General features: G+C 49.7%; 47 protein-coding genes and 1 tRNA gene. 34 read left to right on the top strand and 14 right to left on the bottom strand.

Features of this window, described 5'->3' with window-relative positions; genetic code table 11:
• Positions 1 to 150: 150 nt before the first annotated feature.
• Entirely contained in the window at positions 151 to 1,044 is an 894-nt protein-coding gene (gene sucD, locus ACSHX2_RS09570) for a succinate--CoA ligase subunit alpha (RefSeq protein WP_435692716.1), read from the bottom strand.
• Between the two features lie 33 nt (positions 1,045 to 1,077).
• Positions 1,078 to 2,262 (bottom strand): ADP-forming succinate--CoA ligase subunit beta, encoded by a 1,185-nt coding sequence (gene sucC / locus ACSHX2_RS09565; protein ID WP_435692715.1) that lies wholly within the window; start codon positions 2,260 to 2,262, stop codon positions 1,078 to 1,080.
• A 251-nt stretch (positions 2,263 to 2,513) separates the two neighbouring features.
• On the opposite strand from sucC, the gene ACSHX2_RS09560 reads away from it, so the two are divergent.
• From ACSHX2_RS09560 to lpxA (ACSHX2_RS09520), 9 genes are all read left to right on the top strand, one after another.
• Positions 2,514 to 2,792: a BrnT family toxin gene (locus ACSHX2_RS09560; protein ID WP_435692714.1), complete on the top strand. Its 279-nt coding sequence runs from the start codon at positions 2,514 to 2,516 to the stop codon at positions 2,790 to 2,792.
• 19 nt (positions 2,793 to 2,811) lie between these two features.
• Positions 2,812 to 3,102, top strand: a complete 291-nt coding sequence (locus ACSHX2_RS09555) for a CopG family antitoxin (RefSeq protein WP_435692713.1) — start codon at positions 2,812 to 2,814, stop codon at positions 3,100 to 3,102.
• Positions 3,103 to 3,108: 6 nt separating this feature from the next.
• Positions 3,109 to 3,567 (top strand): VanZ family protein, encoded by a 459-nt coding sequence (locus tag ACSHX2_RS09550; protein ID WP_435692712.1) that lies wholly within the window; start codon positions 3,109 to 3,111, stop codon positions 3,565 to 3,567.
• 99 nt (positions 3,568 to 3,666) lie between these two features.
• On the top strand, positions 3,667 to 3,915 hold the full coding sequence (gene rpsU, locus ACSHX2_RS09545) for a 30S ribosomal protein S21 (protein WP_377095434.1): 249 nt from the start codon (positions 3,667 to 3,669) through the stop codon (positions 3,913 to 3,915).
• Between the two features lie 139 nt (positions 3,916 to 4,054).
• Positions 4,055 to 4,807: an ABC transporter permease gene (locus ACSHX2_RS09540; RefSeq protein WP_435692711.1), complete on the top strand. Its 753-nt coding sequence runs from the start codon at positions 4,055 to 4,057 to the stop codon at positions 4,805 to 4,807.
• 6 nt (positions 4,808 to 4,813) lie between these two features.
• The gene (locus tag ACSHX2_RS09535; RefSeq protein ID WP_435692710.1) at positions 4,814 to 6,412 is read left to right on the top strand and encodes a DUF7088 domain-containing protein; all 1,599 of its coding nucleotides are present in this window, start codon (positions 4,814 to 4,816) and stop codon (positions 6,410 to 6,412) included.
• Positions 6,413 to 6,418: 6 nt separating this feature from the next.
• Positions 6,419 to 8,362: a DUF4340 domain-containing protein gene (locus ACSHX2_RS09530; RefSeq protein ID WP_435692709.1), complete on the top strand. Its 1,944-nt coding sequence runs from the start codon at positions 6,419 to 6,421 to the stop codon at positions 8,360 to 8,362.
• A gap of 9 nt (positions 8,363 to 8,371) precedes the next feature.
• A complete protein-coding gene (locus ACSHX2_RS09525; RefSeq protein WP_435692708.1) occupies positions 8,372 to 9,586 on the top strand; it encodes an aminotransferase class V-fold PLP-dependent enzyme in 1,215 nt (404 codons plus the stop codon).
• A gap of 42 nt (positions 9,587 to 9,628) precedes the next feature.
• Positions 9,629 to 10,402 (top strand): acyl-ACP--UDP-N-acetylglucosamine O-acyltransferase, encoded by a 774-nt coding sequence (gene lpxA, locus ACSHX2_RS09520; protein WP_435692707.1) that lies wholly within the window; start codon positions 9,629 to 9,631, stop codon positions 10,400 to 10,402.
• Between the two features lie 57 nt (positions 10,403 to 10,459).
• Here the strand turns inward: lpxA (ACSHX2_RS09520) and ACSHX2_RS09515 are convergent, their stop codons facing one another.
• On the bottom strand, positions 10,460 to 11,899 hold the full coding sequence (locus ACSHX2_RS09515) for an FAD-dependent oxidoreductase (RefSeq protein ID WP_435692706.1): 1,440 nt from the start codon (positions 11,897 to 11,899) through the stop codon (positions 10,460 to 10,462).
• A gap of 72 nt (positions 11,900 to 11,971) precedes the next feature.
• On the opposite strand from ACSHX2_RS09515, the gene ACSHX2_RS09510 reads away from it, so the two are divergent.
• The 5 genes from ACSHX2_RS09510 (at position 11,972) to ACSHX2_RS09490 (ending at position 14,712) form a co-directional block, all read left to right on the top strand.
• A complete protein-coding gene (locus ACSHX2_RS09510; protein WP_435692705.1) occupies positions 11,972 to 12,187 on the top strand; it encodes a hypothetical protein in 216 nt (71 codons plus the stop codon).
• Positions 12,187 to 12,435, top strand: coding sequence for a hypothetical protein (locus ACSHX2_RS09505; protein WP_435692704.1), 249 nt, complete (start codon positions 12,187 to 12,189; stop codon positions 12,433 to 12,435). Before ACSHX2_RS09510 ends, ACSHX2_RS09505 begins: the two co-directional genes overlap by 1 nt.
• 60 nt (positions 12,436 to 12,495) lie before the next feature.
• Entirely contained in the window at positions 12,496 to 13,005 is a 510-nt protein-coding gene (locus tag ACSHX2_RS09500; RefSeq protein ID WP_435692703.1) for a peptidylprolyl isomerase, read from the top strand.
• 73 nt (positions 13,006 to 13,078) lie between these two features.
• Positions 13,079 to 14,530 (top strand): protein adenylyltransferase SelO, encoded by a 1,452-nt coding sequence (locus ACSHX2_RS09495; protein ID WP_435692702.1) that lies wholly within the window; start codon positions 13,079 to 13,081, stop codon positions 14,528 to 14,530.
• Between the two features lie 94 nt (positions 14,531 to 14,624).
• Positions 14,625 to 14,712 (top strand) — tRNA-Leu (locus ACSHX2_RS09490).
• 184 nt (positions 14,713 to 14,896) lie between these two features.
• On the opposite strand, the gene ACSHX2_RS09485 is transcribed toward ACSHX2_RS09490, so the two are convergent.
• Together ACSHX2_RS09485 and ACSHX2_RS09480 are read right to left on the bottom strand one after the other, a co-directional pair.
• A complete protein-coding gene (locus ACSHX2_RS09485; RefSeq protein WP_435692701.1) occupies positions 14,897 to 15,976 on the bottom strand; it encodes a hypothetical protein in 1,080 nt (359 codons plus the stop codon).
• On the bottom strand, positions 15,973 to 27,450 hold the full coding sequence (locus ACSHX2_RS09480; RefSeq protein ID WP_435692700.1) for an Ig-like domain-containing protein: 11,478 nt from the start codon (positions 27,448 to 27,450) through the stop codon (positions 15,973 to 15,975). The genes ACSHX2_RS09485 and ACSHX2_RS09480 overlap by 4 nt, the downstream gene beginning before the upstream one ends.
• On the opposite strand from ACSHX2_RS09480, the gene ACSHX2_RS09475 reads away from it, so the two are divergent.
• From ACSHX2_RS09475 to lpxA (ACSHX2_RS09445), 7 genes are all read left to right on the top strand, one after another.
• The gene (locus ACSHX2_RS09475; protein ID WP_435692699.1) at positions 27,415 to 27,732 is read left to right on the top strand and encodes a hypothetical protein; all 318 of its coding nucleotides are present in this window, start codon (positions 27,415 to 27,417) and stop codon (positions 27,730 to 27,732) included. The genes ACSHX2_RS09480 and ACSHX2_RS09475 overlap by 36 nt on opposite strands.
• Before the next feature lie 1,238 nt (positions 27,733 to 28,970).
• Positions 28,971 to 30,326 (top strand): MBL fold metallo-hydrolase, encoded by a 1,356-nt coding sequence (locus ACSHX2_RS09470; protein WP_435692698.1) that lies wholly within the window; start codon positions 28,971 to 28,973, stop codon positions 30,324 to 30,326.
• A 100-nt stretch (positions 30,327 to 30,426) separates the two neighbouring features.
• A complete protein-coding gene (locus tag ACSHX2_RS09465) occupies positions 30,427 to 31,236 on the top strand; it encodes an FKBP-type peptidyl-prolyl cis-trans isomerase N-terminal domain-containing protein (protein ID WP_435692697.1) in 810 nt (269 codons plus the stop codon).
• Between the two features lie 95 nt (positions 31,237 to 31,331).
• Positions 31,332 to 32,012 carry a metal-dependent hydrolase gene (locus ACSHX2_RS09460; protein ID WP_435692696.1) on the top strand — a complete coding sequence of 227 codons (681 nt, stop codon included), beginning with the start codon at positions 31,332 to 31,334 and terminating at the stop codon, positions 32,010 to 32,012.
• A gap of 15 nt (positions 32,013 to 32,027) precedes the next feature.
• Positions 32,028 to 32,513: a 2-C-methyl-D-erythritol 2,4-cyclodiphosphate synthase gene (ispF, locus tag ACSHX2_RS09455; protein ID WP_435692695.1), complete on the top strand. Its 486-nt coding sequence runs from the start codon at positions 32,028 to 32,030 to the stop codon at positions 32,511 to 32,513.
• A 4-nt stretch (positions 32,514 to 32,517) separates the two neighbouring features.
• Positions 32,518 to 33,216, top strand: a complete 699-nt coding sequence (radC, locus tag ACSHX2_RS09450) for a RadC family protein (RefSeq protein ID WP_435692694.1) — start codon at positions 32,518 to 32,520, stop codon at positions 33,214 to 33,216.
• A 13-nt stretch (positions 33,217 to 33,229) separates the two neighbouring features.
• Complete coding sequence (lpxA, locus tag ACSHX2_RS09445; RefSeq protein ID WP_435692693.1) at positions 33,230 to 33,997, top strand: acyl-ACP--UDP-N-acetylglucosamine O-acyltransferase; 768 nt, start codon at positions 33,230 to 33,232, stop codon at positions 33,995 to 33,997.
• 121 nt (positions 33,998 to 34,118) lie between these two features.
• On the opposite strand, the gene ACSHX2_RS09440 is transcribed toward lpxA (ACSHX2_RS09445), so the two are convergent.
• Both ACSHX2_RS09440 and ACSHX2_RS09435 read right to left on the bottom strand, forming a co-directional pair.
• The gene (locus tag ACSHX2_RS09440; RefSeq protein ID WP_435692692.1) at positions 34,119 to 34,886 is read right to left on the bottom strand and encodes a hypothetical protein; all 768 of its coding nucleotides are present in this window, start codon (positions 34,884 to 34,886) and stop codon (positions 34,119 to 34,121) included.
• A 151-nt stretch (positions 34,887 to 35,037) separates the two neighbouring features.
• A complete protein-coding gene (locus ACSHX2_RS09435) occupies positions 35,038 to 36,378 on the bottom strand; it encodes an ammonium transporter (RefSeq protein WP_435692691.1) in 1,341 nt (446 codons plus the stop codon).
• Positions 36,379 to 36,494: 116 nt separating this feature from the next.
• Here ACSHX2_RS09435 and ACSHX2_RS09430 point away from each other — a divergent pair, with 116 nt between their 5' ends.
• From ACSHX2_RS09430 to ACSHX2_RS09420, 3 genes are all read left to right on the top strand, one after another.
• Positions 36,495 to 38,003: an ammonium transporter gene (locus tag ACSHX2_RS09430; protein WP_435692690.1), complete on the top strand. Its 1,509-nt coding sequence runs from the start codon at positions 36,495 to 36,497 to the stop codon at positions 38,001 to 38,003.
• A 149-nt stretch (positions 38,004 to 38,152) separates the two neighbouring features.
• On the top strand, positions 38,153 to 38,884 hold the full coding sequence (locus ACSHX2_RS09425) for a type III pantothenate kinase (RefSeq protein WP_435692689.1): 732 nt from the start codon (positions 38,153 to 38,155) through the stop codon (positions 38,882 to 38,884).
• A 15-nt stretch (positions 38,885 to 38,899) separates the two neighbouring features.
• Positions 38,900 to 39,856 (top strand): ROK family protein, encoded by a 957-nt coding sequence (locus ACSHX2_RS09420; RefSeq protein WP_435692688.1) that lies wholly within the window; start codon positions 38,900 to 38,902, stop codon positions 39,854 to 39,856.
• A 109-nt stretch (positions 39,857 to 39,965) separates the two neighbouring features.
• Here the strand turns inward: ACSHX2_RS09420 and ACSHX2_RS09415 are convergent, their stop codons facing one another.
• Positions 39,966 to 40,142: a hypothetical protein gene (locus ACSHX2_RS09415; RefSeq protein ID WP_435692687.1), complete on the bottom strand. Its 177-nt coding sequence runs from the start codon at positions 40,140 to 40,142 to the stop codon at positions 39,966 to 39,968.
• 276 nt (positions 40,143 to 40,418) lie between these two features.
• Between ACSHX2_RS09415 and ACSHX2_RS09410 the strand changes: the two genes are divergently transcribed.
• A complete protein-coding gene (locus tag ACSHX2_RS09410; protein WP_435692686.1) occupies positions 40,419 to 41,063 on the top strand; it encodes a PEP-CTERM sorting domain-containing protein in 645 nt (214 codons plus the stop codon).
• Between the two features lie 133 nt (positions 41,064 to 41,196).
• Here ACSHX2_RS09410 and ACSHX2_RS09405 read toward each other — a convergent pair whose 3' ends face one another.
• Complete coding sequence (locus tag ACSHX2_RS09405) at positions 41,197 to 42,525, bottom strand: aspartate aminotransferase family protein (protein ID WP_435692685.1); 1,329 nt, start codon at positions 42,523 to 42,525, stop codon at positions 41,197 to 41,199.
• A 125-nt stretch (positions 42,526 to 42,650) separates the two neighbouring features.
• On the opposite strand from ACSHX2_RS09405, the gene ACSHX2_RS09400 reads away from it, so the two are divergent.
• A complete protein-coding gene (locus tag ACSHX2_RS09400; protein ID WP_435692684.1) occupies positions 42,651 to 43,328 on the top strand; it encodes an HAD family hydrolase in 678 nt (225 codons plus the stop codon).
• 61 nt (positions 43,329 to 43,389) lie between these two features.
• Positions 43,390 to 44,451, top strand: coding sequence for a nitric oxide synthase oxygenase (locus ACSHX2_RS09395; protein ID WP_435692683.1), 1,062 nt, complete (start codon positions 43,390 to 43,392; stop codon positions 44,449 to 44,451).
• Positions 44,452 to 44,479: 28 nt separating this feature from the next.
• Here ACSHX2_RS09395 and ACSHX2_RS09390 read toward each other — a convergent pair whose 3' ends face one another.
• The 3 genes from ACSHX2_RS09390 to rpsN all read right to left on the bottom strand — a co-directional run bounded on the left by ACSHX2_RS09390 (position 44,480) and on the right by rpsN (position 45,524).
• Positions 44,480 to 44,635, bottom strand: a complete 156-nt coding sequence (locus tag ACSHX2_RS09390) for a PspC domain-containing protein (protein ID WP_435692804.1) — start codon at positions 44,633 to 44,635, stop codon at positions 44,480 to 44,482.
• Between the two features lie 235 nt (positions 44,636 to 44,870).
• Entirely contained in the window at positions 44,871 to 45,131 is a 261-nt protein-coding gene (locus tag ACSHX2_RS09385) for an FmdB family zinc ribbon protein (RefSeq protein WP_435692682.1), read from the bottom strand.
• A gap of 123 nt (positions 45,132 to 45,254) precedes the next feature.
• A complete protein-coding gene (rpsN, locus tag ACSHX2_RS09380) occupies positions 45,255 to 45,524 on the bottom strand; it encodes a 30S ribosomal protein S14 (protein ID WP_435692681.1) in 270 nt (89 codons plus the stop codon).
• A 152-nt stretch (positions 45,525 to 45,676) separates the two neighbouring features.
• Between rpsN and ACSHX2_RS09375 the strand changes: the two genes are divergently transcribed.
• The 6 genes from ACSHX2_RS09375 to ACSHX2_RS09350 all read left to right on the top strand — a co-directional run bounded on the left by ACSHX2_RS09375 (position 45,677) and on the right by ACSHX2_RS09350 (position 53,609).
• Positions 45,677 to 46,858 carry a redoxin family protein gene (locus ACSHX2_RS09375; protein ID WP_435692680.1) on the top strand — a complete coding sequence of 394 codons (1,182 nt, stop codon included), beginning with the start codon at positions 45,677 to 45,679 and terminating at the stop codon, positions 46,856 to 46,858.
• 23 nt (positions 46,859 to 46,881) lie between these two features.
• Positions 46,882 to 48,462, top strand: a complete 1,581-nt coding sequence (locus ACSHX2_RS09370) for a cation:proton antiporter domain-containing protein (RefSeq protein WP_435692679.1) — start codon at positions 46,882 to 46,884, stop codon at positions 48,460 to 48,462.
• Between the two features lie 144 nt (positions 48,463 to 48,606).
• Positions 48,607 to 50,661 (top strand): FAD-dependent oxidoreductase, encoded by a 2,055-nt coding sequence (locus ACSHX2_RS09365; protein ID WP_435692678.1) that lies wholly within the window; start codon positions 48,607 to 48,609, stop codon positions 50,659 to 50,661.
• Between the two features lie 98 nt (positions 50,662 to 50,759).
• Positions 50,760 to 52,394 carry a fumarate hydratase gene (locus ACSHX2_RS09360; protein WP_435692677.1) on the top strand — a complete coding sequence of 545 codons (1,635 nt, stop codon included), beginning with the start codon at positions 50,760 to 50,762 and terminating at the stop codon, positions 52,392 to 52,394.
• Between the two features lie 174 nt (positions 52,395 to 52,568).
• Positions 52,569 to 52,931 carry a hypothetical protein gene (locus tag ACSHX2_RS09355; RefSeq protein ID WP_435692676.1) on the top strand — a complete coding sequence of 121 codons (363 nt, stop codon included), beginning with the start codon at positions 52,569 to 52,571 and terminating at the stop codon, positions 52,929 to 52,931.
• 54 nt (positions 52,932 to 52,985) lie between these two features.
• Positions 52,986 to 53,609, top strand: a complete 624-nt coding sequence (locus ACSHX2_RS09350) for a LysM peptidoglycan-binding domain-containing protein (protein ID WP_435692675.1) — start codon at positions 52,986 to 52,988, stop codon at positions 53,607 to 53,609.
• Here ACSHX2_RS09350 and ACSHX2_RS09345 read toward each other — a convergent pair.
• Positions 53,533 to 54,738, bottom strand: a complete 1,206-nt coding sequence (locus tag ACSHX2_RS09345; protein WP_435692674.1) for an FAD-dependent monooxygenase — start codon at positions 54,736 to 54,738, stop codon at positions 53,533 to 53,535. The two genes, ACSHX2_RS09350 and ACSHX2_RS09345, sit on opposite strands and share 77 nt — an antisense overlap.
• 77 nt (positions 54,739 to 54,815) lie before the next feature.
• On the opposite strand from ACSHX2_RS09345, the gene ypfJ reads away from it, so the two are divergent.
• On the top strand, positions 54,816 to 55,721 hold the full coding sequence (gene ypfJ, locus ACSHX2_RS09340; RefSeq protein WP_435692673.1) for a KPN_02809 family neutral zinc metallopeptidase: 906 nt from the start codon (positions 54,816 to 54,818) through the stop codon (positions 55,719 to 55,721).
• A gap of 55 nt (positions 55,722 to 55,776) precedes the next feature.
• Here ypfJ and ACSHX2_RS09335 read toward each other — a convergent pair whose 3' ends face one another.
• Positions 55,777 to 57,486: an alanine/glycine:cation symporter family protein gene (locus tag ACSHX2_RS09335; RefSeq protein WP_435692672.1), complete on the bottom strand. Its 1,710-nt coding sequence runs from the start codon at positions 57,484 to 57,486 to the stop codon at positions 55,777 to 55,779.
• Between the last annotated feature and the right edge of the window lie 185 nt (positions 57,487 to 57,671).

Below are 57,671 nucleotides of genomic sequence, written 5' to 3'. Positions count from 1 at the left end.
TCTTAACGTGATCAAATATGCTGAGTGGTATGGCTTTTACTCCTGAAGCCACTATAGCTCAATCACTAAACAAAAAAACGCCCTCACTAATGTGAGAGCGTTTAATTAAAAAGCTTTTGTTCACCTACCAGCGAACTGGCAGTTGAATACTTACTTAAGCATGTCAACGAGCGTGCGGCCCATCTCAGAAGGAGTCTCGGAAACGGCGATGCCGCACTCAGTGAGGATTTTCTTCTTAGCTTCAGCTGTATCGTCAGCACCGCCAACGATAGCACCAGCGTGGCCCATACGGCGTCCCGGAGGCGCTGTAGCACCGGCGATGAAACCAGCGATTGGCTTGGAGCAGTTCTCCTTAGCCCAACGTGCTGCTTCAGCTTCTGCATTACCACCGATCTCACCGATCATGATGATTGCTTCAGTTTCAGGATCTTCATTGAACATCTTGAGAACGTCGAGGTGGGAAGTACCATTGATTGGGTCACCACCGATACCAACACATGTGGACTGGCCGTAACCGAGCTCAGTGAGCTGATATACTGCTTCATAGGTAAGTGTACCTGAACGGGAAACAACACCTACATTACCACGCTTGTGGATGTAACCTGGAGCGATACCGATACGGCAACCACCATGTGAATTTTCACCGCGACCTGGAGTTACTACACCTGGGCAGTTAGGACCGATAAGACGAGTCTTAGAACCAGCCATTGCTGCTTTCACGCGCATCATGTCAGCAACTGGAATACCTTCAGTGATACAGATAACGAGGTCGAGCTCTGCATCCACTGCTTCAAGGATCGCATCAGCTGCGAACGGAGGAGGCACGAAAATTGCGGAAACAGTAGCACCGGACTGCTTAGCAGCGTCAGAAACTGTGTCGTAAATTGGAGTCTTCTCACCGAAAGTCTGACCGCCTTTACCAGGAGTCACACCAGCGACGATTTGTGTGCCGTAGTCGATAGAAAGCTGTGCGTGCTTACCACCGAAGCCACCAGTGATACCCTGTACGAGCACCTTGGTGTTTTCATCTACTAAAATAGCCATTGTATTATTAAGTTAGAAATTAAGATTTAAGAATTACCCTTTGACTGCTGCAACGATCTTCTTAGCTGCGTCATTGAGGTTATCTGCAGCGATTACTGCAAGGTCAGAGTTAGCGATGAGCTCTCTACCGAGTGCTACGTTTGTTCCTTCAAGGCGAATAACGAGTGGAATCGTAAGGTCGAGCTCAGCTGCTGCTGCGAGGATACCTTCTGCAATGATGTCACACTGCATGATACCACCGAAGATGTTCACGAGAATGCCTTCAACTTTAGGGTCAGAAAGGATGATCTTGAACGCGGCAGAAACTTGCTCTTTAGTAGCCCCACCCCCTACGTCGAGGAAGTTTGCTGGATCACCACCGAAGTGCTTGATGATGTCCATTGTTGCCATTGCGAGACCTGCACCATTGACGAGACATGCGATGTTGCCGTCGAGACCGATGTAGTTGAGGTCGAACGCAGAAGCTTCCACTTCACGTGGATCTTCTTCTGTCGTGTCACGCATTGCTACGATATCAGGATGACGGTAAAGCGCATTGTCATCGAAGCCAAATTTAGCATCAAGAGCGAGCACTTCACCAGCTGGAGTTACCACGAGTGGATTGATTTCCACCATGTCGCAATCACACTCAAGGAAGAGTTTGAAAAGGTTTTTAACAAGCTTAGCAAATTGCTTGGCTTGATCACCAGAAAGCTCGAGCGCTGCAGCAAGCTTACGTACTTCGTATGCCTGGAGGCCTGCGAGTGGGTGAATGAACTGGCGAACCAATTTCTCTGGAGTCTTCTCAGCTACTTCTTCGATGTCCATGCCGCCTTCTGTAGAAGCAACGATCACTGGACGTGAAGTTTCACGGTCGAGAAGGATAGCGAGGTAGAGCTCGCGGGAGATGTCAACGCCGGTAGCGACCATCACCTTGGAAACGAGACGACCAGCTTCGCCAGTCTGGTGCGTCACCAATGTCTGACCGAGCATCTTGCTAGCAAGATCACCTGCTTCGGCTGCATCCTTAGGGAAGTGAACCCCCCCCTTAAAACCGTTTGTGAAAGTGCCCTTACCGCGTCCACCTGCGTGGACTTGCGCTTTAATGACAAGGTCGCTGCCGCCAATAGCCTTGGCTGCTGCTTCCGCTTCTTCAGCTGTGCTTGCTACAATCCCATTAGGGCTTGGCACACCGAACTTCTCGAACAGCTCTTTAGCTTGATACTCGTGAATATTCATGACTTTGAACGCCTTCATGGCGTAACGTCCGCCTTCTAGTTCTAGGACAGTGAACGGTCAAGGTGAATCAACTTGTAGATCTCGATTCCAGACACATTCCGTATAGAGCTCATCATCTTCCACATGAATTTGACTAATAGACCACTTTGACATTATTTACTTTGCCGAAGTTTTTCACATTCTAGACGAATATCGTAGCTCAATTCGATTGCCATTTCCCTCTAAATAGAGAGAGTCAGACCTACCGCATCATGGAACTCGATCTCATAGACACAAAAATCAACCTCAAAGAATTCCCTCCTCAGGAAATTGAAGAAGTTCTTGAAGACCCTTTTTCTATTAGACTCCTTCCCGATAGTGACCGGCTAGACGGCGGATCACGTTACTATATGCTCGGCCGCACAGTAGGAGACCGTCATCTCTTCCTCTCATTTTCAACCGATGGGAAAAAAGCACGCATCTTTGCCGCGCGTGAAATGTCAGAAGGAGAAGTACGCTTCTACGCCCGTAAGTTTGCCGAGTACAAATAATCTAAACAATCTAAAAGATATGCAGACGATCCAGAACTGGAAGGAGATTCCAGATTTTAACGATGAACAAGAAGAAGCGGACTTTTGGAAAACGCATGAGCTCGACGCCAAACTCATGATGGGCTCTATCCACGAGCTTGACTCTAAAGAGTCTACTACCATCACACTACGTTTCGACCCACGCATGCTTTCACGTATCAAGCGCATAGCGAGATCCCGCTACCTCAACTACCAATCAATGATGAAGCAGTGGCTTTCAGAGAGAGTTGAACAAGAGCTCAATGATTCACAACAAGATGGCGACCGCTAACCGTCTGTGACAGCGCTCAAAGGCATCATCAAAAAAACCATCCTCTTTTGCAGGCAAAGACCTATTGCATGGCTCACTGCATGGATCCTATGGTTTATTACTCTATGGTTACTCTCCTCAGGCAATCCGACTCCTAAAGATTTACCACGGATTCCCCACCTCGACAAAGTTGCACACTTTGGATTTTTCTTTGGAGGAGCGGGATTATTCTGCGCTTGGCTACGTCATAACTTCAAAAACCTCCCAGCGCTTCATTGCATCTGGCTCACCACACTCGTGGGCTCAATAGTTGGAATCCTTGATGAATACCACCAAAGCTTCACCCCCGGTCGATACGGTAATGACTTCGGGGACTGGCTCGCTGATTTCTCAGGCTCTCTTTGCGGAGCACTCGTTATGCTCCTCGTTCTAAAATTCGTCCATAAGCGACTTAAAAAAGGGGGTGAGTGTGAACCAGCTAACTAGATTTGAACATTTCTCACTCACGAGCTTGACAGATTGGCCAAAGATTCCTAGTTTCCGCGCCCGACCTGAAATTAACTAAACAAATTTTCTATATATACCATGCGTGGAGTAACAATCAACAAAGGTGAGCCAGTAGATCGTGCGCTCAAGCGCCTCAAATCCCTTCTCGACAACGAAGGCATCCTCGAAGAAATGCGCCGTCGTCGTGCATTCGAAACACCAGTACAGCGTGCACAGCGTAAAGCTCGCACAGCTTCCAAGCGTAATCGCCAGCGTTTCCGCTATACAAGCCCTACTCAGGACGCAGCTGCCGCTGCAGCTAAAGAAGCTCGCGCTACTGAAGCATAATTAACCTGATTTCAGGTCTATCCATTTCGGGCATCCTTTCACGAGGATGCCCTTTTTGCTATCTAGTAGAGTTATTTCAACTAACTTGATGCTTGGAAAGCTAAGACTTTCCCACTACCTACTCTGCCAGTCCACTATCATGCGCACCCTATACATTCTTTATAAAAAAGAGCTTAAGCACTTCCTAATGACTCCATTTGGCTGGATCGTGCTCGCCTTTATTATGCTCTTACAGGGACTCTCACTCTCTTCGGTGCTTGAGCAATATGAAAAAGCCCCCGTACAGACTAGCATGCTGCAATCTAGTCTATCCACCCCACTCTTCTGGATTTACTTCATCTTCATCTTTCCCTTGATCACGATGAAGCAGTTTGCCGAAGAAGAGCGCAGCGGAACACTCGAGAATTTAATGACAGCTCCCGTCACGACTTGGCAGGTTGTTTTCTCGAAATACCTCAGCTCCTACACCTTTTATGCAATCCTATGGATTCCAGTACTTCTGCATATTCAGCTATTCTCGTTAATCACAGGAACACCAGCTCCTGTTACTCCATCTGAAATGTACGGCTCCTTTGGCATCCTACTCCTCATTGGATCATTTTTTGTCGCCGTAGGCATACTGGCATCAGCGCTCACTTCCAGCCAGATCGTCGCGGCCATCATGACGTTTGGAGCACTCGTCTTTGTCGTATTCCTAGGCTTTGTCCCGATGATAGCTGGAGACTCCTTCCAAGGAGCTCCCATTTTCCATTATATCTCGGTGCACGAGCACCTTTCCTACTTCTCGCGAGGACTGATCGATATCCGCCCCATTGTACTCTATTCATCACTCGCGTTTTTCACACTTATTTTGACCCACCACCTCGTCGATTACCGACGTTGGAAACACTAATCACACATGGCTGAACAATCATCCACACCTGAGGAGCTTGTAGAAACTCCAAAAGTGAAAGCCAAAGCGATCAACCGCTTTGGTATCGGCACCCTTGCACTCTTTCAGCTAGCTCTCGCTTTGCTATCAGTTGTGTTACTTAATTTCCTATCTTGCACTAACCACCAGCGATTCGACCTTACTCGTTACGAGGACTTCACTCTCTCGCAAACGACTAAACAATACCTCGAAGGACCCGAAGTGAGAGTCCGCCAGACCCCTATCAAAATAGTCGCTGTCCTCTATCAGCAAAGCCCATACTACCTCCGTCTTCGGGCCCAACTAGAGAACTACCGTCGCTATTCCGACAAGGCCATTCAGCTCGAATTCATCGACCCCAAACTTGATGTCGACCGCCTCCAAGATTTCGTTAACACCTACAACCGTGAGATGAGTGACCTCTCTGAGGAAACTATCCTCATAGATGCTCGCGACTCACTCTCACAAGCTGAAATCTCTGCTGAGGAAGAACAAATCCAACTCACCAAACATATTCGCACGATTCCTGTAAAGGACCTCTTCATCGAAGAAATCGATCGCTTTAACAATACGTTCATCGCCGCCTGGAATGACGAGGCCTACATCACCTCCAACCTCGTGAGCGCGATCGAAGGCACTCCCCGCCGCTTCTACTTCATTATTGATAAAGCAAGGATCGATGAACGCAGTAACAACTCACCAGCATGGAAAACTTTCCAGAGTATGCTCCGTGCGCAAAATGTAGAGCTCCTACCTCTACAAATCTCCACCACGAATAAAATTCCTGCGGACGCAGAAGGCGTTGCCATCATTGGTCCAGCATTCGACTTTGATAAAAAGGAAATCACCACTCTCGAGGAATACTGGGATCGCCCATCAGCAGCAGTATTCGTCACACTCGACCCCGCTGCAAAACTTAAGAACTTCAAACGCTTCCTGCGAGATTACGGAATATCCCCACAGGACAACCGCATCATCAACGTGCAAAATGGTAACACGCTTACCTCAGCTCGAGCGTTTTTCGCCCAAGGCCCAATGATCAACAAAGGTCTAGCCCACCAGGCCACCCAGTTTGATGGCCCATCCTCTGGGCTCGATGTCTTAACAGAAAATGACCGTCTCACCATTCGCAACATCACACCGTTCTCCCTTATTCAGGCTTCTGACGGCTGGTGGGGTGAATCTAGGTATGATGAACTCAACCCAAGCTTTGACCCAAAAGAAGACCAAGGTGTGATTCCTAACTCACAGAACCCAACTCCCGTACACATCGCAGCTGCAGTAGTACGTGGGATCGAGAATGACGACAACACCAACCCACTCACATCACGCATGGTCGTCATAGCCAACACTGATTTCCTCCAACCCGCCAACATGCGAGAGGAACTCAACTACTTCATCAATTCTGCTATCAATTGGCTCATCGGCCGAGACGCCCTCATCGGCATTGACCCTAAGCCAGTCTACCGCAAAAAAATCACTATCGAATCGTCGCACAAATCCTTAATTGACCAGTGCATCCTCGTCTATTTACCAATCTTAAGTTTGCTCATAGCACTCATTATTTGGAATAGCCGCCGAACTTAGCTTCAAATGAAGACCTTCGTCACCATTTTTCTCGTATTGAGCACTCTCACGCTCACCACCCTCTCACTTCTCCAGTGTGGACGTATCGACTTGGCGAAAGAATTCCAGTCGCAAACCGCAATCGCACAAGGCCAGAAACTCTTCCAAACGGAGCTAACCACCACCAGTGACCTCCGACTCGAAACGGGAGGACTCCCCGAGCACCAGTTCGTCTACGATCCTGAAACAGGATTATGGAATGGCCTCACTCCTTGGCAAGATCGCGCTGACGGCCCAAAAGCTGTCGAATCAGCCATCAAGTTCGCGCTCAATGCTGAAGTCGTAAACTCTCTTACCGTTAATAAAAACGAGCTCGAGAAATATGGATTTGGTGAAGATGCTATTTCCGTTGAATGCCGCAATAGCCTTGGAGATCTCATTGCTGCATTCGAAATCGGTAAAGCCTCCGCTTGGCATAAAAAAATTGAAGGCAAGGAAGATATTTTTGTCCCGACTATCTACCTTCGCCGCACAGATGAAGGATATGATAAGCACCTCTACCTCTGCACCGATTTCACAGGAAATATCCGAAAGCTATTTAACTCCGAGCTCAAGAACTTCCGTGACCACCGCCCGTTCGCTCTCAACATTCATACCCTGCGAAAAGTTCGCCTAGTCCGCAGTAAAACTGAGATCGCACTCGAGCGTCGTCTCGCCGATACAAACTGGACAATTACCAAACCTCTTGAGCTAAAGACGGACCCAGCGGCAGTCATTTCCTATCTAGCAAATCTTTCTAAACTAGAGGCTATATCTCTCCACCCATCCGAACAGGTCGCTCTCCCAGAAACCTCAGATGACATCCTACAGATTTCTATCTCTAACTTCGACTCTGATGATGAAGTCACTTTAACTGTCTATCCCCCGGCTGAAAATGCAGGCAGCACCTACGCCACAGTCAGTAACCGTGATGTTGTCTTTGAACTCCCTCTAATAGCCACACCAAAGACTTCTAACTACATCACCCAGCTTCCGGAGTCTATCAATAGCCTACGCTCCCGCACCATGCTTGAGCTCAACGAGACCGATCGAGCTGACTTGCGAGGCATCATTGTCCGAACCCCCTCATCAGGCTCTGAACCAGTGCTCATCTCCCGCATTCCCAAAGGACGCTACGAACTTGTTAGCCACAATGGTACAAAGCAGGACATCGATGAAAGCGTACTCGCTAATTTACTCAAACAGCTCACGACTACTCCAGTTAAAGGCTTTGCCAGTGATGCTGCGGCTGACTTCTCTTCCTTTAGACTCGACCAGCCAACTATCGTCCTTGATTTCGTATTCTTCTATGGCCCTCAGATTCAGCTTCGCTTCGGTAAAGTAACCAAGGACGACGCTGACGGCACCCCAAGCGATCAATATTTCGCAAACTTACGTGGAAGCCCAATTGTATGGGAAGTCGACAGTTCACTTATTGCAGACATTCCTACTCGCTCATGGGACTGGCAACCTAAAGAAATTTGGACACTTCCAGTCATCGACATTATAGGTTTCACATCACAGACCAAAGGTCAGCCAAAGCTCACAATTGCTTATGATTACCTCGATGACGCGTTTACTGCTAGTTTCGGCGATCAAAATGTCACTGAGAGGCTCAATCCGCAACGGGCGAAATTCTTCCTCAATGAGAGTCATCAGCTCGTAGCCCAACAACGCTTGAGCCCATTTAACTCTCAAGCACAAGAGGCCCTCAAAACTCCTCTCCTGACCACTACTATCACCGTCCAAGACTATGACAACGAAGGCCTCCCAGCTGACAAAACCACCTACACTCTCAATGTCGCTCCCGCTGCTCGCACAGAAAGTAATGCATTCTTCTATGCTCAAGCAAGTAACTCACCAGGCTACTTTATTCTTAACAAGGACACAGTAGCTAAACTCGCAGCTCGAGACCTTTTCGAGGAAGACTAATTTTTTCATATGAACGCTGAAATCCGCGACCAATTTCCAATTCTCCACCAAGAGATCAATGGCAGACCTCTTGTCTACCTCGATAATGCAGCAACTGTGCAAAAGCCACAATGTGTGCTTGATGCCTCTCAGCGTTACTACTCTAGAATCAACGCCAATATCCACCGCGGTGTTCACTATCTTTCACGTAAAGCTACCGATGCCCATGAAGCGGCACGAAGCTACATCGCGAAATACCTCAATGCTCCACACGAGCACGAAATCATTTTCACTTCAGGAACCACTGATGGCATCAACCTCGTAGCCGACACCCTCGCGCTGTCAGGAAAAATCAAAGAAGGCGACCGCATCCTTATTTCAGGGCTTGAACATCATTCGAACATCGTTCCTTGGCAAATGCTCTGCGAGCGCACCGGTGCTAAACTCGATGTCATTCCTGTAACGGATTCGGGCGAATGGGATCTCAGTGACATTGATTCATTGCTCACCACTCAGACTAAACTAGTCGCAGTGAACCAAGTTTCCAATGCTCTCGGAACGATCAACCCAATACGCGAACTAATCACTAAGGCGAAAGCTCTTGGTGCCTGGACATTGATCGACGGAGCTCAATCCACTCCACACATGGCAATCGACGTCCAAGAAATCGGTTGCGACTTCTTCGTCTTTTCTGGCCATAAAACTTACGCTCCCACAGGCATCGGCATTCTCTGGGGCAAAACAGAGCTTCTCGAAATGCTGCCACCTTGGCGCGGAGGCGGTGAAATGATCAAAGAAGTTACCTTTGAGAAAACCACCTACAACGATCTCCCCTTCAAATACGAAGCCGGCACTCCGAACATCGAAGGTGGTATCGCCCTCGCTGAAGCTCTCAAATGGATGGACAATGTTGGGCTAGACACTATCGCAGCTCACGAAGACAAACTTCTCACGCTAGCTACCCAAGCCATTTCAGAAATTGACGGCATCAAGATCTACGGTACAGCCCCCCAAAAAGCCTCAGTCCTCTCGTTCGGCATCGAAGGAATCCACCACTACGACCTCGGCACACTCATGGACCAAATGGGAGTCGGCGTCCGTACAGGTCACCATTGTTGCCAGCCGCTCATGCAGCGTTTCGGCATCACCGGCACCACCCGAGCCTCTTTCGCTATCTACAACACTGAAGAAGAAATCGAACTCTTAATCCAAGCTGTAAACAAGGCAGCGATGATGCTTCGTTAGAAAAGGCTTTAACCTTCCTACTTTTTCCTTTCTCCTAAACTTATGGTTCACCCAACAGCCGTCATTTCTGAAAAGGCCTCCATCGGTAACGATGTTCTGATTGGCCCATACTGTGTCATTGGTGACAATGTCACTATTGGCGACCGCTGTGAACTCAAGTCACACGTAGTCATCGATGGCATTACCGAGATTGGCGAAGACAATGCCTTCTTTGCATTTTCCGCCATCGGCCAACAAACGCAGGATCTCAAATACAAAGGCGATCCGACGTATTTGAAAATTGGTGACCGCAATACCTTTCGCGAAAACGTCACGATTCATCGCTCCACCGTCACCGAGACTCCGACCACGATCGGCGATGACAACAATTTCCTCGCCTACTCGCACGTCGCCCACGACTGCGTTGTTGGCAACCATTGTATCTTTTCAAACAACGCCACCATTGGCGGACACGTCATTGTTGAAGACTACGTGATCATCTCCGGACTATCCGGCGTGCACCAGTTCTGCCGCCTCGGCGCACACTCACTCATTGGCGGTTGCACAAAAATCGTGCAAGACGTCGCTCCCTTCGTCATTGTCGATGGCTCACCCGCAGCAGTCCGCTCGATCAACCAAGTCGGCCTCCAGCGCCGTGGTTTCACCGATCAAGACATCGCCTACCTCCGCCGTGCCTACAAACGTCTTTTCCTTAAAAAGAACACCAATATTGCAGTCTCGCTAGCAGAACTTAAAATCGCCGATAGCGCCAATAACGAACACGTTAAGCACCTCATTGAGTTTCTCGATGCTGCAGAGCGCGGCGTGATCCGTTAGATTGGAACTCTATTATTTGGCGCCCTATCACTAGCATTCTACAGAAGAAAATAAGCCTTACTTCCCCCGACACCGACCTCTAGGCGCATTACTTTCGCGGATGGCGACTTCCGAATGCAGAAACTCCGCAGCTTCAGCGGACTCTTTCACCTTTACGGCACTGCGTTCTAGCATTTCCGCTTCAAACTCACGTAAAGCAGCCTCCACATCTGGCTCCGAAGAACCGTAGTGGTTGGTAATCGTTCGGACTAAACTCAAGGCATCTAGCAGCGCCTGATTTGCCCCTTGCCCCTTGAAAGGACTCATCGGATGAGCGGCATCACCAATCAAAGTCACAGGTCCAGCTCCTTCCAACAAATCAGCAGTGAGCAATGCTCGGTCATACACTGGGTAGCCAGAGATAAGTTCGGCCTCCGTTGCTTCTAAAATTTGTGGAATCGGCTCATGCCATTGACACCTGCGGCACGCTTCTTCTTTAAGCGCCTGAGCTCCACGATCACTGAGTTTCTTAGCCTCTTCTTCTGACAGTGGAAAACTCAACTGCCACATGATCGTGTCAGAATCATAGGGCATCATGTACATCCGCTCGTAGCCGTTCGCCGTTTGAAATACTGTCGCCGAGTCTAACAATTCATTTTTTAGACCATTGAGGTTTTTCAATGGGCAAATACCTAGAATCACGATACACCCAAGATAACGTAGAGGGGAAACATCTTCACCAATGATCAACTTCCTCACCGAGCTTCGAATCCCGTCAGCCCCAACCACCAAATCAGCTTTCGCTATTTTCGTCTCTGTACCAACTTTGAATTTCAAACTCACACCACCATCATCAGATCTATTTAAATCTACTAACTGATGCCCCCACAGAACGGACTTCTCACCTCCAAGCTGCCCCAAAAGCGCTGAGCGTAGCGATTGTCTAGCAATGTGGATATTTGTTCTCTTTGGTGAGTCTTTAACATCTGATCGCCCCCATTTTCTAATACCCCACTCACCCACTATTCTTCCATCTGTGGTATGTACAACGTGACGAGTTGAGACCACTCCTCCTTCTAACTCGAAAACTCCCAAGGCTTCTATCGCTTTACTAGCCTGTTGCAGTGTCAGTCCATACCCTTGAGCACGCTCGGAAAAACCACCATCGCGCTCATAAAGCTCAAATGGAATACCCCTATGCAAACAAGTCACAGCCATCGCTATTCCTCCAATACCACCGCCGATAATAGCGACATGTGGGTAGTGCCCGTCATCCACTTGAGTCGGAGAATCAGCAGGCTTCAAACCAGATCCTCCACAGGCCACACAGGCATCAAGATGCCTTTTAGGACGAATGGGAGCTGCACCCTCAGTCCCATTTTCAGTAAACGCATCCAAGGCGTTCTGATAATGACGCAAAGCTTTTTTTGAAAGCCTTCTACTTTTTCTGCCACGCCCCTGGCACTCCGGACAGATTGTCCAGTGACTCTCCTTGTTATTCACCATTTCCACCTGCATTTATGTACCAGTTCTCCATTCCATCTCAAGCAGAGAAAGCTCCGCTCACCCAGCTTCCCGCTCAAATCCTCCTTGCTCAGAACCTTTATTCAACACTACTCTTCTGGCATGGAGCTAGAAGCGATCAAGGAAGCAATCCGCCTGCTACCACCCGAACAACGCAGCGAACTAGGCATTTTTCTCACCCACCTTGAATTAGTCGATGACTCGAATTACTTTGAGACCCTGCGTAGCAGAATGAACGATCAGCTAGAGCAATCCTGGAAAGATTTAGACGGAGTCGATTAATGTACGAACTACCTAAACTGCATATTCATAAAGACGCTCTCAGTAATCTCCCCGCGAGCGGTCAACGTAGAGACCTTCTGTTAAAAAAATTACGCGCTATTCAGGTCTCACCAGCTTCCTCTTCTGACTTTGACTGGCAGCAACTTGACTCTAACTCAGAAGTGCGTGTGAGCATATGCGTCGGGTATGCCATTTCTTGGTTCTTTGAAGGCAGAAAAATCTACATCCTTGATATTAGAGGACAGTAAGCGCACTCAACACGCTTTTTCCTTTATCCTTTTTCGTCCTCCCGCTAGCCTGCGTCCACTATGAGCGACCTCGCAGACATCAACATCACCGTCACTACAAACAAAGGTGACATCGACATTACTCTTTTCCCATCTGACGCACCTGTCACTTGTGCTAACTTCCTTAATCTTGCATCACGCGGCTTCTACAATGACATCGTTTTCCACCGTGTCATCGATAACTTCATGGTTCAAGGCGGAGACCCAACTGGATCAGGCATGGGCGGCCCAGGCTACAAGTTCGAATGCGAATGCAAACCAGCACTCCGCAAGCACGACAAGCCTGGTATCCTCTCCATGGCGAACGCTGGACCTAACACTAACGGCTCCCAGTTCTTCATCACTCACCTTCCTACTCCTCACCTCGACGGCAACCACACAGTCTTCGGCGAAACGACAAAAGGACAAGATGTGATCAACTCCATTGTCCAAGCTGACAAGATCGAAAAAATCACCATTCACGGCGACACTACAGCTCTCTTTGAAGCTCAGGCTGACCGCATTGCTGATTGGAATGCTGTGCTTGCTTAATCACTAAGCCACTTAATTTCTGAGCCCTACAGTTTCTTGCTGTAGGGCTTTTTCTTGCCCAATATCAATCACCATGCCAGCCATCCCATTCAATAACTCCTACGCCCAGCTGCCCGAGAACTTTTACTCCAAACTCTCGCCCGCACAGGTGCCGAACCCTCAGCTCGTACGCGTGAATGCCCAGCTCGCCAAAGAACTAGGGATCGATCCAGAATGGCTAGAATCACCTGAAGGAATTGCCTTCCTAGCTGGCAACCAGATCGCCGAGGGCTCCGAACCACTCGCCCAAGCCTACGCCGGCCACCAATTCGGCCACTACAATCCACAACTCGGTGATGGCCGCGCGATTTTGTTAGGTGAAATTCTCGATTCTAACGGCAAGCGTTTCGACCTCCAACTCAAAGGCTCAGGCCGCACCCCCTACTCGCGCGGCGGTGATGGCAAAGCCGCACTCGGTCCCGTCCTGCGCGAATATATTCTCAGCGAAGCCATGGCCGCACTCGGCGTTCCCACCACCCGCGCTCTCGCCGCCATCACAAGCGGAGAAACAGTCGTGCGCCAAGACGGCCCCCTCCCTGGCGCCGTCTTCACCCGTATCGCCTCCAGCCATATCCGCGTCGGCACCTTCCAGTGGGTTACCGCCAAAAAAGACACCGAGTCCCTGCGCGCGCTGGCCGACTACACCCTCGCCCGCCATTACCCCACCGCTCAACAAGACGATTCCCCCTACCGCGCACTCCTCCAATCAGTCATCAACGCCCAAGCCGACCTCGTCGCCCACTGGATGGCTCTAGGTTTCATCCACGGCGTCATGAACACCGACAACACCGCCGTCTCAGGTGAAACCATCGACTACGGCCCCTGCGCCTTCATGGACGATTTCCACCCTCAATGCGTTTTTTCATCGATCGATGCCAACGCCCGCTACGCTTGGGGGAACCAGGCCAGCATCGCCCTATGGAACCTCACTCGCTTCGCCGAAACCCTACTACCCCTATTCGCCAAAACCACCGAGCAAGCCATCGAAATTGCCGAATCCTGCCTCGACTCCTTCCAAAGCTATTTCGAATCCCGCTACCTCGAGCACTTTAGACTAAAATTTGGCCTTCCAACCTCCGCTCCAAGCGCACTCATCCAAGACGGACTCTCTCTACTCGCCAACCAGCAAGTCGACTTCACCCGCTTCTTCACTGAACTCACTCGTTCAGCGGCCAATGGAAAATGCGACGACCTCTACGCCCTCTTCATCGACCCTGCCAGTTTCGAACTCTGGCACAAGCAATGGAAGGTAGCCACGAACACCAAGCCAGACTTCACCGCCATGCAACGCGCAAACCCTGTCCGCATCCCCAGAAACCACCAAGTCGAACAAGCCATCCAAGCCGCCTACAAAGGCGACTTCTCCCGCTTCCACGCGCTCGTCGAAGCCCTCGCCCAGCCCTACACCGAGAACACCGACCTAGCCGAGTACGAATCTCTACCACTCCCCCATCAACGCGTCACCGAGACCTTCTGCGGCACCTAACGAAGCCTTCCTCAAAAAAACGCATTTTTCTTATAGAAAATTCTTGCCTCGTCCCCCAAATGAAGTAGAAACCCCGCACACCAAACAACACCTTGCTCGGGTGGCGGAATTGGTAGACGCGCTAGACTAAGGATCTAGTGGCCGTTAAGGCCGTGGGGGTTCGATTCCCCCCTCGAGCACCATCTGTTAAAAAGGCTTCCAGTTACTCTGGAAGCCTTTGTGGTTTATAGAGAACTTTCACCCTCGAACATTCCAATAAAAAAGCCTCTCAACTTTCGCTGAGAGGCTCAAAAAACGTTGGAGAGCACGCTGATTACTCGGGTTGGCATATCTAACCTGAGTGCAGCCGAGGCTAAGATTTGTGAATCAGAAAGAGTAGATGACGCCAGTAGAGAGGAGAAAGGCTGAATCGAAATTGAGGTAGGCTTTAGAACCGTTCGCTCCCACGTCAAAGTCCTCCATAAACTGATAACGACCGGACATTTGAACGGCCCAACTAGGATCGATCTGATAGGTGGTACCCACACCGAGGTAAAGGCCGTAAAGCATCTTGGTTGAGGAGTCACGGCCAGTGGAGGTCTGTGTTCCGAGACCGGGGACGGTAGTGACCGAAACGAAGGAGTAGCTACCAGATGCCACAGCGACGCTGACTCCACCTTCAAGTGTCATTCCGAACTTCGAAGAAACCGGGATTTCAAGATAGCCGCCAAAGTTGAACGTGGTGAGGTCGACCTCCAGTTCACGGTTACCTGCTATAAAAGCCGTGCCGGTGTTAGTCGATGTGCGAGTCGGGGAATCACTGATGAGCGGGCCAGGACCGGCGAAGGAGCCGGCGAAGGGCGCCAGCGGAGCGATCACGCCATTGAGATTGAAGTGGTCAGTGAGGACGTTGATATCCGAGGTAATGCCATCGCGATTCTCTATGTTAATGTTAGCGTAATGGATGCCGCCACGGAACCCCCAACGTGCGGGAGTCCCTCCAAATTCAAGTAGATTAACGCTACCCATGTCATAGTAAACCTGTAGTTCAAGGCCAGTCATTGCATCGTCGCGTTCTTCGGCACGGCCATTAGCAAGGCTATTTGATTGCGACATGGTGATGGATCCCCCGCTGGCTGTATTATACTGGGAGTTATTCGTGTAGCCCCAGTTCCACGTCTGGTTGCCGATGTTCCCGGAGGAATCGAGGTGAACGAAGCCGTCGTCGTAATTATAATCGACCCCGCCGCCGAGGGGTTCCAGAGTAGAAGAACTGGCGAATTTTCCGAGCCCGGTGAACTTAGTCTTGAGCCCAAAAAGGGGAGCATAACCAACGCCGATACGCCACTTGGATGGAGTTCCTGATTTTTCAGTAACTACAAAGACATCTCCCTCAACACCCGCACTGGCCGGGGCGGTGATGACGGCTAGAGAAGCGAGGGTTAAAAGAGAAATACGAGCATTCATGGTATCAAAATATTGGAGTTAGATGGTTCAACTAAAGAAGCCGGTATTTCGGTGACCATATAGAAGCGTATACTTCCGGGAGTTTTTTGGGTGAATGGCGCACCGCTATCTCGCCACTGCGTTTGGTTTGTACCTGCTAGGATCGGAGTAGCACTTGAAATCCAGTTGGTAAGGTCTTCGCTGTAGTAGATGCGATACCAACGGCCGATAGAGGAAGGCCATTCTAAGAGGATTTCACCGGTGGTATTCTGACGAATAGTCGCAGCCACAAAGTCAAGTCCGCCAGGAAGAGGGCTACCGGTGACGAAGGTTGCAAGTTTTTCAACGGTGAGAATTGGAACGAAGGGATTAGGGAAGGTCCGGGTACTTGTGTAAAAGCTGAGCCGAACGTTCACTGTATCGCCTACGGCGACAGGATAAGGGAAGTCGATATATGCCGGATTACTAGCGGCACCGCTAGTACTGTTGTATAGACGCAAACTAGGGAAGCCCGCGAGATAGGCGCGATAGTCTACATACAATCGGAAGCCGTTGATAGCAAAAGAAGTGGTGTTTTCAACAGGAATAGTGATGTCGAAAAGGCCGGTTTGAGGAGACACTTGGAATCCACCTGGAGGAGTCGAAGGCATGGTGGCGGTGGGCTCAAGTGTACCTACTGCGACCTCAAAAGTATCCACTGCAGGCGAACTACCTGGTGCGCCATCAACGGCGACGATGGTGATTTCTGTGACGCCGGAACTTAAGCCGGAGATAATTAGGTCGGTTCCACTGATAACCGCACTAGCTTTCGAGGCGGCGGTGTTGACCGTCACAGAATAAGCCAAGGTGTCGCCGTCCAAATCATTGAAATTCGAAAGCAACGGAAGCGTGACCGAGCCTCCGACGAGGATCACTTGATCATCGAGGCCAGGAGGGACAAGGGTCGGGATGTCGTTAACCGGAGTGACGTGAAGTATGAATTCATGCGGGCTCGAAGTATCAGAGCCGCCGTTATCGGTGCCTCCGTCATCGCTTAGCGTGACATGAATCGTCGCGGCACCATTTGTGTTTGGAGCGGTTCTGAATGTCAGGTCCCCTGTGTTGGGATTAATGGTGGGAGCAACTTCAAATGTTACGTCTCCAGTCGTGTTTAACACCGTAACATTGAAGATCAGCGCCTGCCCGCTTTCATTGACCGCCAAATTAGGGCCAGGCTGGATTTCAACGGCGAAGTTATTGATCGTCGCCAAGCTCGGGCTGGCCACGGAATCTTCGGTCTCTGATGGATTAAGATCTACCAATGTGAATTGGGGCGATTCATTAATGTTGATCACGGTCACGGCAATGTCTTGGGCAACGGCCAAATTACCTTCACCATCGTCTGTTACGGTGACTTGTACGTTGTAGATATTGTCGGTACCTGCGTCGGCTGCTGATTCAAAGTCCGGAGCCGAAAAGAAGGTTAGTTCTCCTGTGGTGCTGTCGATATCGAACTGAGCCTTATCGGCGCCGCCCGTGATCGAGAACGTCAGAGTTTGCGCGGGGATGTCGCTATCCGTCGCCGTGACGGTGGTGACAGCTGTTTGATTTTCTGGCACACTCACGCTGGCAGTGACGCCGCCGCCGTCGCTAATGATAACTGGCGGATCATTTGAGTAGGTGATCGACACGGTAACCTGCCCTTGCTCGGTGAGACCGTGCGGATCTTCGATGGTGTAGAGGAAGGTATCGGTTCCGATCTGACCGAGGTTAACATTTACGCTCGACCCGGGTGCGTAAGTCACCCGCCCAGCAGAAAAAGTGACGGAGCCACTGGCACCAGTGTCATCGATGGAGACGATCTTGAGCTGCGTAGCCTCGCCGGTATCCTGATCGATGTCATTAGCCAACAACATGTCGGTAAGATCAACCGCAGCACTGCGTTCCACGACTGAAGGGAAATCTCGGACAACAAAAGGAGCGTCGTTGGCTCCATTGATTGTCACCGTTACCGATGCTCGTGAAGTAAGTCCATCGACATCAGTAATGATGTAATCCAGCGAGTCCGTGGTGGAGCTGCCGACAGGCAAGGAATCGAATTGAAAATCAGGATCGTAAGTCAAGGTTCCGCCGCTCACTAACACTCGACCCTTGGTCAGTGTGCTATCGGTTGCGGAGATTACAAGTGTCGCTGCCTGGCCTAAATCAGGATCAGTATCATTTCCAAGAACGAGCGCAGTGATGTCCACAGCATCCGCATTTTCGTCGACGCTTAAGCTGTCAGCAACCGCGACGGGTGCATCGGCTTGCCCCGTGATCACAAGCGTCACTTCTGCAGGAGCGGAGACACCGCCATGGACATCAATGACTGTATATTGAAACGTATCGTTAGCTATAACTCCGGGCGCAAGGTTTATACCAGTAAGATAGGTGACGGAGCCATCGACGTGGCGCTGCACGGTGCCAGAGGTTCCTGTTCCATCGACAGAGTTTACGATGAGTCCCACTCGATCGCCAGTGTCAGCATCCTGATCGTTGGCTAACATTGAGTTGACAATAACCAGCGCGCTTGGGCTTTCGTCGATACTCAGAGCGTCGTTCATTGCCAAAGGCAGGGTATTGCTCCCAGTAATCGTGATGGCGACTTCGGCAGTCGTCTGAGCACCATACGCGTCTTCGAGCGTATAAATAAACAGATCAGTTGCGGACAGCCCCACTGGTAGCGCGACGAAGCTGTTACTGGGGTCGTAGGAAAATGTTCCGTTGCCCAGATGAGTCAACTCTCCGAGTGCTCGGCTAGGATTCACATCAACGATTGTTAGGATATCGAGTGGATCAAGATCAGTGTCATTGACCAAGACATCACCTGTCGTGAATGGCACCCCTTTAGAGGTTGTAAATCCGACACCGCCATCGGCTCCGCCGCTTGGAGCATCGTTCGTTGAGATGATCGTCATCGTCATGTCCGAGGTGCGTGTCACCGTGCCGGCGGTCGCTTCGATCGTCAATGTGACCACCTCGGCAACACCGGGAGAAACACGATTTTCGACGGAATCGAAGACCAGCATGCGAAGGGCAGCCTGCGCCAAAGCTCCAGACGGAGCAGACGAGGTGTAAGGACCAGCCGCTGGGCCGGTGAATCCGGCAGAGCTCAGCGATGCGGCCGTGAAATCGCCGACGGCCGGATCATCGATCGTAACCGAGAGCGAAACCGCATTCGTCCCGCCACCTCGTATGAGGTTCGTGCCAAATGGCTGAGGGCTGTCTTTATCAGAAACCGTGAGGTTTGGTAAACTGACGACAGGAGCGAGCACGCTTCCGTTCACCCAAATCTGATCAGGTTCGTTAAGGGCGAGAATCAAGAGATCCAACGCGGCATCACCGTTGACATCAGCAACCACAATGTCGGAGCGGAAATTTGCGCCCCCACTGCCGCTCGGGCCAAAATCGCCAAATACGGTGGTAGTTTTGGTGAATATGCCACTGCCGTCGTTTTCGAGAATCGCGCTCTCGTCTTCGGTTCCCCATTGGTTCACGAGTGCGTCCAGATCGCCGTCGCCATCGAAGTCGGCAAGTTCAAGATCACGAAACCGTAAAATGTCAGGGTAGATCTGGCCACTGTCGGTAAAGAAGCCATTCCCGTCATTGAAGAAAACAAACCCCTCACCGACTGTTGCGAAGATACCAACATAGCTAGCCGCAAACAGATCGAGATCGCCGTCGCCATCGAGATCGCCCAATTCAAGCGGTCCACTCAATCTGCCGTTGCCGAAAGCAGCATTGCTATCGTGGAAGCTTCCAGTTCCGTCGTTTAGCCAAACACGGAAGGCTGATTGGTCAATTCGCACGACGATGTCGATTGTATTATCGCCGTTGACATCACCAAAGGTGGCACCTTTAAAGAGCACACCGACAAAATCCAAATCGGCGACCTTTGTTGGATCATTCGTGAAGATTCCTGCCCCGTCATTGATCGCGATGGCCATGCCAGCAGAGAGCACATTCACGTAGTCCAGATCACCATCGCCATCGAGATCGATCAGGCGCGCCTCGATACTCCTGCTGACTTCAGGCATCAGGCTGTCACTCACACGAAAGACGCCATTGCCGTCATTGAGCCAGATCTCGCCGTTCCTCAAGACAAAATCCAGATCACCATCGCTATCAACATCGCCCAAAGATGGGCGGCCCGGATTGGAGTCAATAGGCGGGCCGCCACTATCCCGACCACTAATTTCCTGACCGCTGTCAGTGAACATCCCTAATCCATCATTGAACCAAATTCGGGAGATGCTGGGTTCCAAGGCCCCGTTCATAATTTTAGCAAACTTTGTGATCAAGACATCGACATGGCCATCGTCGTTAAAATCACCGAACGCGGCTGGAGCGCTGCGCTCAATACCATCGCCGAGGCGCTGCAGACTATCGGTGAAGACTCCTTCTCCGGTGGGTGCCTCTACCACGAACTGGAAAACAAGCGGCTGAAGGAATGACTCATCCAAAGCTCCTCTCAGACCGGAGGACAGAGTGAGCGTGATCCCCTCGCCCGGAAAAAAGGAATCGTCTGGGATGAGCGTGAGAGTCTGATCTGAGTTCGTGGTCGTGAAGCTGAATTCGCCTTGCTCGTCACCGACGAGACTCACATTGCCTGCAATGGTGGCTGGATCAATTGGCCCGTTGAATCGAATGGTCAACTGATCGGACAATCCCATCGTCGTGGAATTGGCAGCTGGAGTCGTGGCCAACACTTGCAGTTCGGTTCCCACATTGATTGAGACGATCGTTGTGGTAGCAGATTCAGTCAAACCATCAGACACCCGATAGCTAAAGCTGTCTGGGCCGGTGTATCCAGAGTTGGGCGTGTAGACAAAGGAGCCATCATCATTGAGCTCAAGTAAACCGAATGCCGTCGAAGAAACTAACACGGCAAACAAAGGATCACCTTCAGGGTCTGTATCATTGGAAGTCACCCCTGGTGCGAGCACCTCCAAAACCTCGTCCAACTGAACGGCAAATTGATCGTCCAAGGCCGAAGGAGCGGTGTTTCCTATTTTCACTCGGGCAATGCCAGACTCAGCGAGGCTATCTTTCGCGACATAGGTGAAAACGTCCGCCCCAGCAAAAGTGCCATCCGGAGTATAAGTAAATGAACCGTCGGGGTTCAAAGTAACGCTGCCGTGCCCTGGCGCCGAGTGAATCTCAGCGGTCAACCCAACGCCATCTCCTGTCGAATCATTCGTGAGCACACCTGGAGCTGAATCGCTGCGTGCAGAACCTGTATAGTAGTCATCACGCGCTCTCGGCGGTGACTCATTGAACCATACCTCTGCCACCGAGCTAAGGACGAAAACGTCGAGATCACCATCTTGGTCCAAATCTGCCAAAGACGCAGCCTTTCCGATCGAGCTGCCAAAGATGGGCTGCTGGATATCCATTCGCCCGTCACCCTGATTAAACCAGACCGCATTCCCGCCTGAGCGCTCGGAAGAGTTGATATAAATACCCTGCCATAGATCAAGGCTTCCGTCGCCGTTGAGATCTCCCACCGCCAAGCCCAAAATCTCGATGGCCTCGGCAGGCTTCAACGCCTGGGCACCCCGGAGAAACTGGCCGGTACCATCATTGAACCAGTTGCGCTGCCAACCGTTCGAGTAATTTTTAACCACAGAAGCGTCAAGAAATCCGTCTTCATTGAAATCGCCAAGTGCTAAATTTTCACCTCTTCCGAGATCCACGCCACTAGTCACCCCGGTAAACTGTCCTGTGCCGTCATTGATGAGCAGTGCTCCGCCGTTAGAATTGGTCACGTAAACGTCGAGATCGCCATCATTATCCAGATCGCCGACAGCGCTATCCCCCGCGAAGGAGCGCGAGCCGAACCTGACACGGGTTAAGGGATCATAAGTGAAATTGGCAGAGCCATCGTTACGCCAGATCCAGGCTTCCGGAGCATTCACACCTAACAAGTCAATGTCACCATCACCATCAAAGTCTCCCGCATCAACAAAGTCCAAAAGTTCATACGGGATCGTCTTGATGTCAGTAAACCGCCCACTGCCGTTGTTGATCGCAACATGAAACCTGACTGCCGTTGCGTACTCCCCCTCTACTTGGCCCTGGTAGAAGGTATCAAGGCTGCCATCACCATCAAAATCCGCGAGAATCGATTTTTGCGGATTTATAGGCCCGGCTGCGCTATCAAATCCTAAAGTCTCGGTGTGCTCGGTGAAAGTCCGATCCCCATTGTTGATCATGACAATCGGAAACTTGTAACGTTGCACGATGAGTGCGTCCGGTAGTCCGTCACCATCAAGGTCGCCCAGCGCGACGTCACTTCCTCCAGGTGGGGCTGCACTGGGCTCCACGCGGACAAAATTTGCGCCGCCCCGCAGAACCTCTACCTGAAATTGGGTGACGTAACCCGTCTGCAACAAAAGGTTTCCCGAGTTCTGAATTCCCGCCGCCGCACTCACCGTCACGATCTCTCCGGGGAAAAAATCTACGGTAGGATTGAGCGTGATTGTGGCATCGGAGACGTTTAGGCTGAATGGATGTAAGCCCGACTGAGACCCATGAATCGTGAGACTCCCCTCTAGAGAATCCGCATCCAAGTTGGCGCTGAAGACCAGCTGAATATTCGAGTTCGCCGCGGCATTGGTGTCATTTTGTTCAGGTGAAATCGAAAGCACCCGGAGCCGATCGACCGATTGCAGGGATACCGTCGCCACGTTGGAATCAGCAACTCCGTCGCTCGCAGTGTAAGTGAAGGAATCGTCGCCGCTGAAGCCGCTTGTGGGGCTGTAAGTGAAGCCACCATCGGGGTCGAGATCGATGCTGCCATTCGCAGGACCAGATACGAGTGTTGCACTTAAATTGGGATCACCGTCCGGATCACTGTCATTTGGGATCACACCCTCGGCCGCATTCACTACCAGAGGCGCACCGGGGAAAACGAGATAGGGCCCAAGATCATCGACCGCAACAGGCGGGGTATTGCCCAGTTTCACGCGAAACGGCCCAGCACTCTCGATGATGATCGAGCCGAGCGCACTCGCGACACGATAGGTAAACGAGTCCGTGCCAAGATAATCGACATCCGGGGTGTAGGTAAATGAACCATCGGAAGAGAAGGAGAGGCTTCCATGACTGGGTCCGGAACTGACATAGGCCCTCGTGATAGACCCTGCGTAGAATCCGGTGTTTGGGTTGCTGTCATTACTAAGGACTCCCTCCCCCGCTGGAATCGTGATGCCTTCTCCGGGCACGACCGCGTAGTAATCAGTCACCCCCTCAATCGGAAATTTCCCTAATTGCACAAGAATCGGCCCCGTCGTTGATAGCGAATTCGACACCGCGTAGGTAAACTCATCGACATTTTCGAACCCTGCACTGGCATAAAAGACAAACGACCCATCGGGTGCCATTGTCACCGTTCCGTTCGCTGGCTGCGTCAGCAACGTGGCAGTCAGACTTCCCCCGTCAGGATCACTGTCATTCGCCAACACCCCAAATTCAGCGGACCTGTCGGTAAACACTTGCCCAGTGCCATTTGTGAAGAGGTAGTTGTAGACGTCTGCTTTTCCTATTGGAGGATCCAGGGTGGGGGTGACATTGATCGTCACCACCGATTCACTAGATGGAACCGGCCCATCGTAAATGATATAGGTGAATGAATCTGTTCCGAAAAAATCTGCTTCCGGCGTGTAGACGAAGCTTCCGTCCGGGTTGACTGCCAACGTGCCGTACTGCGTGGTGAGAGTTTCGCGGTAGACGAAGTTTCCATTCGGGTAGCTTCCTTCGTATCCGAGCCCTGCGAAGAAATCCAATTCTGGGAATTGCGAGCGAAGTTCAGTGTAGGTGCCTCGGTGCTCGGCAATGACAAGTTGCGCTGATGCAGCGTATCCATTGAGTTCGCTAGAACTCACGAACAGTCCATTCGCAGTAGTAATCGTAAGCGTCTCGTCTTCTACAACTGTGAACGCGTGATCCTGAGTAACCGGTATGGTAACATTCAGCCACGCCTCGCCACTTGCGAAAAGAAGGTCGATGTCGCCATCGTTCTCGATATCGCCGGCAGACACCACAGCACTGCCATCGCCCACAGCCAGAACAGGGACGAACGTACCGTTGCCACCATCATTGCCCCAAAGCTGATTGTCAGTGACGAGGTCGAGATCGCCATCCGCATCCACATCGACAACAACCACCCCTTGGGAATCATCGGCCAAACTGGCACCTAGAGCAAACTGCCCCGTCCCATCATTTATCCACACTTGCGCGTCGCCACCACTATTGGCCACTACAGCATCAACAAATCCATCACCATTCACATCTCCCACCGCCACTGCCGTTCCAGCCGCCGTGCCCAGAGCTTGACCATTGAAAGTAAAGTATCCGAAGCCGTCGTTCAAGAAAACCTGATCCGCTTCTCCCTCACCACTATTGGCAATGTAAGCATCCAGTTGGCCGTCACCATTGAAGTCCGCGAGCGCGACGGCACTTGAGTTAAATCGATCCCCCACCGTGTCGATCTGTTCAGGATCAACCCCAACCAAAACTACTTCCTCGAATCCACCACTGCCGTCATTCAAATGCACCCGACTCCCATTTGTGGAACTCAAGCTAGTCGTCATAAAGAGATCAAGGTGACCATCATTATTCAGATCACCCACTGCCACATCCGTAGCTCTGTCGCCGATTTGCGAAGAAGCCACCCCATCTCGAGCGAAGAGACCCGCGCCATCGTTCAACCAGATGCTGCCCTGAACTCCGCTTGCATTGTTGACGATGACCACGTCAGTAAAGCCATCGCCATTGAGATCACCCGTCGCGACTGCCTCGCCCATCACCGCTGCGCCCCAGCTCCGAAGTGCTCCAAGAATCTGACCTGAACTCACCGGGGTAAGACCACTCTCGTTCAGCCACAAAGAATTCTCCGCGTTCTCACCGACCACGTCCACGTCACCATCACCGTCAACATCTACAAAAACGCGATCACCCACTTGGGTTCCGGTCAAAGGACCTCCAAAGACGAAGGTTCCATCCGACTTGTCCGGCGAAACATAAAAGGCCAAAGTCAATGCAGATTCCCAAGGTGAACCGGCAACACTTCTCAGATCTCCCATCAAAGTAAGCCGCACACTTTCCCCAGGACTGAAGTCACGATCCACCGTGACCTCCAGATTTTGAGTGTCGAGTGAGGTCACTACAAACGACAAAGGTCCGTTCATCGAACCTACGAGGACAAGATTTGCGGCCACGCCCTCAGCGCTCACAGCCTCGTCGAAGGTCAGCCGAATCACGCGGCTCGAAGAAATCAGTGAATCATTGACAGCAGGAATCGTGGCTGCCAGTTCCAGTTTTGGATTCACCCTTAGGGTCACCGTAGTCGATTCTCCTTCCCGCCCAAATAAATCGACCCCGCGATAAACAAACGAGTCCGTGCCGATGAAGTCCAAAGCGGGAGTATAACGAAAGCTGCCATCCGGTAGAAGGTCCACAGATCCATTGGAAGGATCACTCACTATCTGCGCGACTTGGCTATCGCCGAAGTCATTTAAAAGCACTCCCGGAGCCTCGATCGCGAGAACGGTATCCTCAAGCAGCTCATACTCTTCCGAAGACCCAATCGGCGGGATACTTTCCGAAGCACCAATGTCCCTGAGACCAGCGAGTCTTCTATCAGCGCCACGTTGATCGCTGCTCGGCGACTTTTCTTCGCCCAAATTTAGATCTGGGTCACCAGCGTCCAACGCGGGCGATCCCGGGAGCAAGGCATGTGTCCTCGTTGGCCCGCCATTGAATGCGAGCGGCGCCAACCCTGGATTTATTTCGATAGTGAGGTCGTCACCGAATCGATTCATCACTGCAAACACGTTCTCCACATTACTGGGTGGATCTGTCTCGAAGTCCTCGACAAGGCCCGGAGCAAAATTCGCAGCAAAGAAGTTGTTCGCCGAATTAACAATAGCTTCACCCGGCGGGATCACGCCACCCGGCTTGATCGCCACACCCGTATTGTAAAGCCCACCTCCATTGCGAGCACCATTGAGTCCTTCGCTCACCCGATTTTGAAAAACAGTGCAGCTGTAAATATTCAGCTCCGCGACGCCCAGGTTATCACTGGCATTATAAATTCCCGCGCCATAGACTGGCACCTCGAAATCGAAGGCCAAGCCGATCGCTAGGTTATTGGAGATTGTCGAATTACGCAAAGTGACCCTGCTGGATTCAAACCGCGTGATCTCGGGGTGCTCCGGGTCACTGACGAACGGCGTGCATTGGTTGTAGACACCACCACCCCTCGCGTTTCCAGTGACAGAGTTGCCAGATATCGTCGAATTTTCGATCTGCGCTACTCCTCCATTATTATTACGAATGCCGCCACCGGCCACACTGAAACCTTCTGCGGTGTTGTCTTCAACGGAGACGCCATCGAGATGAAGAGTCGCTAAATAATCATTGGCGATTCCTCCGCCCTCACCACCAACCTCGTTTCCGCTCACACTGGAACGGGTCAAGCTCACAAAGCTCACTCCAGTGCTCTTGAGCCCGGCACCGCTGGACAAGATGACACCCACCTTCGCGGTGTTAGCGTCCACTTCACAATCCTCCAGACTCATCAAGCTCGCGAAACTGTGAACGCCTCCCCCATTCGCCAGAACGGTTGTCGAGTAAGCACGGTTCGAATTCAGCTTTGAATTGACGACCTTTACCGCCCCCAAAAAGGAGCTTAGTCCACCACCGGATGAACCCAAATGCGTGTCCACTTCGTTGTCCGTAATCGTGCAATCTTTGATCGAGACAAGCCCCAGGTCATTGTGAATCCCACCACCAAAACCAGCGAAGCGGAAATCTGCAGGGCTCAAATCAGTCAGTCGAATTCCTCCAAGAATCGGGATACAACCCAACGGGCTACAGTCTTGCCCCACCACCACCGGCACCGGCACGCCCCGAAGCAGGGTCGCCGAGCCAGCTGCCCCCTTACCCACCCGGTTGTTGTAGATTTGACAACCCTCAATCACGGCAGAGGGCATGCCACCTCCAGACCATCCCTCGCCGGCCGCGAAGGGATCGTCGCCCAACGATTCAAACAAGGGCTGCACCCCACCCTCTTCAGTTCCTGCCGAGTCCAAGAAGTCCCCCATCAAATCTTTAATTCCAGCCTCGATCTCAGCGGTCGCTTCTTCCGGATTGGTCGAGGTCGGCGGCTCCATACTCTGCAAACCAGAAAAGAAAGTACTCAGAGTCTCGGCAGCAGTTTCCGAACCCTCGGGCCCAAGCGTAAGAAGACTGCTATCGATACCACTGTTGCTAATACCGCCGCCACTGTTCTCCGCCGCGTTGTCATGAACCTTACAGTCGAACATGCTCAAGCGAGCAGGCCCACTGTTGAAAATACCGCCACCTTCTCCACCAAATCCATAGGCGCGGCTATCTTTGATCTCACAGTTGATCAGTAGTAGATTCCCACCATCATTGTGGATTCCTCCACCCTTGGGGGCCAGTCCATCCATGATCGTGAGATCCTCCAGCACCACCGAGACACCGGGATTAATTTTAAAGACCGAATCCAGAAGCCCACCGGAAATAAACGTCACGCCCATTCCTTTGCCTCGTATAGTGACATCAAAATCCAGCACCTTATTCTCGAAATACACTCCTTTATCCAGCTCGATGACATCAGCATTAGAAGCAAACGCGGCAGCCAGATCATTCTGACGGGGTGGAGGGATTACCAAAGTGAGATAATCAGAATAGCCCTGACCTTTGAAATCATTGATAACGTCGGAGACTGAACTCTGGGAAAAAACCGCAGTAAGAGTCGCTGGATCGTCCAAAACACTTGAAGAAATGCCTATCTGTAAAACTTCTATCGGTTGCTGGTTTTGCGCATATCCCGATCCAGGATCTGTCAGCACGACGTTAGTGAGAGTCCGTTTAATGCCGATACCTTGTATAGTAGTCCTCACCATCGTCTCTAGCTTTGCCTGGCGACCCGCAGGAGGCGACCCCTCAACGTGGATACTTTGCTGAGCCTGAGCAGAGCCCCCCGACCAGAAGGAAATGAGTGCACAAGCGAAAACAAACCAAGAGACATTGGGTAAATACATATAAATAGAGGGTAGGCGGCTTTTCTGGGCGGGAATTAGGGGGAACTCAGAGGCCTAGACCCGAAGGAAGACTCACTCATCTAACGAAGCTTTAACGACACCTCCGTCTTACTTTGCTCAAGGTATTGAAATAAGCCTACATAACCAGTAATTTCTGCGTGTACTTTAATAACCAAGCCTCCAACGAACGCCTCCTTGTGAAAAAAAATTCAGAATCACCAAAGTTTCCTCCGGAAATCTTTTATTTTCTCCACTGACTCCAGTTATCAACTAGGCAAAAAGGACGCTCTCCCAGTTTCAACTCAATTCCTCCAGCGTTAGACTAGGGTCGACACCAGCGACTTCAACTGCTTGCCGAAACTATGTAACAATACTTTTAAATCACAGCCTCAAACTAAGGATCTAGTGGCCGTTAAGGCCGTGGGGGTTCGATTCCCCCCTCGAGCACCATTTGTTAAAAAGGCTTCCAGTTAATCTGGAAGCCTTTGTGGTTTATAGAAGTATTTTCTCCTCGAACCTATTAATAGAAAAGCCTCTCAACTTTCGCTGAGAGGCTCAAAAAAACGTTGGAGGGCACGCTAATTACTCGGGTTGGCAAGGGTTGCCATATTCCGCGTGATCTTGGATATGTGGCCAGACTTTACAATTTTCTGAACAATCTGTTTCGCCTCCCCATGCATTTGCATTTTTCCCACAGTCATTACTCACAGTATTACAACAAGAGCTTGCAGCTAGGGCAAAAGCTGCAGCGCACGCGCCTACTAATAATTTCGATATAGCCATGCTCCAAAATCTATCAGAATTATAAAAAGAATCAAGAAGCGTATTAACATACGCTCAATCATCTGATCATTTACCATCAAAATCCCTGAAAAACCCCTCGCTTTTCCCCCACTAGTCTCAGAGACTCAGCCACACTTATTATGTTTTTCCAAAATCTAGCACGCAAAAACGAGATCGGCGCCAACTGCTACCTCATCGAAACCAGCGACAGCACTATCGTGTTAGATTCTGGCATGCACCCAAAAGAAGAAGGCCTTCAGGCTCTCCCAGCTCACCACGAGATACCACCTTCCAGCGTAGATGCTATAGTCCTCAGTCATGCGCACCTCGATCATACGGGAACGATTCCTGTACTCATGCGCGACCAGCAAGATGCCCCACTTTACCTCACTCAAGCCACAGCTGACTTAGCAAAAGCATTACTTCATAATTCAGTGAATGTGATGCAACACAAGCGTCTCGAATTTGGCATCACTGAGTATCCACTCTACGGGCACCGTGAGCTAGACCGACTAGCCACCCGCTGGGAGCCACAAAAGTACGAAGAAAGTTGGAAAATCAACCGCGACACTGAACTCACCTTCTATGATGCTGGCCATATTCTTGGCTCTGCTGGAGTGATGATTGAATCTGATGAAAAGCGTATTTTCTACACAGGCGATATCCAATTTGAAGACCAGACTCTAATCACCGGCGCTAAATTCCCCGAGGAACACGTTGATGCATTAATTGTAGAAACGACCCGCGGCGCCGCCCCTCGTAAAGCTGACTATGACCGCGACAGAGAAGAACAAAAACTTCTAGATGCTATCTTAGACACACTTGAACGCGGAGGCTCAGCACTCATTCCTGTTTTCGCCATCGGTAAAACACAAGAAGTCCTGACGATGATTCAGAAATTTAAGCTGAGCGGCCAGCTCCCTGATAAAACCCCAGTTTACATGGGCGGCCTCAGCACAAAAATGACGATGATCTTCGATGATCTATCAGACTCTACCAGCCGTAAAGTCCCTGACTTTAAAATCCTGGAAGACATGGACCTGCAAACGGGTTCGAAAAAGCACAAAGGTGCCCCTATCACTTATCGCCCTGGCGCTATTTTCTGCCTTTCCAGCGGTATGATGTCTGAGAAAACCACTTCCAACATTTTTGCTCAGACCTTCATTTCTAATCCTAAGAATAGCCTACTCTTTGTCGGGTACGCCGACCCGGCATCACCAGGTGGAGTTATTCGCCAAACTAAGTTAGGTGACACCGTCAAGCTCTCGAAAGAACAGCCCGCAGTCGTACTTAATTGCCCAGTAGAGGTTTTTGATTTCTCTGGTCACGCCACTCGTGATGCCATTCTCGACTACATACTCAAGCTCACACCGAAACAAGTGTTCCTAGTCCATGGTGATCTGGCAGCAAGTGAATGGTTCCAGCAACAAATCACAAGTCGTCTTCCAGAAACAGAATGCGTCATACCTATACCAGGTAAGAAGTATTCATTGTAATTTCTCACATTTTAAACAAAGTTCTTCGGCCTTAGCGCTTATGCTACACGGTCTATAAAACCAACTACTAAAGCTTTCGTGCTTTAGATCTGAAAAATTCATGAAAAAACAACTAACTATCGCTGCTCTTGGCCTTGCATTCTCTGCAAGCTCTTTTGCTCAAGATAAGGCTGCAGAGGCAGGTACACCTGAACTCTCAGCTGAAACAGTTCGCACAGATTCTTCCTACTTCTTCGGCTACCAGAGTGCAGCACAACTCGCAAATGCCGGCCTTGTTGCTAGCGACTTTGACAAAGACAGCTTCTATGAAGGCTTTATAAGTGGCCTCACGAATGAAGAACCTAAGGTCAGCCAAGACGAAATCACAGCAGTCATGCAAGCTCTTCAAGTGAAGATTCAAGAGCGCGACAAGAAGCTCGGCGAAGAAAACTTGAAAAAGGAAGAAGCATTCCTTGCTGAAAATAAAAAGAAGGAAGGCGTCATCACAACAGATAGCGGCCTCCAGTACATCATTCTCGACAAAGGTGGTGACAAGAAATACGAGGCTCCAGCTGACGCACCGAACGGTGTAGACATGCAGTCCGAGTTCACAGTGAACTACAAAGGCACACTCATCGACGGCACAGAATTTGATGCATCTCCTGAAGGCGAGCCTGCCGACCTTACTCTCCAAGTTGTTCCAGGCTTCGGAGAAGCACTCAAGACAATGCCTATTGGCGCTAAGTGGAAACTATTCATCCCATCTAAGCTCGGTTACGGTGAGCGCCGCATGGGACCAGTTCTAGCACCTAACTCCACACTCATTTTTGAACTCGAGCTTAAGGACATCGGTAAGCGTGAAATGCCACAAGGAGGCATGCCTTTCCAACTTCCTGCTGGCGCTATGCCACAAGGCCATCCTGGCCAGTAAGCTCTAGTAGACTTCTCTAACAATCTTCAAAGCGCAGCCTCACAAGCTGCGCTTTTTTGCTTCTAAAAAAATCATACCAGCGCATATTTACGACTATGAACGTAACCTTTTACGGACACTCTTGTTTCTCTGTAGAGATCAATGGCTCTAAGATTTTGTTTGACCCATTCATTAGCCCAAACCCGAAAGCGGACGACATAAATATTGATAATATCGAGGCCGATTATGTCCTAGTTTCTCACGGTCACGAAGACCACGTAGCTGACGCTGAAGCAATTCTCAAACGCACCGGCGCCACCCTCATATCTAACTACGAAATCGTTTGTTGGTTCGGAGAAAAAGGGCTCAAGAACGCTCATCCACTCAATCACGGTGGCTCGGTCACCCTTCCATTTGGCAAAGTCAAATTCGTCAACGCGGTCCATTCCTCTGTACTACCAGACGGCAGCTATGGTGGAAACCCTGGCGGCTTTGTCATCGAATCAGATGAAGGAAACTTCTACTTCTCTGGTGATACAGCGCTCACTTACGACATGAAACTACTCGGTGAGTTCCACAAGCTCGACTGGGCAGTGCTCTGTGTCGGTGACAACTTTACTATGGGTTACGAAGATGCCGCAATCTGCGCCAATTGGATTGGAGTAAATAAAGTATTAGGCACCCACTTCGATACATTCCCATACATAGAAATCGATCACAGTGCTGCGATCGAACATTTCGCTAGTAAATCCATAGAGCTAACCCTTCTTCAGATTGGACAGACAGTCTCTCTCTAACATTTAATTATTATCATGAAAATCCGTACAGGCATCGGCTACGATGTCCACCAATTCGCTGAAGGCCGCAAATGTATTCTCGGTGGAGTTGATATTCCACACAGCGTCGGCCTACTCGGCCACTCAGACGCAGACGTGCTTTGCCACGCCATAGCAGATGCTATCCTGGGGGCACTAGGCCTACCTGACATTGGCTACTATTTCCCACCGCATGACGACTCTATTGAGGGCATTTGCTCCTTGGATATTCTAAAGAAATGCAAAGAGCTCGCAGACGAAAAAGGGGCTGACCTTCAAAACGTAGACTCAGCTCTCGTTGCCGAAGCTCCAAAAATTCTACCACACCTTTCAGAGATGAAAGCCAATATAGCTAATGCCCTGAATCTCGAACCAGAGGACATTGGAATCAAAGCGACTACTAACGAAACAATGGGCTTTGTTGGACGTAATGAAGGTATAGCAGCCATGGCTACATGCTGTCTTATTATCCAGAAGAGTTAATTCTATGTCTCAGCTCCGCATCAATGACTTGCCAGAAGAGGAACGCCCCCGAGAAAAACTCATAAAATGGGGGCCTCAGACGCTAAGCAATGCTGAGCTCATAGCTATTTTTTTAAGAGTTGGCGTTACCGGGAAGAGCGCCATCGAAGTGGCTCAAGAGTTACTAGAAACACATGGTAGCCTCCGCGCACTCGGCAGAGCCGACATTAAAGAAATAGCCAAACAACACGGAGTTGGCCCTGCAAAGGCTGCACAGATTGCTGCAGCGTTCGAACTTGGCCTCCGCTCTGCAAAAGAGGAAATGAACAAGGCCTCAGTCGCCTCACCTGAAGAAATCTACACACTCATGCGCCCCATGCTATTGCATCAGAGCTGTGAAAAAGTATTTCTATTGCTCGTTGATTCCAGACTAAAGCACGAGCGAACCATAGAACTCTCTCACGGCTCGCTCACTGAAAGCATCTGCCATCCACGAGATGTTCTCCACTACGCCCTACTCCACCAATCCTATGGCTTCATCCTCATTCACAACCACCCGAGTGGTGACCCCAGCCCTAGCGAAGCAGATAAACGAATGACACAAACCATTCACGATGCAGCCGAACTCATGCAGTTACGTTTTGTTGACCACGTAATCATTGGAGCTCCCACCCCCCAGCGAGACCCGTACTACTCATTTCGAGAACACGGCTTTTTCATCTAACATTACCTACACTATGATCCACCCTACCGCGATTATCCATCCCGATGCTGAAATCGGGAGTAACGTATCCATTGGCGCATTTTCAATAATCGATGCAGATGTGTCCATTGGAGACAACTGCACTATCGATCCTCATGTGTGGCTTACAGGTCTAACAACACTCGATGAAAACAACTTTGTTGGTTTCGGCTCACACATAGGCGGTACACCTCAAGATGTATCTTTTGATAAATCTATAAAATCCGGCGTGCAGATCGGCAAAGGAAACACCATCCGTGAACACGTTACCATTCACCGTAGCACTAGCGAAGGGGGCCTAACTACTCTTGCTGACAACAATATGCTAATGATCAATAGTCACTTAGCGCACGATGTACATGTTGGATCTAACAACAACCTAGCGAACAGTGTCCTTATCGCTGGCCATATTAACATCGGCAGCAACTGTTTCCTCGGAGGTGGTGCAGGCTTTCATCAATTCATAAAAATTGGCGACTACGCTATCTGCCAAGGCAATGCTGCAATCACCAAAGATATCCCTCCCTACTGCATGGCACACGGACAAAACCATTTGGCCGGCCTCAATGTCATTGGTCTACGACGAGCCGGATTCAACGCGGATCAACGTAAAGAAATAAAGTCAGTCTACAATCTCCTCTTTAAAAGCGGTCTAGGCATGACCGAAGCTCTACGTCAAGCTAGTGAAACGAATTGGTCACCTGAGACCCAACTACTCTTAGATGCAGCTAAGAACCCATCTCGTAAAGGCATCATGATGTAAACAGACGCTATTCACCCCCCTAAAAACAAAGCCACAGATTTTCTGTGGCTTTTCTTTGTATAAAAAACGGGCGAAGTTCGAAAACTTCGCCCGTTATAAAATAGTATCTGATTAACTCAAATTAGAAGCTAACAGAAAGGGAGAGACCACCGTAGAAACGGTTTTTCTCATCACTAGGTGCAAGTGGGCCGTGAGTATCGAGGCCACTTAGCTCCCAGCTGTACGCGAGGTACGGAGTGAGTGTTGCATTCTCTGAGATGTCGAGATCGTAAGAGACTGTTGTTGTGTTTTGGTTAAGCTTACCTTTTTCTGCGAGGTAACCAAGTGTGTTAGTGAGATCAACGCCTTCAAAGAAGAGATCTTCTTTGCCGAGAACGAGCTCAGTGTAACCATTGTTGTCACCTTCATCGCTGGAAAGTACACCAGATGCGTCGAAGAAGTAAGTAAGGCTGGAGTTAATTCCCCAACAGAAGTCTTTGCTAACACCAAGGTAAACTTCAGCTACGTCAGTAGAAGTACCGTGACCGTTGTCAGTATTGTACCAGATATAACCAGTAGTAAAACGTGCGAAACCGAAGTCTTTGCTCATCTCGAAGAAGAGGTCAAGTTCGTCTTCAGCTTGGTTAGTTGTACCGTTATCGTAAGAACCGTACCATGCGCCAGTAGCGAAATCCACACCCCAAGCGGACTTGGAAAGATTAATGCCAGCATCAACAAGGTCATCACCGAAGTATGCACCACGGAAGATGTAGTCCGATGAGTAGCCTGCGTAGATCTCACCTTCAAAAGAAGGCTCAACTTCTACGACATCTACAACAACAGGACCTGCGAAAGCAGCGCCAGAAAGAAGGGCACCACTGAGTAGGGATAATGTAGTTTTGTTATTCATAACGACCGTTAGGTAGCACATTCAACACTAAGGTAAAACAAAAAAATGACTTTTTTGTCACATAAGAAACAGCTCAGAAGGGAGACGCACCAATAGATTCTGGATGAACTCTTAAGACTCACTAACTAATAAATACTTACAAATGACCAACCTAGCTATCAGAGCCATAAGCTTCTTCCCCGTGATCATTAAGATCAAGCCCTTGATGCTCGACATCCGTATCAACGCGAAGACCACCACAGAGGACCTTCGCTACAACGAGACCAACAAATGCAGCAAGAGCACTCCAAACACCAGTGACGATGACACTCTTCGCCTGAACCCAGAACTGAGCAAAACCTCCGTCCACTCCATAACCTTCACGAATGAACACGCCTGTCAGAAGAGCCCCAACAATTCCACCCATGCCATGCACGCCAAACACATCCAAGCTATCATCATAGCCGAGCACATGCTTAAGCTTGGTAGCGGCGAAATAACAAACCAGAGATGAAATAGCCCCAATAGCCAACGCTCCAGGCACATCAGTAGAACCTGCAGCGGGTGTGATCGCCACCAAACCAGCAACAGCCCCCGTTGCCACGCCTACTGCGGTCGGCTTTTTAGATATGACCCATTCAAGAACCATCCAAACAACTAAGGCAGCAGCCGCTGCTATCTGAGTAGTTAGCATAGCCATGCCTGCGGAACCATTCGCAGCACCAGCAGATCCAGCATTAAAACCAAACCAGCCAACCCAAAGCAATGCAGCACCTATCAAAACGAAAGGAACATTGTGCGGCACAAATACTGGCCCAGGAAATCCCTTGCGCTTCCCAACCATGATACAAGCAATGAGTCCTGCAACCCCTGCATTGATGTGTACTACGTTACCACCGGCAAAATCTAGAGCATGCTCATGAGCTCCCATTAACCAGTTACCCTCTTCCCCGCCGTGGAAAAGTCCGCCACCCCACACCATGTGCCACATTGGTAGATAAGATAGTACTGTCCATATGAGAGTGAATATCAGAATCGCTGAGAATTTCATACGCTCAGCAAAAGCCCCTACTATTATAGCTGGGCTAATAATAATAAACGTCATCTGAAATGTCACCCACACCGACTCTGGTATAGTCCCACTTAGTAGCCCTTCCTTCATGTGGCTCAGAAAAACCAAAGAAGAATCCCAACCAAAGTAGGCATTACCACCTTCACCCGCAGCCACAGCATAACCAAAGACCACCCACAACAGAGACATAATGCCAGCCATAGCAAAACACTGAACAAAAATACTCAGCACATTCTTACTTCGCACCAAGCCGCCATAGAACAATGCCAAGCCCGGAAGACACATCAACAAAACCAATAAAGTTGATGTCAACATCCAAGCAGTATCCCCTGTATCAAGGGTAACCACTTCAGTCTCCTGCCCAAATAAAAATGAGGAACTCGTTAATAATAGTACCGCTGCTGACAGCGCCGTTTTCGTTCGTGTAGCGTTTGAATGCATGAGGTACCACCTAGCAAACTAATGAAACAAATTCATTATGAAAAATTTTATTTCGAGTCATCACCGAGTTGGCACAAAGAATGCTAAGCGAACTATGTTCACACTAAACTAAGTTGATGAAAACTACTAATAAGACACTACTCAAGATGATGCTCGCAGCGATACTCTCGCTATGTGCATTTACGACGGCTTCTGCTGATGGTTTCGATCCAATAGCTGAAGAAAATCAGGTTACTGTTGAAATGCTCGATTCCGAACACGATGACTACAGCGAAGGCTCTGTAGACATCGTTGGTAAAGAAGTATACAAATACATGCAATTTAACGGCAATGAAGGCCTTACTGAAACACAGATCTCAGCAGCTGAAGGCTACTTCGATCGTTATCTCGATCAGCCGTTTTTCGCACTATCTACAGTTTGGACACTCATCTGTGCCTTCCTTGTATTCATCATGCACCTCGGATTCGCCTCCATCGAATCTGGCATGTGTCAGCGCAAGAACACAGTAAACATCCTCTTCAAGAACATCTTCATCATCTGCTCAGGTCTTCTCCTGTACGCTGTATGGGGCTTCAATGCAATGTACCCTCTCGGTAACTGGAGCATTGATAACGTCTTCGCATTCGGCTCTGCACTCTCCATGTCAGGCAATGAAGGAAACGACCTTTCCTACGGCGGCACCGCACTCTGTCAGACAGGCTGGGCGGACTTCATCTTCCAGGCAATGTTCGCAGCAACAGCAGCAACAATCGTTTCTGGTGCAGTTGCAGAGCGCGTAAAGCTTGGATCATTCATGATCTTCGCAGTACTCCTTGTAGGCTTCGCATACCCAATCACTGGTGGTTGGAAGTGGGGTGAAGGCTGGCTCGACCAGAAGGGCTTCTACGACTTTGCTGGCTCTTCAGTAGTTCACGCCTTCGGTGGTTTTGCAGCTCTTGCATGTGTACTCATCCTCGGACCACGTACCGGCAAGTTCACCAAGTCTGGCGTCAGACCAATCCTTCCATCTAACCTTCCACTAGCCAACATTGGCGGACTCCTCCTCTGGTTCGGTTGGTTCGGATTCAACTGTGGCTCTGTTCTCTCTGCAGACCCAGCTAGCATCTCATACGTAGCAGTTACTACTTCATTCGGTGCTGCATCTGGCGGTCTTGCTGCGATCCTCATCTCATGGATCATCCTCAAGAAGCCTGACCTATCCATGGCAATCAACGGTGTCCTCGCTGGTCTCGTAGGTATTACAGCAGGTGCTGACCAACTCTCACTTCTCGGATCTAGCATCGCTGGTGCGATCGGTGGTGTGTTAGTAGTACTCGCAGTGATGTTCTTCGATAAACTCAAGATTGACGATCCAGTAGGAGCCATCTCCGTACACGGTGTAGTTGGCATCTGGGGAACACTCGCAGTAGGTCTCCCATTCCTCTGCCTTCCTGAAGCAGGTGCTCCATTCGGAGTTCAGCTCCTAGGAACACTCTCCATCGCAGCGTTCGCATTCACATTCTCCTTCATCGTATTCTTCATCATCAAGCTCATCATGGGTGTGCGTGTTGACGAACAAGAAGAACACGAAGGCCTCGACGTAGCTGAGCACGGTGTTCCAGCATACAACGACTCTGCTAACTAATATTTCTAAAAGTACTATATTGTGATAGTGTAAGGGAGAGGCTTCGGTCTCTCCCTTTTTCTTGTCTAAGATAACCACCCTCCCTTCTTTTCCCTTGTTCAAGCCATAGTCTCATGGCAATCCAGTGCTGCAATTAGAGCCAACAGAGAATGCAGTACCTATTGATCGACAACTCAAACACCCGAACCAAGTTCGCGCTAGGCACCCCTGAGCAACTCGGTCAGACGGTGGCGATCATCCCCACAGCTGAGATATCTAATCTCTCGCTCGACTCAGCGCTCTCCGGCATTTCCTTTGATGCAGTAGTCCTTTGCTCCGTCGTACCTGATAAGGCTCTCATAATGGCTAGCTACTTTGCTAACTATCCATTTCACCAACTCACCTCGAATAGCATTTTAGGCATCGAAATAGATTACCCTAATCCAGCTCAAATCGGTGCCGATAGACTGGCTAATGCAATAGGAGTTCAAGCTCTCTTTTCTTCACCCGCCATCGTTATCGACTTTGGCACAGCAGTTACATTCGATGCCATTGGCCCGAATAATAGCTACCTAGGTGGAGTTATCGCCCCAGGTCTAGCCTCAATGACTCAAAACCTAGCCAAGCGTACAGCCCTCTTACCTCGAATCGAACTTAGTGAGCCGGAGCGCGCAATCGGAAAATCAACTACCGAGGCCATGCTCGCCGGTGCTGTCTTTGGCTACCGCGGTCTGATCAAAGAAATCATCCACAAACTCAGCGAGGAAATGCAGGCCACACCTACCGTCGTCGCGACTGGAGGTGATGCTGCGCTGATTGCGCGCGGGCTACCAGAGATTCACCACGTCTCCCCCACTCTCACTCTAGAAGGCATCCGCATTGCCGCCACCCTTCAATTTTAAATCCACTTCACCACCATGGAATTTACTAACAAAGCAATCGGCGTCGACTTCGGCGGCACCTCCATTAAATTTGGAGTCGTACTCGGAAAACAAATCATCGCAGAAGCACCACCAATTCTGCCCACTGACTACCCGAAGCCAAACGACCTCATCCAAGCAATTGCAGATACATGCATAACACTCATTGCCCAACACCCTGAGATCAAAGCTATTGGGTGCGGCGTCCCAGGGTTCGTAAATACTCCAACAGGACTCATTCATAATCTCACAAACGTCCCAGGCTGGGTAGACATCCCCCTACGTGACCTCCTATCGCAGAAAACTGGACTCCCTTGCATCGTCGAAAATGATGCCAATGCTATGGGCGTTGCTGAATGGAAACTTGGAGCCGGCGCTGGCTACCAACACCTCATCTGCCTCACTCTAGGCACAGGAGTAGGTGGAGCCATTATCGTAAATGATCAGCTCGTCCGCGGCGCTCAATTCGTTGCCGGTGAGTTAGGACAAACTTCTATCCACTATAATGGTCGCGTCGGTGCCTATAATAATCCTGGAGCCCTAGAAGACTATGTAGGAAATAACGAGTTCGCCGCAGATGCTCAGCGCGCTTACTTCGAAGCAGGAATCGAAAAGACACTCGACGCCTGCACCCCTGCAGCACTCGATGCCGCCGCCACCGCTGGCTGCGAAATCGCCATTGCCTGCTGGGACGACTTTGCCCGTAAGCTCGCCTGCACTTTAGCCAACTGTTGTTGGCTGCTTAACCCAGAAGCCTTTGTTATCGGTGGTGGAATCAGTAAAGCAGGAGAGACACTCTTTCAGCCACTCCGCAAGCACGTGGCAGCTCAACTAAGCGCACCATTCCGCGACCACCTTCAAATCGTTCCTGCAAAATTCTCAAATGAAGCAGGAATCATTGGTTGCGCAGTCCTTGCTCTCGAAGCCACTGAGACTGAACAACTCCAGAGTTAAGTTCAGCACCCCAACATTTTCGTCATAATTCTTAGGTCGACTTTAACTGCACTAAATCTCTCTAGGCAACAACACACTTAATACGCTCTATGGCTCCTAACTATATTGCCTAATACAGAAGTGGTCTCACTTTTTTACCAGCCTTCACCTTAAATTCCTTCAAGGATCGATCAATACTAGCAGCGCTGATTGTCTTTAATTGCTGCTGAACTTCGTCTGATACGTCGAGGTAGGGAACCCATATGGACAGCATGTCTTTCATGCGTATGCCACAGGGTTGATCCATGACCAACCAACAGCTTTTTAGAGCTTCGATGCTTTTTTCACTCGTAGCGATGATTGGGCTAGAGTGTCCTCATTTATGAGGCAACGGGAGCTATTCGGAACTCGACCAATCTTTTTTTGGTGTCTCCTTCAATGAGGCAACACGCCAGTTCGAATCCGCGCTGTAAAAAATTGACTTCGATCTTTTTTTCATCACAATCACAATGAAGTTGTTTGAGAAAATTCAACAACCTCATAAGTATACTAAATAATACACCTAAAACAAATATTAATTAATATGAATACCTCCAAATTTAAACTTCTTGCTGTTGCCGCAACTTGCTGTGGCCTATCTTCAGCTTCAGCCGTAACTTTATATGAAAATGGCGTACTAGCCTCCGACGGCCTAACCCTCACTGATTTGCAAGCTGATGGATGGACTGTAATATACAATGAATTCTATGACGATGACACCTCGTTTACTGATGTAGCAGACTGGGCCACAGCAACAGGTACAGGATCTGTATTTATAGGAGCATTAGACCTATCTGGAAATGTACTACTTGGAGCAACAGGTACAGCTGAAGTTCTCACTGTTACAAACTCTGATACCGTAGCATCTTCATATGCATCAAGCAACTTACATTGGTACAACTACAACCCGACAGGCACCTCTGGCTCTGTTGGCTTTGCATTAAACAGTGATGTCACCTTAAATTCTGCCGACACAGCTACCGCTGATGGTGAATATCGCCTTTCATGGCACACGCATGGTGATGTTGGTGGCTACCGCGTCGGCAGCACCACAAGCCTGAACTCTAGCACAGATTACGTAAAAGTAGTATTAGTCAGCGCCGCTGTCGCCGCTGTACCTGAACCAAGTAGTATTGCATTACTTGGCTTAGGAAGTGTAGCCCTTCTATTCAGACGCAAGCGTGCATAGTATTTAATACTCACTATTTTTTTAATGCCTAACATGCTTAAAAGCGTGTTAGGCATTTTTATTCTACAGCTCCTCCTATAGAGGAACGTAATTACCTTTATTTTCGTAAGTGATTTGCGTCGACACGTCCGACTTAATAAGGCAATCGCAACGCACCATGCTCGTGGTCGCGTAGTAACTCCGTAAGTTGCTGGACCACATACACCAGTTCGCCTAACGTAATATAAAAAGGTGGCGTGAATGCTAAAATATTGCCATCGGGTCCGTCGGCTAGCATCACCACTCCCCTCTCGAGCATTTGACCAAGCAACTTTCCGGCCACATCCCCCGCAGGTCTCCCGCCCGGGTGACGAAGCTCCACCCCTATCATTAGACCGCGCCCACGCACCTCGTGAATCAAAGGCGAGTCCATTTCTTCTAACATCGCCACCAGCTCTCTCCCCTGACGCTCGACATCTGCGGCGACTCTAGGATTCGCATGAATCTCTAATGCCTTCACCGCCATCGCACAGCCCACTGGATTCCCCAGGAAAGTACTCGTATGCAGCGCCTCGCCTGGACTCACTGGCCACTTATCCATCACCTCAGTTATTCCTACACAAGCCGAAATGGGGTAACCACCAGACAGAGCCTTCCCCACACAGATCAAATCAGGAAAGACCCCCTCCCACTCACACGCAAAGAGTCTACCAGTCCGGTTAAACCCGCTGTAAATTTCATCAAAAATCAGCACCACATCGTTCTCGTCAGCCCATTCTCGTAGAATTTTCAAGAAACCCATTGGCGGCACAACCTTGCCGCCACGCCCTTGGATAGGCTCTAGAAGAAGCGCCCCAATACGACTAGCGGGCAATTGATTCAATTGATCGCGTAGCACATCTAAATCCCTCTCCTCTTTCGGAAAATCTAACTCATGTCGAACATCAGCCAACTGCGAGTCAAACGGTCCTCGAAATTTATCAAATCCACCACCGAGTAAAGCACCGTAGCCAAGCCCATGATAAGCATTCCGAAAATGGATCACCCCCGGCTTGCCTGTGGCTATAAATGCGGTCTTTAGAGCAATCTCAACGGCCTCAAATCCGGAATTTGCCAAAACGGTTTTCCCGACTCCTTTCCCCCATCGCTCAAAAGTCAACTCGGATAGACGCTTACAGACTTCTACTTTAAGCTCAGTCGGATGCACATCGCCCATCGCATGCATAAGCTTTCCACTCTGCTCCACCATAGCCTCTCGCAGAGGTGCATGCGTATGACCTAGACCAGCAACACCGAAGGCACTCGTCACATCAATATAACGATTCCCATCGGCATCCCAAACACAACTACCCTCAGCGCGCTCCCAAAAAATAGGCCAATCCTCAGCCACATAAGTCACATTATGGCTCTCATATTTTCGTAACTCGGCAGCGAGCTCCACTGAGCGTGGACCAGGAATCGCAGTTTTTAGTTCAGGCAGCATAGCTATACACATCATTCTGATTCACATCAGAATAACAATCAGATTTCAACAATCCTTCACTAGTTTTTCGCTGAACACTTCTTGCATCTCATTAAAAATCATGCTGTCTTCCGTTCGCACTACCTATGTATTCTCACATCATCTTTGATCTCGATGGAACACTCATCGAGTCCCTCCCTGGGATAGCCGCAGCACTCAATACTGCACTCGCTGCATCGGAACTGCCGACTCACAGTATCGAAGACGTTCGTACTTTTATTGGAGACGGCTCCTACACACTCTGTGAACGAGCTACTACAGATCAACCTGCAGAAGTCATTCATGCTATTCACGAGATTTTCCTGAAAGAATATCCAGCAGCTTGGAAATCCGGCACTACAGTATACCCAGGTATTCATGAGCTCATACTTGAACTCAAAAACATGGGCTGTACCCTCAGCGTCCTCTCTAACAAAGTGCACGCATTCACCACTGAAATGGTGGAACACTTTTTCCCTGAAAAACCTTTTGACCTCGTACTAGGTCAACGTGAAGGAATTGCAAAAAAGCCAGACCCGTCTGGTATCCATGAGCTATTGGGTGAACTCGATCAATCCAGCTCCAATAGCATTCTAGTTGGCGACTCCACCGTCGACATCGTCACCGCTCGCAACGCAGGCATAAAGTCCATGGCGGTCACTTGGGGCTACCATGATAAGCCAGTCCTTAAAGCGATCGCTCCGACACTCACAGCGGATACAGTTTCACAGATTCTTGAACTCCTCACACCCAAGCAGGTGCCGATTTTTCGCAGACCTGCATAAAGTGGAAAAACCGGTGCATTAAATGCATCAGCTAGCTTAAACCTCTCGACCACTATATGACATGCTGGCCGAAGCCCACGTATACCTAGACCAGCTGCGCTCAGAGGGTGTTGATATCCCCGACAGCCGTTACTCAGAGATCTCGTCGGAGATCCACTCATCCGGAAGCTACCGTATGAACCAACTAGAGCTACTCTGGGCTGCGAAGCTAGCATGGCGAAACAGCGAGAAATGTATCGGTCGCCTTCACTGGGAAAACATCGAAATAATCGACGGCCAATCAGCCAAGTCAGCGAGCGATGTCTTTCAACTCTGCGTAGAACACCTACGCCACTCCACCAATAGCGGGCACATCCAGCCAATGATGAGCTTTTTTCCACCTTCAAAAGGCAGAGAAAAAGTCAGAATCGTCAACTCTCAGCTCATACGCTACGCTGGATACAAACTCACCGATGGACAAATCCTAGGAGACCCATCCCAAACAAAGATCACGCAGCTAGCGCTCGATCTGGGATGGCGCCCCTCTAAAGCAAAGACTCAGTTCGACACACTCCCACTGATTATCCAATTCCCAGGTGAACCCCTTCAGTTTTTTGAGATCCCATCAGATGCGGTACTAGAAGTGCCTATCCGCCATCGCGAGCTCGAGTGGTTCTCAGATCTAGAGCTGAAGTGGCACGCCCTCCCCGCCGTCTCAGATCGCACACTTGAAGTCGGCGGACTATGCTTCACTGCAGCACCCTTCAGCGGCTTTTATATGGGAACAGAAATTGGAGCCCGAAACTTCGGCGATATCGACAGATACAATATGCTACCGATTATTGCTGAAAAAATGGGGCTAGACACTCGAAAATCAGACAGCCTCTGGCAGGATCGAGCCATCATTGAACTCAACTCAGCTGTCCTATTTTCCTTCCGCGCTGACGGCGTAACTATCATCGACCACCACACAGCTTCTCGTCAGTTTATCAAGCATATTGAAAACGAGAAAACCAAAGGCCGAGAAACCCCAGGAAACTGGAGCTGGTTAGTACCCCCCATTTCAGGCTCCACATGCCCCGTCTACCACCGGAGCTATACAAAAGAAAAGCTCTGCCCATTTTTTGCAAAGCAGAGTTCCTAAAGTGACACCCTCGCTCCCCCCCCTTTTGCTACTCCGCCTTCGGCATGAAAATCCAGAGAAGAATGTAGGGTAAGAAGCCAAAGCCAAAGCAAAGCACGGATGCGACAAAGATCACCCTCCATACCCAAGTTGGAATATTAAGGTTTAATTTCCTACTCAACGTGTAACACACGCCACCAAACATCGGTTTATCTACAGAAGCACTCATCGGCCAACAATTAAACAAAATCATTTAATGGGGTCGATTACGAAACAGTGAGGATTTTACAACGCTTGTAAATACACTTCTTGTGCTGAGAAAAAACGTTTTCTCGCTTAAAAATTTCAAATGCGCCAAAAAGTTCGCCCACCTTTTGAGTGAATCCACCTTGAGGATATGAGCCCGATGAGATGTGGTCCCGGGCCAATCAAAAAGCCGGTTAAAGCTTCTCGTAGTTGCCGTCGATACGCTTTTCCAGCACAGTGAACCCGGCTTTCTTAGCGTCAATCTTCGACATAGGTTTGGTGATACTTGGTGTGTTGACCCGGCTGATCACCTTCTTGACCGGGTGTCTACAAAGTGGACATTTCTCCAAAGGAGCTCTATCCACTGGTCTTCTTAGCTCAAAGCCCTTCGAACACATACGACAGCTTTCCCCAGCAACGCCGGGGTTTTCTGATATGTATTCATAAAGAGGCATTTGCCTAAGTTAGTTTATTAACGATTCTCTTTATAGATCCAATGACGCAAATGACGCGAGTCGGCATTCTTAACCAACTCACGCCATTTAGAAATTGTTTCTATAGCACTGTAGCGCTTCGTATTACCATGAGGACTTGGTCACACCCGGGATCATCCCGTGTGATGCAAGCTCGCGGAAAGCAATACGAGAAAGCTTGAAGCGACGGAGGAAACCGTGACGACGTCCTGTGTATCCACAACGGTTTACAACGCGTGTCGGTGATGCATCACGTGGAAGCATGCTAAGTCCAACATAATCTTTCTCTTGCTTAAGTTGCTCGCGGAGCTTCGCATACTTAGCTACAGTCTTTTTCTTGCGCTCGTTACGCGCGATCCAGCTTTTCTTTGCCATAGGGACGGCGAGATGTATACAGATCAACCTGTCAATCAAGACATTTTTACCCTTTTTCTGAAGTTCTAGCTTTTTGCTACGTACACTCTATGAATAATCACCCAAAAGTGGTTAGGAACCAGCCTCCTTCATTATAGATTACTAATAAAATTATGCTCACAAAGACACTCACAGCACTCTGTACCACAGTAGCTATCACTTTCTCAGTGACCGCAGCACCAACACCTAAAGTCACTACGCTCGAAATCGGCGCTCAAGCTCCAGACTTCTCACTCGAAGGAACAGACGGCAAAACCTACACTCTCAATTCCTTTAAGGACGCGAAGTACCTCGTCACCGTCTTCACTTGTAACCACTGCCCTGACGCTATCGCAGCTCGCGGTAAAATAAATCAGTTCGCCAAAGACTATAAAGACAAAGGCGTAGAAGTTGTCGCTATCTCGAGCGCATCCATGGACGGTGTCATGCTCTGGGAAAATGCATTCTCTAAATACGATGACGACTTTGAATCCATGAAAAAAGTCGTGAAAGAATACGAACTCGTTCACCCCTACCTCAATGATGGAGAAGCACCGCAAGAAGCTTCCCAAGCATACGGAGCAGTTGCCACCCCTCATGTATTCATCTTCGGCCCTGAGCGTAAACTCCTCTACCAAGGCCAATTCGATGACGGCAAGCGCGACCCTGGTCCAGCGAAAAACTCTCCGGCTATCGATGCTATGAATGAAATCCTTGCCGGCAAGCCCGTCACCAAACCAACTAGTCGCGTCTTCGGCTGCTCTACTAAGTGGCACTGGAAGTCCGAGATGGTCGCTGAGCGCACTAAAGAATGGGAAGCAAAGCCAGTAAGCGTGGCACCTATGGACACAGAACTCGCCAAAGCTATCGCCAAAAATGATACGAATAAGCTACGTCTCATCAACCTCTGGTCTACCACTTGCGGACCATGCGTTGCTGAATTCCCAATGCTTGTAGAGACCTATCAGCGTCACTCTCTCCGCCCTTTTGAGCTCATCACCATCTCTATTGATGATAAAGAAGATGCACAGAGTGTGACCGACTTCGTTGTCGAACAACACCTACCACTTGCACGCTGGACTGAAAAATCAGTGAAGAAAGAAGGCCGCGAGACCAATAACTTCCACTTCCAAGGCGATGACCTCGAAGCCTTTGCAAAGGCTATCGATCCAGAATGGCAGGGCCCTATCCCTTACAGTATTCTTATTGCTCCTGGTGGTGAAGTAGTCTGGCGCCACACTGGTGAACTCGACGAACAAGAACTCCGCAATGTCATCATCGATGAATTAGCAAAAGTTCAAAAGCCAAAGCACTAGCTTCCCAGCACACTTAAATTGTAATGAACGACTTCGCCTGGCTAGGCCCAGCTCTCATCTTTGGCTTGATCGCTGTACGTCTCGGTCTGCCCCCCATGATTGGCTACCTAGCCGGCGGATTCTTACTCAACCTCTACGTCGATGGCCCCAGCTTAAAGCTGGCTGGCATCGGCAACTTAGGAGTCACCCTCCTCCTCTTTACCATCGGGCTTAAGCTCGATGTCAAATCGCTGATGAAACCAGTGATTTATTTGGGAACTACCTTTCACACACTCGCCACAGTTCTCTTTTTCGGACTCGGCATTTTCCTCACCAGCTTCACAGGACTAAGCCTCTTTGCTGATCTAAATTTCGCCAGCTCAGTCCTCATTGCCTTCGCGTTAAGTTTCTCGAGCACTGTATTTGCAGTAAAAACCCTGGAAGAAAAAGGCGAGCTCTGCTCCCGCCACGGCCAAGTCGCTATCAACGTCCTCGTCATGCAGGACATCTTTGCGATCATTTTCCTAGCTCTCTCTACCGGAAAAGTGCCAAGTCCATGGGCTGCCCTCCTCTTGCTCCTCTTCCCTCTGCGTAAAGTCCTACACAAGTTCGTAAGCTCAGTGGGCCACGGCGAGCTCATGATCATCCTCGGCTTAGCTCTAGCCTTTGGTAGCTGGTCTCTCTTTGAAATCCTAGGGGTCAAGGGTGACCTAGGCGCTCTCATCGTAGGCGCCCTCATCGCGTCCCACCCATTATCAAACTTAATGGCGAAGAAGCTTCTTGGATTTAAAGAGCTCCTCCTTGTCGGCTTCTTCCTAAGTATCGGCATGTCAGGTACCATCACTCTGAGCACCGTACTCATCGCTTTGTTTATAGCCCTTCTTGTCATACTCAAAGCAGCCCTCTTCTTTTACCTCTTCACTAAGTTTAAACTGCGCTCGCGCACCGCTGTTCTTAGCACTCTTAACCTCGCTAACTACAGTGAATTTGGACTCATCGTAGCAGCCATTGCTTTGAATAAAAAATGGCTCACCGGCGACTGGGTTGTCATCATAGCCCTCGCTCTCAGCCTAACATTTATCATGGCTGCTCCGCTAAATAATCACGCCAGAGCTATCTATGCACGCTATCGAGACCGCTTTGACCCGCATCAATCACCAGAGATCCTTGAAGAAGACTCAGCCCTCACTTCCCCCTCTACAGAAATTGTTATCATCGGCATGGCGAGCATTGGCACGGGAGTCTATGACATACTCTCAGAAAAATACGGCCCCATTATCGCTGGCTTTGATTCCTCCGCAGACGTCGTTGCCGAGCATAAAGCCGAAGGTCGTGTAGTATCGCAAACGGATGCCACCGATGAACAATTCTGGCACCGACTCGCGCAAGGCAATGTCCGCAAGCTCATCCTCGCTATGCACGACCACGAGACTAACCTCGCAGTCACCCGTCTCAGCAGCGAACTCAAATGCCAACGCTTCGCTGTTGCCGACTACGACCTGCAAGCCGAAGAACTTGAAGCTGCAGGTCTCGACAAGGTCTGGAGCCTAAAATCTCAAGCAGGGATGATCTATGCCGCCGACCTTCTTGAATATAATGCAGGTAAATATACCCCAGCGACATAGTTGCTCCACACTGCGGCCCCATACATAGCCACGATATATGGCTGCAGTGTTTCCAATGAACACTTGTACACACTCTCCTTTTTTCACTGAAATGGCACATGTCATGCAGTACTGAGCATGTACCATGCTAATCATCACGCTACTATGAATCCAGAATGCACGACGGAAGATCAAGCCCTAGAACATGAAGTACTCATTCTTGGAGGTGGCTTTGGCGGTATTTATGCGGGAAAAGCTTTGGGTGAAAAATTAAACGGTCAGTGTGAATCAGCCCTGGTCAGCGAGAACAACTACATGGTGTTTCAGCCAATGCTCGCAGAGGTTGCTGGCGCCTCCATTTCGCCACGTCATGTGATCAATCCAAATCGCATGCTCTGCCGAAACCTCAACGTTTACCGAGGTAAGGTCAGCCGTATTGATCTCAAAAACAAAGAGGTCACCATCAATACAGGACACTACACCCGAGAGGTGAAAATTCGCTACAAGCACCTAGTCGTCGCTCTTGGAGCTGAGATTGACTTGAGGCGTGTACCTGGGATGCCCGAACATGGACTGCTCATGCAGAACGCCGGTGATGCCATGAAACTCAGATCCACTGCGATTGCTCGACTCGAAGAAGCAAATTTTGTTCGCAACCCTGAGCTTCGCCGCCAGCTCCTAACCTTTGTTGTCGTCGGTGGTGGCTACTCAGGAGTTGAGACCGCTGGTGAGATCCTCGACATGCTTCTCTCGCTGCGTAAGTACTACAAACAAATCAACAAAGAAGACATCCGCGTCACCCTCGTCCACAGTCGTGACCGCATCCTCCCCACGCTCAGTGAAAAGCTCAGCCACTATGCCGCTGAAAAACTTCAAAAACGAGGACTCGAGCTCTGCCTCAACACTCGAGTCAAAGCCGTCACATCCACGAAAGTTTTCCTCAATAACGGCGAGGTCATTCCCTCAAACACCGTCGTCTGCACCATCGGCAATGCGCCAAATGCTCTCGTCCGAAAAATGATTCAAGAGTTCGACCTACCCACCGAACAAGGCCGAATCAAAGTTGATGCAACGATGGCTGTGTCAGGATGGGACGGTTTATGGGCGCTCGGTGACTGTGCTTGGATGCCCATGCCAAATGGTAAGCCCTACCCTCCAACCGCCCAGTTCGCTATGCGTCAGGGCACCCAGCTCGGCAAAAACATTGTCAGCCATTATAAAGGAAAGCCTGCTCAGCCATTCACTTTCGAGGGACTCGGGGAACTAGCCTCCATTGGACACCGCACCGCTGTAGCAAACCTCATGGGGGTTCAAGTCTCAGGCTTTCTAGCATGGTTCCTCTGGCGCACCATCTACCTCAGCAAGCTACCAGGGCTCGAACGTAGAATGCGCCTCACCATCGACTGGACACTCGATCTCTTTTTCCCCAGAGACCTTAACCTCGTCGACACCGCCGAAACGGAAGTCATTTCAGAAATCCACCTAGAGGCTGGCGACACTCTCTTTTCCACAGGTGATCCAGCATTCTCACTTTACGTAGTGAAATCTGGTAAAATTGAACTCAGAAATGAAAAAGGGGAAACAGTGCGTAAACTCATTGCCGGCGACTTCTTTGGCGAACGCGCCCTCGTGCATAAGAGCGGCTATCTCTACGATGCCATTGCAGCCGAATCGACCCGCATGATTTCCGTCCCTGGAGAAACCATCTTACCAGTACTTCAGCACAGTAGACGCCTTAGACGCGTGCTCGCAAAAACCACCGCGCAAGCCTCCGCCGAAAGCGAGCTTGAGACCATCATCGAACAAATCCCTGCCTTTGTCTGCGACAAGCCACTCGATCAGATCATGCACAGCCCGATTGCTGCACTGCACCAAGAAAGTACGGTATCAGACGCGCTCAGACTCTTTAAAAAGAAACGCTACAGCATTTACCCAGTAATCAATGATGAAGGACAGCTGGTAAATGTCATCGACCGTGATGATTTCTTTGACTTTATGAAACACAGTGGAGTCACCAGAACCACCTGTATTTCCCACATGGAAAACTTTCACATTCCCACTTGCTCAAGCAGCGACAGCGTCACCAATGCCGTCAGCGAAATGATCAAATCGGGCCGCTACAAATGCCTCATCAACAACTCTGATGGAGAGCTCGTCGGTATTGTCACCATGAATGACATCATGAGTGCTGAACAGTTGCTCGATACTCCCAACAACTAATGAGCCCACAACGGCCATTCGCGCATTAAAGTACGAAACATAAAAGATTGCCTGAAACTGCATCCTGAAACATAACACCTCAAACGACTTTCTCACATATGTCCGATAAACCATTTCATTTCCAAAAGCAGTTTCCACTTGGCCCAGACAAAACAGAATACGAATGCATCTCTACTGATGGCATTTCTGTAGAACAGCTTGGTGATCGCGAGATCCTCACAGTGAAGCCAGAGGCTCTCACCATGCTCGCTAACGAGGCAATCAAAGCCATCTCCTTCAAGCTGCGCCCATCCCACCTCAAACAAGTCGCCGCCATCCTCGACGACCCAGAAGCTACTGACAACGACCGCATGGTCGCGCTCACGCTCCTCCGCAATGCTGAGGTAGCAGTCAACGGCATCCTTCCAAACTGCCAAGACACAGGCACAGCCATCGTCATGGGTAAGAAAGGTGAAAACGTCTACACTGGAGCAAACGATGAAGAAGCGCTATCCCACGGAATTTATAAAACCTACACCGAGGAAAACCTCCGTTACTCGCAGACTGTTCCTCTCACCATGTACGAGGAAACCAACTCAAAAACCAACCTCCCAGCGCAGATCGACCTCTACGCGACTCAAGGAAATTCCTACGAGTTCCTCTTCATCACCAAAGGCGGCGGCTCAGCCAACAAGACTTTCCTCTTCCAAGAGACTAAGGCGCTGCTCAACCCTGATTCTCTCAAGTCCTTCTGCCTTGCTAAAATGGCAACCCTCGGCACCTCAGCCTGTCCGCCTTATCACCTAGCCATAGTTGTTGGCGGCACTTCAGCCGAAGCCAATCTCAAGACAGTTAAGATGGCCTCAACTCGCTATTACGACGAGCTACCAACCGAAGGTAACGAGCACGGCCAAGCATTCCGCGATACCGAACTCGAAAAAGAACTTCTCGAGCTCTCTCGTGAAATCGGAATCGGCGCCCAATTCGGCGGCAAGCACTTCGCACTCGATGTGCGCGTCATCCGCCTACCCCGTCACGGAGCTTCCTGCCCAGTAGGCATCGGCGTTTCCTGCTCAGCTGACCGCCAAGCAAAAGCCAAGATCACTAAAGACGGTATCTTCCTCGAGAAACTCGAGACAAACCCAGGCCAATACATCCCTGAGAAATTCCGTGAGTGGAAATTCAAAGGCGTCGAAATCAACCTCGACGAAGGCATGGACAAGACACTCAAGACTCTTTCCCAATACCCAGTCACTACAGCTCTCTCACTCAATGGTCACATCATCGTCGCCCGCGACATCGCCCACGCGAAACTCAAAGAAATGATCGATGCCGGTAAGGAGCTCCCTGACTACGTCAAAGACTTCCCTATCTACTACGCTGGCCCCGCTAAGACACCAGAAGGCCTAGCTTCCGGCTCCTTTGGTCCGACTACCGCAGGTCGCATGGACGGCTACGTACCTATTTTCCAAGCGCAAGGAGCCTCCATGGTTATGCTTGCAAAAGGTAACCGCTCTCAGCAAGTCACCGACTCCTGTAAAGAGTACGGTGGTTTCTACCTCGGCTCTATCGGCGGCCCAGCTGCTATCCTAGCTAAAGATCACATCAAGAAAGTCGAAGTCGTCGACTTCCCTGAACTAGGAATGGAAGCAGTCTGGAAAATTCGTGTAGAAGACTTCCCCGCCTTCATCCTCGTCGATGACAAAGGCAACGACTTCTTCCAGCAGCTCAATTCCTGCCCGACCTGTAAATAAGGCAAGGCGGCTCCGAAAATAAGGTAGGGCAGCGTCAAAAAAGGTAGGGCGGCTTCGCCGAAGACGCCTCCTGCCTCAGACCTCCTTCACACTCCAACCAAAGCCAAGTTGCAGCCCGCAGCTTGGCTTTTTTTCATTCTCGACGACGCGTGAAGCCTAACATTAAATTTCTCTATGTCGTCCCAGCTTGAAAACTTGATCTCGCAACTCTCAAAAAAAGGGCTCAGTGAGGAGCAAATCTACGAGAACCTCCTCAAATCTAAAAAAATCAAAGAGTCCTATACCCTATCAGACATCTACGCCTATCTAGCGAAAGAACGAATGGCCTCAAACATTCTCGGACGAAGTAACCCGAGTAAAGCCATCGGCCGCCGTATTTTCGGTGCTCTCTGTCTCGCTGGATCGATCTATATCTTAACCAATGTCTGCCAACCTCATTCAGGAAGACTGGGCTCCAAAGTAGCAGGCTACGCCATCGCCCTCGCCATTCTAGGCCTCATCCTTATTTTTAAGCCTCGAGCAGAAATCGATATTTAAATTCTCTTGAATATCAGTTAAGTAATCATTCCTAACCTGCTCTATCCTATCTCTATGAAATTTTTCTTATTCCTTCTCCTTCTTCTCGCTGGTGGCTTCGCCTTTTGGAAATACCAAGACCAGCTCCCATCATTTTCTAACGAAAAGACAGAAAACGGCATCGTCACTCACATCGTAGTAAAGGGTGACACACTTCACGCGCTCTCTAACAAATACAACACCTCTGTTTCTGACATCAAGCACCGCAATGGTCTGAACAGCGACATCATTCACCTCAACGATAAGATTAAAATAAAGCCGGGTGAAGCAGGGGAAACACCTAGCAGCACTCCCTCTACTGTAGCCCAGAAACCTACTCAACTAACACCTAAGGCAGCACCTCCGAAACCAAAGTCAGTAAAACCGACCAAACCTGTGGCTAAAAAAGAACTACCCAAGTCCACCGTCATGGAGACCTCTACGATCGCCATTGATATTGACGACCGCAATCAGGTCTATTTAAAGAACAATGACGGTAAATTCGCACCCGCCGGCTCGATCATCTACGGTTCTGATGCAGACGCCAGTGGCATGGAAGTTAAGACTATAACCTTCCGTGACCTCAAGGGGAAAGAAACCACTCTGCCAAACTCTGCCGATCCACAGGAAGTGATTCGCCTTGCTCTGAAGAAGCAATAGCTTTCCAAGCCTCGGGGTCTTTCAGCCCACGGTGATGGAAAAAGATAATTTGGCTTAACTTGGCAAACAGTGGATTTCCAATCGCCAAATTTAGCAAACTGTTTGGCAACGCTATATTATCCATCCCCCATCGTAACATTTGCTTAGTTCTCCACTCGGGACGACGCCATTCTAATAAAGCTGCTGGGTGGCTAATTCTTCCATCTAGGAAGTCAGCAATTGCCACACCGGCAGCCTTCCCTACTTGTAGCGACGGATGAATCCCTCCAGCCGTCAAAGGTGAAACCCAGCCAGCGGCATCACCTAACAATATCGATCGATCCGTATACCACTCGCGTTTTGCACCACCACAGGGAATCAACCCTCCACGCCTCTCTACCACTTTTGCATCTCTAAAATCGAAGAGCTTCCTCAGTTTTTCTAAAAATCGTTCCAACTGTGGCTTATGTGGTTTCCTTACTGCCAACCCGATCTGGGTAACTCCCACTCCTGGCACTACCCATGCGATGTATCCTGGGGCTATTTCACTATCTAAGAACACATGTAGTCGGTCTTGATCCACTCCGCGCACTCCACTCATTTCCACTTCGGCTCCCACCAGAAACTCCTTATTCTCGGGTAACCCAAGCAACCTTCCATAGTTTGACCGCGCCCCATCGGCCCCGACCCCAAATCGAGCGCGCACATTTTGCTTCGAAAATTCGACACCATCCTTGATCTCACGTAGCTGGGCCACATTCTCTCCAGTTCGAACCTCAGCTCCATTCAGCTCAGCCTGCTGCCCCATCCAGCGCATTAGATCAGGAGTATTGATCGCTTGAAAACGGTAACCTGGACTCTCGAGATCCACACTTTGTAGGTTCGGAGCATACAGCCGCACACCATGGATATCACGCTTCAAGCGCGCTGGAACATCCAGCACATCGGCGGCCTCTCCCACAAAGATCCCTGTCGTTCGAATCTTTTCACCCAAGTCCTTTTTTCTCTCTAACACAAGAGTATCTAATCCATGCGCTGCTGCACTACGCGCACATGACAACCCGGCATAACTACCTCCGACAATTACAGTATCAAATGAATTCATCCCATCTGACATACTATACTTTTCACCATTTGTGTGGCCCTTCACAGAGTTTTCACAAAACCCTACTTTCTCTTCACACTGTTTTCAATTAGACTCCGGCACAACCGTTAGATTAACTAATTATGCAATGGAAAGGTAGACGCCAAAGTACAAACGTTCAGGATCGCCGTGGCGAGCGAGTCAGCAAGGCTGGCAGCAACCCCGCTGTGAGCTCAGCCATCATGGGGCTCTTCTTCCGCAGTAGTGGGAAAACCAAACTTGTTCTCGTTCTGCTCGCGATCTTTGGCTTCACCTTCTGCAGAGGGCCTATGCTAGAAATCCTCGGTTTCAATAGCACTCCAGCTAACAGCAGCTATGTTGCCAATTCCTCAGACAAGGAAATGAAAGCCTATCTGAGCACCATGGTGGCTGACAACGAAACCGTCTGGGGAGAAATCCTCCCCGAATACAATTTATCTTTCAGGCCTGCGCAAATGACTATTTATAGCCAAAGGGTCAACATGCCTGGTGGCTATGCAGACGCACGCATGGGGCCCTTCTACCTCCCCGCTAACGAAACTATTTATATCGACCCCAGCTTCTTCACTGAGATGAAAGAAAAATTCGGAGCCACGGGTGACTTCGCTGAAGCCTACGTCGTCGCACACGAATACGGGCACCATATCCAACACATCATGGGCCGCCTCAAGGAGCTCCATAGTAGCCGCGAAAAAGTATCCCAACGTGACTTCAACAGACACTCCGTCCGAGTCGAGCTTCAAGCTGACTTCCTAGCTGGCGTCTTCGCCCACCATGCTGACGAAACCTTCAAGAAATTCCTAGATACCGGCGACATAGAAGAAGCGATGCGATGCGCCGAAGCGATCGGCGATGACCGACTCCAACAGCAAAGCCAGGGTAAAGTAGTCCGTGACTCCTTCACACACGGCACCTCTAAACAACGCGCCTATTGGTTCAACAAGGGCTACACCTCAGGGGACCTAAGAGAAGGTGAAGCTCTCTACAGTCTTCCCTATGACCAGCTATAAAAAACGCCCGCAGGATTACTCTGCAGGCGATTAAAATCTAGAGGTATATATGCCCCTACTTAGTTTCAGAATCTATTTTAGCAGCGTGATCTTGGAAGATTTTGAGTTCACGCTTAACCACAGGTAACAGTAGATAAATACCCACCATATTAGGAATCACCATTGCAAAGAGCATTGCATCCGAAATACGTAATACATTACCCACAGATGCTGCAGAACCGATTACTACAAAAATACAGAACCCGACCTTATAACTAATTTCTGCAATCTTATTGTCGATACCGAAGAGGTAGTTCACCGCCTGCTCACCATAATACGACCATGAAATCATCGTGGAAAATGCAAAAAGAATCACAGCAATCGAGAGCACTTTTGGAAACCAGCTAAACTGTCCAGAAAAAGCCCTAGATGTCTTCTGCACACCTGCAATTACCTCAACATTTTGCATCGGCACCCAGAGGTTCCCTTCTTCCTGCCATACTTCTCCAAAGCTTACAGCAGCATCACCTTCACCCACGGTCTGCTTATCAAGAATGCGAAGCTCAGTCCCTTTCTCTACAGTCTTCACCACTGTTTGCTCCAGCGCAGGTTGGCTATACAGAGCCACTTGCTCATCTTTAGTAACTCCGTCTACTTTCCAAGTGCCTGAGATCACTAATACCAGAGCAGTCATCGTACAAACAACCACCGTATCCGTGAATGGCTCCAATAAAGCAACAAGACCTTCAGAGGCTGGCTTTTTCGTTTTCACCGCTGAGTGAGCAATCGGGGCCGACCCAATTCCTGCTTCATTTGAAAATGCCGCACGCTTAATTCCCTGAATCAGCACACCTACAAAACCACCGCCGATAGCAACTGGTGAAAATGCTCCAGCGATTATTTGCTGAAATGCTGATGGGATCTCACCAGCATTGCTAAGAATAATGTAAAGTGCGGCAACTAGATAGATTCCACACATGAATGGCACGAGAAAAGAAGTCACTCGGGCAATGGATTTAATCCCACCAATGATCACAAAACCAACAATCACAGCGATAATAATCCCAAAATAAATTTTATCCCCACCTTGGAACACTCCAAAGGAATCTGCAAACTGAGAGGCGGCTTGGTTCACCTGAAACATATTCCCTGCACCGATTGCTCCACCGACACACATCACCGCGAAAAATACAGCTAACACCTTACCAAATCCAGCCATACCATGCTCGGCCAAACCATCCCTTAGGTAATACATCGCACCACCATGCGTCTTTCCTTTTTTATCAAACTTTCGGTACTTCACACCGAGCGTACATTCGGCAAACTTGGTAGTCATCCCACACAGCCCCATCAAAATCATCCAGAAAGTAGCTCCAGGACCGCCAATACCAACAGCAACTGCAACACCAGCGATGTTCCCTAAACCCACTGTCGCAGATAGAGCTGCGGTGAGTGCTTGGAAATGCGTAATCTGCCCAGGAGCATCCGGGTCAGTGTACTTCCCCTTAACAGTATTAAACGCCAATCCTAGACAGCGAATATTGATGAACTTGAAATAGAGAGTTAAGAAAACCGCTGTTAGTCCCAAAACCACTAAGACGATGGGAAGAGAATTACCTCCTACAGGTATAGAGAAAAATATTACCTCCTCTAACACATCTGCTACACCTCCTAGCGCGGCATCGAATCCATTGCTATCTGCCGCTGAGGCCGATGAAATTGAGCTTAAGAAACTTATCAATAAAGCTCCTAACCAGAGTAGTGGGTGACGTTTGGAAGTGATCATATAAAACGTTAGTTTGAAGCTAAAACACTGACAGAGCACTTTGCCAGCTCAAGGATAAAAACATTACACGAAAGCCTCCCCCGTCTACCTAACAATCCCTATTACCACTCTGCGATTCAAAAGAGACTAATGCTGGAGTGATTTCCTGGTCAATCAAGGCGTGACGAAGGAGCGGTGCGAGCACC

This window comes from Rubritalea sp., assembly GCF_051252225.1.
GTDB lineage: Bacteria > Verrucomicrobiota > Verrucomicrobiia > Verrucomicrobiales > Akkermansiaceae > Rubritalea.
Note: the sequence above shows the minus strand (reverse complement) of the source record. Positions and strands in the feature narration are given on the sequence as shown.

Excerpts from the sequence above, each read along its gene's own strand:
- sucD (WP_435692716.1), bottom strand. The coding sequence starts at position 1,044 with ATGGCTATTTTAGTAGATGAAAACACCAAGGTGCTCGTACAGGGTATC.
- sucC (WP_435692715.1), bottom strand. The coding sequence starts at position 2,262 with ATGAATATTCACGAGTATCAAGCTAAAGAGCTGTTCGAGAAGTTCGGT.
- ACSHX2_RS09560 (WP_435692714.1), top strand. The coding sequence starts at position 2,514 with ATGGAACTCGATCTCATAGACACAAAAATCAACCTCAAAGAATTCCCT.
- ACSHX2_RS09555 (WP_435692713.1), top strand. The coding sequence starts at position 2,812 with ATGCAGACGATCCAGAACTGGAAGGAGATTCCAGATTTTAACGATGAA.
- rpsU (WP_377095434.1), top strand. The coding sequence starts at position 3,667 with ATGCGTGGAGTAACAATCAACAAAGGTGAGCCAGTAGATCGTGCGCTC.
- ACSHX2_RS09540 (WP_435692711.1), top strand. The coding sequence starts at position 4,055 with ATGCGCACCCTATACATTCTTTATAAAAAAGAGCTTAAGCACTTCCTA.
- ACSHX2_RS09535 (WP_435692710.1), top strand. The coding sequence starts at position 4,814 with ATGGCTGAACAATCATCCACACCTGAGGAGCTTGTAGAAACTCCAAAA.
- ACSHX2_RS09530 (WP_435692709.1), top strand. The coding sequence starts at position 6,419 with ATGAAGACCTTCGTCACCATTTTTCTCGTATTGAGCACTCTCACGCTC.
- ACSHX2_RS09525 (WP_435692708.1), top strand. The coding sequence starts at position 8,372 with ATGAACGCTGAAATCCGCGACCAATTTCCAATTCTCCACCAAGAGATC.
- lpxA (WP_435692707.1), top strand. The coding sequence starts at position 9,629 with ATGGTTCACCCAACAGCCGTCATTTCTGAAAAGGCCTCCATCGGTAAC.
- ACSHX2_RS09515 (WP_435692706.1), bottom strand. The coding sequence starts at position 11,899 with ATGCAGGTGGAAATGGTGAATAACAAGGAGAGTCACTGGACAATCTGT.
- ACSHX2_RS09505 (WP_435692704.1), top strand. The coding sequence starts at position 12,187 with ATGTACGAACTACCTAAACTGCATATTCATAAAGACGCTCTCAGTAAT.
- ACSHX2_RS09500 (WP_435692703.1), top strand. The coding sequence starts at position 12,496 with ATGAGCGACCTCGCAGACATCAACATCACCGTCACTACAAACAAAGGT.
- ACSHX2_RS09495 (WP_435692702.1), top strand. The coding sequence starts at position 13,079 with ATGCCAGCCATCCCATTCAATAACTCCTACGCCCAGCTGCCCGAGAAC.
- ACSHX2_RS09485 (WP_435692701.1), bottom strand. The coding sequence starts at position 15,976 with ATGAATGCTCGTATTTCTCTTTTAACCCTCGCTTCTCTAGCCGTCATC.
- ACSHX2_RS09480 (WP_435692700.1), bottom strand. The coding sequence starts at position 27,450 with ATGGATGGACTGGCCCCCAAGGGTGGAGGAATCCACAATGATGGTGGG.
- ACSHX2_RS09470 (WP_435692698.1), top strand. The coding sequence starts at position 28,971 with ATGTTTTTCCAAAATCTAGCACGCAAAAACGAGATCGGCGCCAACTGC.
- ACSHX2_RS09465 (WP_435692697.1), top strand. The coding sequence starts at position 30,427 with ATGAAAAAACAACTAACTATCGCTGCTCTTGGCCTTGCATTCTCTGCA.
- ACSHX2_RS09460 (WP_435692696.1), top strand. The coding sequence starts at position 31,332 with ATGAACGTAACCTTTTACGGACACTCTTGTTTCTCTGTAGAGATCAAT.
- ispF (WP_435692695.1), top strand. The coding sequence starts at position 32,028 with ATGAAAATCCGTACAGGCATCGGCTACGATGTCCACCAATTCGCTGAA.
- radC (WP_435692694.1), top strand. The coding sequence starts at position 32,518 with ATGTCTCAGCTCCGCATCAATGACTTGCCAGAAGAGGAACGCCCCCGA.
- lpxA (WP_435692693.1), top strand. The coding sequence starts at position 33,230 with ATGATCCACCCTACCGCGATTATCCATCCCGATGCTGAAATCGGGAGT.
- ACSHX2_RS09440 (WP_435692692.1), bottom strand. The coding sequence starts at position 34,886 with ATGAATAACAAAACTACATTATCCCTACTCAGTGGTGCCCTTCTTTCT.
- ACSHX2_RS09435 (WP_435692691.1), bottom strand. The coding sequence starts at position 36,378 with ATGCATTCAAACGCTACACGAACGAAAACGGCGCTGTCAGCAGCGGTA.
- ACSHX2_RS09430 (WP_435692690.1), top strand. The coding sequence starts at position 36,495 with ATGAAAACTACTAATAAGACACTACTCAAGATGATGCTCGCAGCGATA.
- ACSHX2_RS09425 (WP_435692689.1), top strand. The coding sequence starts at position 38,153 with ATGCAGTACCTATTGATCGACAACTCAAACACCCGAACCAAGTTCGCG.
- ACSHX2_RS09420 (WP_435692688.1), top strand. The coding sequence starts at position 38,900 with ATGGAATTTACTAACAAAGCAATCGGCGTCGACTTCGGCGGCACCTCC.
- ACSHX2_RS09415 (WP_435692687.1), bottom strand. The coding sequence starts at position 40,142 with ATGGATCAACCCTGTGGCATACGCATGAAAGACATGCTGTCCATATGG.
- ACSHX2_RS09410 (WP_435692686.1), top strand. The coding sequence starts at position 40,419 with ATGAATACCTCCAAATTTAAACTTCTTGCTGTTGCCGCAACTTGCTGT.
- ACSHX2_RS09405 (WP_435692685.1), bottom strand. The coding sequence starts at position 42,525 with ATGCTGCCTGAACTAAAAACTGCGATTCCTGGTCCACGCTCAGTGGAG.
- ACSHX2_RS09400 (WP_435692684.1), top strand. The coding sequence starts at position 42,651 with ATGTATTCTCACATCATCTTTGATCTCGATGGAACACTCATCGAGTCC.
- ACSHX2_RS09395 (WP_435692683.1), top strand. The coding sequence starts at position 43,390 with ATGCTGGCCGAAGCCCACGTATACCTAGACCAGCTGCGCTCAGAGGGT.
- ACSHX2_RS09390 (WP_435692804.1), bottom strand. The coding sequence starts at position 44,635 with ATGTTTGGTGGCGTGTGTTACACGTTGAGTAGGAAATTAAACCTTAAT.
- ACSHX2_RS09385 (WP_435692682.1), bottom strand. The coding sequence starts at position 45,131 with ATGCCTCTTTATGAATACATATCAGAAAACCCCGGCGTTGCTGGGGAA.
- rpsN (WP_435692681.1), bottom strand. The coding sequence starts at position 45,524 with ATGGCAAAGAAAAGCTGGATCGCGCGTAACGAGCGCAAGAAAAAGACT.
- ACSHX2_RS09375 (WP_435692680.1), top strand. The coding sequence starts at position 45,677 with ATGCTCACAAAGACACTCACAGCACTCTGTACCACAGTAGCTATCACT.
- ACSHX2_RS09370 (WP_435692679.1), top strand. The coding sequence starts at position 46,882 with ATGAACGACTTCGCCTGGCTAGGCCCAGCTCTCATCTTTGGCTTGATC.
- ACSHX2_RS09365 (WP_435692678.1), top strand. The coding sequence starts at position 48,607 with ATGAATCCAGAATGCACGACGGAAGATCAAGCCCTAGAACATGAAGTA.
- ACSHX2_RS09360 (WP_435692677.1), top strand. The coding sequence starts at position 50,760 with ATGTCCGATAAACCATTTCATTTCCAAAAGCAGTTTCCACTTGGCCCA.
- ACSHX2_RS09355 (WP_435692676.1), top strand. The coding sequence starts at position 52,569 with ATGTCGTCCCAGCTTGAAAACTTGATCTCGCAACTCTCAAAAAAAGGG.
- ACSHX2_RS09350 (WP_435692675.1), top strand. The coding sequence starts at position 52,986 with ATGAAATTTTTCTTATTCCTTCTCCTTCTTCTCGCTGGTGGCTTCGCC.
- ypfJ (WP_435692673.1), top strand. The coding sequence starts at position 54,816 with ATGCAATGGAAAGGTAGACGCCAAAGTACAAACGTTCAGGATCGCCGT.
- ACSHX2_RS09335 (WP_435692672.1), bottom strand. The coding sequence starts at position 57,486 with ATGATCACTTCCAAACGTCACCCACTACTCTGGTTAGGAGCTTTATTG.